This window comes from Agromyces sp. C10 (assembly GCF_023217995.1).
Lineage (GTDB): Bacteria > Actinomycetota > Actinomycetes > Actinomycetales > Microbacteriaceae > Agromyces > Agromyces indicus.
Genome location: NZ_JALPSX010000012.1, coordinates 56048 through 113718, shown reverse-complemented (window position 1 = coordinate 113718; position 57671 = coordinate 56048). Strand labels below are relative to the sequence as shown.

Genomic DNA, 57671 nt, shown 5'->3' with positions numbered 1-57671 from the left:
ACCCGCGATCGACGGTGGGCACGATCACCGAGATCTACGACTACATGCGACTGCTCTGGGCGCGCATCGGCGTGCCCCACTGCCCGGTGTGCGGCGAGCGCATCCAGCGGCAGACCGTGCAGCAGATCGCCGACCAGCTCATGGAGCTCGAGGCGGGCACCCGGTTCCAGGTGCTCAGCCCAATGGTGTCGCAGAAGAAGGGCGAGTTCGTCGACCTCTTCCGCGAGCTCGCGAGCCAGGGCTACTCGCGCGCCGTCGTCGACGGCGAGGTGATCCGCCTCGACGAGCCGCCCACGCTGAAGAAGCAGGTGAAGCACGACATCTCCGTCGTCATCGACCGGCTCGTGGCATCCGACGAGGTGCTCGGCCGGCTCACCGACTCGCTCGAGACCGCCCTGCGGTTGACCGACGGCGTCGTGCAGATCAACTACGTCGACCGCGAGGGCGATGCGGCGTGGCAGACCTTCTCCGAGAAGCTCAGCTGTCCGAACCAGCACCCCATCGCGCTCACCGAGATCGAGCCGCGCACCTTCTCGTTCAACGCCCCGTTCGGTGCGTGCCCGGAGTGCTCCGGCCTCGGCACGCGCATGTCGGTCGACGAGGACCTCCTGCTCGGCGACCCGTCGCTCAGCATCAACGAGGGCGTCATCCTGCCGTGGACCTCGCAGGGCAAGAGCCTCTACAACTACTACGAGAAGCTGCTGCACGGCCTCGGCCGCGACCTCGGCTTCTCGCTCGACACGCCCTGGGAGGACCTGCCGGTCGAAGCACGGCACGCGGTCCTCCGCGGCGACAACTTCGAGGTCAAGGTCCGCTGGCGCAACCGGTACGGCCGCGAGATGAGCTACACGTCCGGGTTCGAGGGCGTCGTGCCGTACATCGAACGGCAGTACCTGCAGGCCGAGACCGACGTGCAGCGCGCGCGGTGGGCCGAGTACCTCCGCGAGGTGCCCTGCCCGGTCTGCCAGGGCGACCGGCTGAAGCCCGAGGTGCTCTCGGTGTTGATCCACGACTCGTCCATCGCCGACGTCTGCCGGCTCAGCCTGCACGACGCCCGCGCGTTCATGGACCGCCTCGAGCTCACCGACCGGGAGCAGGCCATCGCCGCACAGGTGCTCCGCGAGATCAAGCTCCGGCTCGACTTCCTCATCCGGGTCGGGCTCAGCTACCTCGACCTCGCCCGCGCGGCCGGCACGCTCTCGGGCGGCGAGGCGCAGCGCATCCGGCTGGCCACCCAGATCGGCTCGGGCCTGACCGGCGTCCTCTACGTGCTCGACGAGCCGAGCATCGGCCTGCACCAGCGCGACAACCGACGCCTCATCGACACGCTCGTCGCACTCCGCGACCTCGGCAACACCCTCATCGTCGTCGAGCACGACGAGGACACCATCCGCACGGCCGACTGGATCGTCGACATCGGTCCCGGCGCCGGCGTGCACGGCGGCACGGTCGTGCACAGCGGCAGCTACGCCGACCTCGTGAAGAACCGCGAGTCGCTCACGGGCGACTACCTGTCGGGCCGCAAGGAGATCGCGATCCCGGCGAAGCGCCGTCCGATCGACCCCGGTCGCATGATCACCGTCGAGGGCGCCCAGGCGAACAACCTGCGCGGCGTCGACGTCGCGTTCCCGCTCGGCACGCTCACCGCGGTCACGGGCGTGAGCGGGTCCGGCAAGTCGTCGCTCGTCAACGACATCCTCTACCGGGTGCTCGCCAACCGGCTGAACGGCGCCCGCAAGGTGCCCGGCAAGCACCGGCGGGTCACCGGGCTCGACCACCTCGACAAGGTCGTGCACGTGGACCAGGCGCCGATCGGTCGCACCCCGCGGTCCAACCCGGCGACGTACACCGGGGTCTTCGACCGCATCCGGACCCTGTTCTCCGAGACCGCCGAGGCGAAGGCCCGCGGGTACCTGCCGGGCCGGTTCAGCTTCAACGTCAAGGGCGGGCGCTGCGAGGCCTGCGCGGGCGACGGCACGATCAAGATCGAGATGAACTTCCTCCCCGACGTCTACGTCGCGTGCGAGGTCTGCGGGGGCAAGCGCTACAACCGCGAGACCCTGCAGGTGCACTACAAGGGCAAGAACATCGCCGAGGTGCTCGAGATGCCGATCAGCGAGGCGGCGGAGTTCTTCGAGCCGATCTCCGCGATCCACCGCTACCTCAAGACGCTCGTCGACGTCGGCCTCGGGTACGTCCAGCTCGGGCAGAGCGCGACGACCTTGTCGGGCGGCGAGGCGCAGCGCGTCAAGCTGGCGACCGAGCTGCAGCGGCGGTCGAACGGTCGCAGCGTCTACGTGCTCGACGAGCCGACGACCGGCCTGCACTTCGAAGACGTGCGGAAGCTGCTGAAGGTGCTCGGCAAGCTCGTCGACAAGGGCAACACCGTCATCGTCATCGAGCACAGCCTCGACGTGATCAAGTCCGCCGACTGGATCATCGATCTCGGCCCCGAGGGCGGCTCGGGCGGCGGTCAGGTCGTGGCCGTCGGCACGCCGGAAGACGTCGCCGACAACCACGACAGCCACACCGGGTACTTCCTCCGCGAGATCTTCGACGCTGCGGCGGAGCCGGCCGTCGCCGCCAGCTGACGATGCCCAGCACCGTCGCGTACCGGCCCAAGCCGGGGGAGATCCCGACCGCGCCCGGCGTCTACCGCTTCCGCGACGCCGATCGCCGCGTCCTCTACGTCGGCAAGGCCAAGAACCTCCGCGCCCGCCTGTCCAACTACTTCGCGCCGCTCCGCACCCTGCACGAGCGCACCCGTCGCATGGTCACCACCGCGGCATCCGTCGAATGGACCGTGGTCGGCAACGACGTCGAGGCACTGCAGCTCGAGTACACGTGGATCAAGGAGTTCGATCCGCCGTTCAACGTCAAGTACCGCGACGACAAGAGCTATCCGTACCTCGCGGTCACGCTCGCCGACGAGGCGCCCCGCGCGATCGTCACGCGCCGCACCGGCATCCGAGGCGCGCGGTACTTCGGGCCCTATCCCAAGGTCTGGGCGGTCAACGAGACGCTCGACATCATGCTCAAGCTGTTCCCGATCCGCACCTGCAAGGACAGCGACTACAAGCGCGCGATGCAGACCGGCAAGCCGTGCTTCGCCGGCCAGATCGGCCGGTGCTTCGGCCCGTGCTCGGGCAAGGTCACGATCGAGGAGCACCGCGCCAACGTGCAGCGGTTCGTCGCGTTCATGCAGAACCAGGACCGACGCATCATCACCGAGCTGACCCAGCAGATGCGCGAGGCGGCCGCCGCGCAGGACTACGAGACCGCAGCGCGACGCCGCGACCAGCTCCAGGCGGCCGAGCAGTTCTTCGAGAAGAGCACGGTCGTGCTCCGCGACCACGTCGACATCGACGTCTTCGGGATCGACCACGACGAGCTCGCCGCGGCCGTGCACCTGTTCATGGTGCGCGGCGGTCGCATCCGCGGCCAGCGCTCGTGGACCGTCGACACCGAGCTCGACATGTCCCTCGGCGACCTCGTCGACTCGGTCGTGCAGCACGCGTACGGCGACGACATCCGGCCGCCGTCCGAGGTCGTCGTGCCGGCTCTGCCGGAGGACGCCGAGGCGCTCGCCACGTGGCTCAGCAGCCTCGGGGGCCGCAAGGTGCGCCTGCGCGCCGCGCAGCGGGGCGACAAGGCCGCCCTGCTCGAGACCGCGACGCAGAACGCCCGGCAGACGCTCATGCTCTACAAGACGCGGCGCAGCGCCGACTTCACCGCGCGTTCGCGCGCCCTCGAGGACATCCAGGAGGCGCTCGGCATGGCCGACGCGCCCCTGCGCATCGAGTGCTTCGACGTGTCGCACCTCAGCGGCACGAACATCGTGGCCTCGATGGTGGTCTTCGAGGACGGCCTGCCCCGCAAGGACGAGTACCGCCGCTTCACCATCCCGAACTCGAGCGACGACACCGACTCCATCCACCAGGTGCTGACCCGGCGCCTCGCGTACCTCGCCGGCCGCGACGGCGACGGGGGAGCAGGCGACGGCGCGACCGGGCCGGGCGACGGTGAGGGCGACGCGGGCGACGCGACGACGGATGCCGCGGCATCCGGTCGCCGCAAGAAGTTCGCCTATCGCCCCAACCTGCTCGTCGTCGACGGCGGTCAGCCGCAGGTCGCCGCCGCCGAGCGGGCACTGCGCGAATCGGGCGTGGAGGGGATCGCCCTCTGCGGCATCGCGAAGCGCCTCGAGGAGATCTGGACCCCGGACTCGGACTTCCCGGTCATCCTGCCGCGGAACAGCGACGCCCTGTTCCTGTTCCAGCGGATCCGGGACGAGGCGCACCGGTTCGCGATCAGCCACCAGCGGCAGCGGCGCAAGCGCGACATCTCCACCGTCCTGTCGGAGGTGCCGGGGCTCGGGCCCGCCCGCGTCAAGGCACTCCTCACGCACTTCGGTTCCGTCGCCCGCCTGCGCGGCGCCGACGAGGCCGCGATCGCCGAGGTCCCCGGCATCGGGCCGGCCCTCGCGGCGAACGTGCGCGCGCGGCTCCGGGGCGACGGCCCCGATCCGGCCGACTAGGCTGGTGGTTCGGGGGAACGACGCACGGAAGGGAACGCGACGCGCATGACCGACGGCGAACGGCAGGAGATGCTCATCGTCACCGGGATGTCCGGAGCCGGACGTTCCACCGTCGCCGACGCGTTGGAGGACCTCGGCTGGTACGTCGTCGACAACCTCCCGCCCCAGATGCTCCGCCCGCTCGTCGATCTCGCCGAGCGCGCCGGAACGTCGCTGCCGCGGATCGCCGCGGTCGTCGACATCCGCGGCGGGGGATTCTTCTCCGAGCTGCGCGACATCGTGCACGCGCTGCGTTCGCACACCAACGTGCGCGTGATGTTCCTCGATGCCAACGACGCGGTGCTCGTGCGCCGCTTCGAGTCGGTCCGCCGCCCGCACCCGCTGCAGGGCGACGGCACGCTACTCGACGGCATCACCGCCGAGCGGGCGCGCCTCGCGGAGGTGCGCGAGTCCAGCGACATCCTCGTCGACACCTCCGACCTGAACATCCACCAGCTCGCGAACCTCGTCACCGACACGTTCGCCGAGGCGGGGCGCGCCGGTCTCCGCGTCACCGTGCAGAGCTTCGGCTTCAAGTACGGGCTGCCCGCCGACGCCGACCTCGTGGCCGATGCCCGCTTCCTCCCGAACCCGTTCTGGGACGAGCGCCTCCGCCACCTGACCGGCGAGGACGGCGCGGTGAGCGACTACGTGCTCGAGCAGGACGGTGCTCGCGAGTTCCTCGACTCGTACGTCGCCGCGCTCGAACCGGTGCTCGCCGGCTACCAGCGCGAGAACAAGCCGCACGCCACGATCGCGATCGGATGCACCGGCGGGAAGCACCGGTCGGTCGCGATGGCGCGGGAACTCGCAGCGCGCCTCCGAGCCATCCCCGGCCTCGCGGTCAGCGTCAAGCACCGCGACCTCGGGCGAGAATGACCCGGCGCCCCGCGCGCCCACGAACCACAGAGAGGACGACCACGTGGCCCTGACCGCAGAGGTGAAAGAGGAGCTGGCCAGGACCGAGGTGACCAAGACCCCGGTCCGCGCCGCGGAACTCGCCTCGGTGCTCCGCTTCGCCGGAGGCCTGCACATCATCTCCGGGCGCATCGCGATCGAGGCCGAGCTGGACTCGCCCGCGATCGCCCGACGCGTGACCCGTGACCTGGGCGAGCTCTACGGCGTGCGGCCCGACGTCTCCGTGATCAACCCGGCCGGGCTCCGTCGCACGAACCAGTACCTCGTGCGCGTCCTCGACGGTGGCGAGACGCTCGCGCGGCAGACGGGCCTCCTCGACGCGCGGCGCCGACCGGTCCGCGGGCTCCCGAACAAGCTCACGACCGGGTCGCGCGACGACGTCGCGGCCGTCTGGCGCGGGGCCTTCCTGGCCCGCGGCAGCCTCACCGACCCGGGTCGCTCTGCAGCGCTCGAGGTCACCTGCCCCGGCAGCGAGACCGCCATGGCGCTGGTCGGCGCGGCCGGTCGCCTCGGCATCTCGGCGAAGGCCCGGGAGGTCCGCGGCGTGCACCGCGTGGTCATCCGCGACGGCGAGGCCATCAGCAGCATGCTCGCCCTCATGGGGGCGACCGAGACCGTCCGCAACTGGGAGGAGCTCCGCCAGCGGCGCGAGGTGCGCGCGACCGCGAACCGGCTCGTGAACTTCGACGACGCCAACCTCCGGCGCTCCGCCCAGGCCGCCGTGGCCGCGTGCGCCCGGGTCGAACGCGCGATGGAGATCCTCGGCGACGAGATCCCCGAGCACCTGCGCTACGCGGGCGAGCTGCGGCTGGCACATCGCGACGCGAGCCTGGACGAGCTCGGCCACCACGCCGACCCGCCGCTGACGAAGGACGCCGTCGCCGGCCGCATCCGCCGTCTGCTCGCGATGGCCGACAAGCGCGCCATCGAGCTCGGCGTTCCGGGTACCGAGGCGAACCTGCCGGCCGACCTCGACGTCGACTGAGCGACCGTATCGCGCAGGGCGAACGGACGGCCGGTGTCGCACACCGTCAACCCCATCGCCCGCGCCGGTCGCGGGCATAGGATCGAGGAAGCCGCGGTCCGCCGGGCAGAGGTCCGGTTCACCCGGCTGCTGACAAGGAGAAGCAATGGCTGACTACACCCTCCCCGAACTCGCCTACGACTACGGCGCGCTCGAGCCGTCGATCAGCGGCACGATCATGGAGCTGCACCACTCGAAGCACCACCAGACGTACGTGACCGGGGCGAACACCGCGCTGCAGCAGCTCGCGGAGGCGCGCGACACCGACAACCTCGCGAACGTCAACAAGCTCGAGAAGGACCTGGCCTTCAACCTCGGCGGCCACGTCAACCACTCGATCTTCTGGACCAACATGTCGCCGGACGGGGGCGACAAGCCGACCGGCGAGCTCGCCTCGGCCATCGACGACCACTTCGGCTCCTTCGACAAGTTCCGCGCGCACTTCACGGCCACCGCCCTCGGCGTGCAGGGCTCGGGATGGGCCGTCCTCGCGTGGGACTCCATCGGCCAGCGCCTGGTCATCGTGCAGTTCTTCGACCAGCAGGCGAACTTCCCGGCGAGCATCGTCCCGCTGCTCATGCTCGACGTCTGGGAGCACGCGTACTACCTCGACTACAAGAACGTCCGCGCCGATTACGTCAAGGCGTTCTGGAACATCGTGGACTGGGAGAACGTCCAGCAGCGCCTCCAGACGGCGACTGAGAAGACCTCAGGGCTGCTGCTACTGTCGTAACGCGGATGGTGTCCCCGGGCACCGTCCGGGGACACCGCCGTCCGGTCAGATCCATCTCGAAGGCGCGCCGCGCCCATCACAACAGGGGAGATACCTGTGTCCGTCAAGATCGGCATCAACGGCTTCGGCCGCATCGGCCGCAACTACTTCCGCGCCGCCCTCGCCCAGGGCGCCGACCTCGAGATCGTCGCAGTCAACGACCTCACCGACAACAAGACCCTCGCGCACCTCCTGAAGTACGACTCGATCACCGGTCGCCTCGACGCCACCGTCGACTACGACGACGAGCACCTGATCGTGAACGGCACGCCCATCAAGGCGTTCGCGGAGCGCGACCCCGCCAACCTGCCGTGGGGCGAGCTCGGCGTCGACATCGTCATCGAGTCGACGGGCTTCTTCACCAAGGCGGCCGATGCGCGCAAGCACCTCGACGCCGGGGCCAAGAAGGTCCTCATCTCCGCGCCCGCGACCGACGAGGACGCGACGTTCGTGATGGGCGTCAACGAGGACTCGTACGACCCCGCGAGCCACCACATCATCTCGAACGCCTCGTGCACGACGAACTGCCTCGCGCCCCTGGCGAAGGTGTTCAACGACGAGTTCGGCATCGAGCGCGGCCTCATGACCACCGTCCACGCGTACACGGCCGACCAGAACCTGCAGGACGGCCCGCACAAGGACCTCCGTCGCGCCCGCGCGGCCGCCGTCAACATCGTGCCGACCTCCACGGGCGCCGCGAAGGCGATCGGCCTCGTGCTGCCCGAGCTGCGCGGCAAGCTCGACGGGTTCGCGCTGCGCGTCCCGGTCCCGACCGGGTCGATCACCGACCTCACGGTGACCGCCTCGCGTCCCGTCACGGTCGACGAGGTCAAGGCGGCGTACCGGAAGGCCGCCGAGGGCCCGCTGAAGGGCATCCTCAAGTACACCGAGGACGACATCGTCTCGAGCGACATCACGACCGACCCGCACTCGGCGATCTTCGACGCCGGGCTCACGCGCGTGCTCGGCGACCAGGTGAAGCTGTCGGCGTGGTACGACAACGAGTGGGGCTACTCGAACCGCCTCGTCGACCTCACCGAGTACGTGGCCGAGCGGCTCTGAGGCGCGACGACGTGACCCTCCGAACCATCGATTCCCTGGGTCCGCTCGCCGGCACGCGCGTCGTCGTCCGCTGCGACCTCAACGTCCCACTGAAGGACGGGGTCATCACGGACGACGGCCGCGTGCGCGCGTCGGTCCCCACCATCACCGCCCTCGTCGACCAGGGCGCGAAGGTGATCGTCATCTCGCACCTCGGTCGTCCCGAGGGTGCGCCGGATCCGAAGTACAGCCTCGCGCCCGTGGCCGCGCGGCTCGACGAGCTCCTCGAGGTCCCCGTGGCGTTCGCCGCCGACACCGTCGGCGAGGACGCGGCGGCCAAGGTCGCCGCCCTCGGCGACGGTGAGGTGCTCGTGCTCGAGAACCTCCGGTTCAACCCGGGCGAGACCAGCAAGAACGAGGCCGAGCGGACCGCCTTCGCGGGGCAGATCGCCGAGTTCGCCGACGCGGTCGTCTCCGACGGCTTCGGCGTCGTGCACCGCAAGCAGGCCAGCGTCTACGAGCTCGAGCAGCTCCGCCCGAGCGCGGCCGGCCTGCTGATCGCGAACGAGCTCGACGTGCTCGACCGCCTGACCGAGAACCCCGAGCGCCCGTACGTCGTCGTGCTCGGCGGGTCGAAGGTGTCCGACAAGCTCGGCGTGATCGAGCACCTGCTCCCGCGGGTCGACGCCCTGCTCATCGGGGGCGGCATGCTGTTCACGTTCCTGGCGGCCCAGGGCCACAAGGTCGGGTCGAGCCTGCTCGAGGCGGACCAGATCGACACCGTGAAGGGCTACCTCGCGGATGCCGCGGAACGCGGCGTCGACATCGTCCTGCCGACCGACGTCGTGGTCGCCGAATCCTTCTCGGCCGATGCGGCCCACGAGGTGACGGCGGCCGACGGGATCGAGGAGACCGCGTTCGGCGCGTCCGGCCTGGGACTCGACATCGGACCGGACACCGCAGCGGCCTTCGCCGAGCGGATCCGCGGCGCCAAGACGGTGTTCTGGAACGGGCCGATGGGCGTGTTCGAACTCGCGCCCTTCGCCGCCGGCACGCGCGCGGTGGCGTCCGCCCTCACCGAGGTCGACGGCCTCAGCGTCGTCGGCGGCGGCGACTCGGCCGCCGCGGTTCGCCAGCTCGGCTTCGACGACGATGCATTCGGACACATCTCGACGGGCGGAGGCGCGAGCCTCGAGTTCCTCGAGGGAAAGAAGCTCCCCGGACTGGAGGTCCTCGGATGGCAGTGAGCCGCACCCCGTTCATCGCGGGCAACTGGAAGATGAACCTCGACCACCTGCAGGCGATCGCCTTCGTGCAGAAGCTCGCGTGGTCGCTGGCCGACGCGAAGCACGACTTCGCCGATGCCGAGGTGGCCGTGTTCCCGCCCTTCACCGACATCCGCTCGGTGCAGACCCTCGTGTCGGCCGACGACCTCCCGATCGCCTACGGCGGCCAGGACCTGTCGCAGCACGATTCGGGCGCGTACACCGGCGAGGTGTCGGGCGCGTTCCTGGCCAAGCTCGACTGCCGGTACGTCATCATCGGCCACTCCGAGCGGCGGACGCTGCACGGCGAGTCCGACGCCGACGTGAACGCGAAGGTCAAGGCTGCGCACCGTCACGGGCTGATCCCCGTGCTCTGCGTGGGCGAGACGGCCGACGACCTCGAGCAGCACGGCGCGAGCGCGGTGCCCGTCGCCCAGCTGCGTGCCGCCCTCGACGGCGTCGATGCGGGCAAGGGCCTCGTGGTCGCCTACGAGCCGGTCTGGGCCATCGGATCGGGCAAGGCCGCGACCCCGGAGCAGGCCCAGCAGGTGGCCGCGGCGCTCCGCGCCGTCCTCGGCGAGATCGCCGGCGACGAGGTCGCGGCGTCCACGCGCATCCTCTACGGCGGTTCGGTCAAGGCCGCGAACATCGCGTCGTTCCTGCGCGAGCCGGATGTCGACGGTGCCCTCGTGGGTGGCGCGAGCCTCGACCTCGACGAGTTCTCGAGCATCGTCCGCTTCAAGAAGCACGTCGGGGCCTGACCGGCCGACATCCGCGCCGCTCCGCGTCGCCCGGCCCGCCTCACGGCGCGGGCCGGGCGACGCGGACGGCTATACTCGACTGGCGGCATTCGACACTTGGTCATGCCCCGGAAAGGTTTCACCGTGGAGATTCTCCAGGTCGTCCTGCAGGTGCTGCTCGGCCTCACGAGCATCCTGCTCACGCTCCTGATCCTGCTGCACAAGGGCCGTGGTGGCGGGCTGTCCGACATGTTCGGCGGCGGCGTCACCTCGAACCTCGGTGCCTCCGGGGTCGCGGAGCGCAACCTGAACCGCATCACGATCATCCTCGGCCTCGTGTGGGTCACGTGCATCGTGGTGCTCGGACTCATCACGAAGTTCGACGCCGGTATCTGACGGAGGTCACCGTGGCATCAGGAAACAGCGCGATCCGAGGTTCGCGAGTCGGCTCCGGCCCCATGGGCGAGCAGGACCGCGGCTTCCACGCCGACCGCATCGCGGTCAGCTACTGGGACGCCCAGGGCAACGAGACGGTGCGGTACTTCGCCGCGAACCTGCCCGAGGAGGAGATCCCCGACGTCATCGACAGCCCGTCCACCGGTCTTCCGGCCGGGCGAGACAAGGACAACCCGCCCGCGGTGGCGAAGCTCGAGCCGTACAAGACCCACCTGGCGTACGTGAAGGAGCGGCGCACCGAGGAAGAGGCGGAGGCGCTCCTCGAGGAGGCGCTCCAGCAGCTGCGACAGCGTCGCGGCACCCAGTCCAAGGACTGACCGCCCGCGCGCTGCGCCCGCCGCGAGACGAATGCGAAGGCCGCCCCGGAATCCGGGGCGGCCTTCGTCGTGCGGTCGGGTTTCGGTTCAGTACTCCCGAGCGATGAGCGAGTCGGGGACCTCCGCCGCGGCATCCTGGTCGATGAAGAAGACCGTGCGGCGCCGCCCCTTGATGCCGGCCACCGGCACCTCGTCGCGGCTGGCGCCCGCGAGTGCCAGCCCGAGCGCCGACGCCTTGTCGGCCCCGGCGAGCACGAGCCAGACGCGCTGGGCGGCGTTGATCACCGGGCGCGTGAGGCTGAGCCGCTCGGGCGGCGGCTTCGGCGACTCGCGGACCGCGATCACCGGTCGGTCGACCACCTGGATGCCGGAGCGGTGCGGGAACAGCGACGCGACGTGGCCGTCCGGACCGACGCCGAGGAACACGATGTCGAACACGGGGTGCGGATACCCGGCGGCGCCGAACCGACCGAGCTCGGCAGCGTACGCCTCGGCGGCCTCGTCGAGCGACATCCCGGAATCCGAGGCGGGGAAGGGGTGCAGGTTGCCGTCCGGCAGGTCGAGGGAGTCGAGCAGCGCCTCGCGCGACTGGCGGTCGTTGCGATCCTCGTGGCCCGTGGGGACCCATCGCTCGTCACCCCACCAGAAGTGGACGCGCGCCCAGTCCACCGACTTGTGGGCGGGGGAGTCGCGGACCGCTTCGAGCATCGCGGCGCCCATGCTGCCGCCCGTGAGCACCACGTGCACCACGTCCTGGTCGTCGAGCAGGTCCAGCACCTTCGTGATGAACCGGGCGGCGACCGCACCCGCCAGGGTGTCCTTGTCGGGGTGGACGAGCACGCGGCGCTCGTTCGTCATGCGGTGACTCCTTCGTCGTCGGTGTCCCGGCCCGTGGCGATGAGCGACAGGCCGCTCGTGATCACCTCACCGTACAACTCATCGGGGTCGAGACGGCGCAGCTCGTCGGCAAGGCAGTCGCGGAGGCTCCGGCGGGGGAGCGCCACGTCGTGCACGGGCTGACCGGGCTGGCGCAGCGTCGCCACCCCGGGCTGGTCGCGTACGAGTTCGATGGTCCCCGTCGAGCGGACGAGGTGCACGCCGCGGATGCCGTGCGAGCCGTGCTCGAGCCCGACCAGCGAGCAGTCGGTGCTCGCGCCGAGCTGCATGGACAGCCAGGCCGCGAGCAGGGTCGTGGACGGGCTGTCGATCGATCCGCGCACGTGGACCGCCGTGACCGGCTCGTAGGGCGGCTGGTCGAGCACCGCCGCGAGCTGGGCACGCCACAGCGTCAGGCGCGTCCACGCGAAGTCGGCGTCGCCGGGCTGGTAGCTGTCGGCGAGCGCGTGCAGCGCCGCCTGCGGGTCGGGCTGGGTCGACGCGTCCGTGATCCGACGCTGCGCGATGCGGCCGAGCGGAGAGTCGCCCGGCACGGCGGGCGCGGCGCCGGGCCACCAGGTGACCACTGGGGCGTCGGGCAGGAGCAGGCCCATCACGAGGCTCTGCTCGTCCTGCGCCGCGTCGCCCCGGGCACGGAGGATGATGACCTCGCTCGCGCCCGCATCCCCGCCGACGCGGATCTCCGCGTCGAGGCGGCTGTCATCGGTGGCCGGATCGCCGTCGTCGGGCTCGCGGGACACCACGATGACGCGCATCGGGTGCTCGCGCGACGCGTCGTTGGCGGCCTCGATGGCCTCCTCCTCGCCCTCCTGGGTCGTCGCGATGACCAGGGTGAGCACGCGGCCGAGGGCGACGACGCCGCCCTCCTCGCGGATCTTGACGAGGGTCTTCGAGACCTGGCTGGTGGTGGTCTCGGGCAGTTCGACGATCATGGGCGCCTCCAGGTGCGTCCGTCACGGGCGAGGAGCTCGTCCGCGGAGTCCGGGCCCCACGACCCGGGCTTGTACTGCTCGGGCCGACCCTGCGTGGCCCAGAACTCCTCGATCGGGTCGAGGATCTTCCACGAGAGCTCGACCTCCTCCTGTCGGGGGAACAGGGGCGGGTCGCCGAGCAGCACGTCGAGGATGAGCCGCTCGTAGGCCTCGGGGCTCGCCTCGGTGAAGGCGTGTCCGTAGCCGAAGTCCATCGTGACGTCGCGGACCTGCATGCCGGCGCCCGGGACCTTCGATCCGAATCGGATGGTGACGCCCTCGTCGGGCTGCACGCGGATCACGAGCGCGTTCTGCCCGAGCTGGGAGGTCTGGCTGTCGGCGAAGACCTGCTGCGGCGCGCGCTTGAACACGACCGCGATCTCGGTCACGCGGCGCCCGAGCCGCTTGCCGGCCCGCAGGTAGAAGGGCACGCCGGCCCACCGTCGCGTGCCGATGAGCAGCTTCATGGCCGCGTAGGTCTCGGTCGTCGAGTCGGGGTTCATCCCGTCCTCGTCGAGGAACCCGACGACCTTCTCGCCGCCCTGCCATCCGCCCGAGTACTGGCCGCGCGCGGTGGCGGTCGCGAGGTCGGCCGGCAGGCGCACCGCGCGGAGGATCTTCTCCTTCTCGGCGCGCAGGTCGGCGGCGTCGAACGAGATCGGCTCCTCCATGGCGGTCAGCGCGAGCAGTTGGAGCAGGTGGTTCTGGATCACGTCGCGCGCCGCGCCGATGCCGTCGTAGTAGCCGGCCCGGCCGCCCACGCCGATGTCCTCGGCCATGGTGATCTGCACGTGGTCGACGAAGTTGGCGTTCCAGATCGGCTCGTACAGCTGGTTCGCGAACCGGAGCGCGAGGATGTTCTGGACCGTCTCCTTGCCGAGGTAGTGGTCGATGCGGAACACCGAGTCGGGCGGGAAGACCGACGCGACGACGTCGTTCAGCTCGATCGCCGACTTGAGGTCCGAGCCGAACGGCTTCTCGATGACGACCCGCCGCCACTGGCCGTCCTTCTGCTCCGTGAGCCCCGACCGCTTGAGCTGCTCGGTGACCACCGGGAACGACTTCGGCGGGATCGAGAGGTAGAACGCGTGGTTGCCCATGGTGCCGCGTTCACGGTCCAGTTCGTCCACCGTGCGACGCAGGCGCTCGAACGCCTCGTCGTCGTCGAACGCGCCCGGCACGAAGCGGATGCCGCGGGCGAGCTGCTGCCACACGTCCTCACGGAACTCGGTGCGTGCGTACTGCTGCACCGAGTCGTGCACGACCTGCTCGAAGTCCTGGTCCTCCCAGTCCCGGCGGGCGAACCCGACGAGCGCGAAGCCGGGCGGCAGGAGTCCGCGGTTGGCGAGGTCGTACACCGCGGGCATGAGCTTCTTGCGGGAGAGATCGCCCGTGACGCCGAAGATGATGAGGCTCGACGGTCCGGCGATCCGGTTCAGGCGGTAGTCCTTGGGCGAACGCAGCGGGTTGTGCGTCGCCGTGATCTCGACCGGCTGCATGCGCGTGCCCGACTCAGCCGATCGCGGCGCGCAACGCCTGGACGTCGCGGCTCGGATCGGTGAGCGTCAGCGTCAGGACCGGGCGGCCGTGCTCGGCGAGGACCGACGCGTCGCCCGAGGCCTGCGCGGCGATGAGCTCGCCGAACGTGAAGGGACGTTCCGGGATCGCGAGGTCCTCCACCGGGCGCTGCACGAGCTGGAGGAAGACCCCGTGAGCCGGGCCGCCCTTGTGGTACTGGCCGGTGGAGTGCAGGAAGCGCGGCCCCCAACCGAACGTGACGGGTCGGCCGGTGCGCGCGGCGAGCACGTCGCGGAGCTCCTCGACCTCGGGGTGCGCGACCCGGTCGACGTACGCCTGGACCGAGAGGTAGCCGTCGGCGGGCAGCTCCTCGAGGAGCACCTCGATCGCCGAGGACAGGTCGCTCGCGGCGCCGATCACGTCGGGAGTGCCGCGGACCTCGATGCCGTCGGTGACGAAGGCGGCCGGAGCGGGCTCCGGCCGGGCGTCGAGCAGCCCGCGGGCGGCGATCTTCGCCGACTCGACGTCGGGCTGGTCGAACGGGTTGATGCCGAGGATGCGTCCGGCGACCGCCGTCGCGTACTCCCAGACGAGCAGCTGCGCGCCGAGCGTGCCGGACACGCGGATCTCGCCGTCGGTGTCGTCGACGAACACCTCCGTGCCCGCGTCGTCGACGAGGCGCACGACCTGGACGTCGGCGGCGACGGAGGCGAGTTCCGGCGCGTCGGCACCGAGCACGACGGGCAGGATGCCGGTGCCCTGCTTGCCCGTGGACTCGGCGATGAGCTGCTCGGCCCAGTCGGCGAATCCGACGATGTGCGTGCCGTCGGCCACGATGGCGAGCTTGTCCCGGCGCGGTTCGGTCGCGGCGATGGCGGCACCGAGGATGAGGCCGGGGTTCTCCTCGGCGTCGACCGCGAGCGCGAGCTCGATGGCCTGCGTCTCGGCGAGCAGTTCGTCGAGGTCGACGCCGGCGAGGCCGGAGGGCACGAGGCCGAAGGCGGTGAGCGCCGAGTACCGCCCGCCCACGGTCGCATCCGCGGTGAACACCCGGTAGCCCGCGGCGCGCGCGGACTCCTCGAGCGGGGAACCGGGGTCGGTCACGACGATGATGCGCGAGGCGGGGTCGACGCCGGCGTCGCGGAAGGCCTGCTCGTAGGCGCGTCGCTGGGAGTCGGTCTCGACGGTCGAACCCGACTTCGAGGACACCACGAGCGCCGTGCGGCCGATCCGGTCGGCGAGGGCGGCGCGCACCTGGCCGGGCTCGGTGGAGTCGAGGACGGTGAGCTTCGCGCCCGCGGTGCGCGTGATGACCTCGGGTGCGAGCGACGACCCGCCCATGCCCGCCAGCACGATGTGCTCGACGCCCTGGGCGCGCAGTTCGTCCCGGAGGGCGGCGATCTCGCCGAGGAGCGGATGGGAGACGGCGACGGCCTCGGTCCAGCCGAGGCGCTTCGACGCCTCGTCCTCGGCCTCGGGTCCCCAGAGCGTGGCGTCGAGCGCCGTGATGCGGGAGGCGACGCGGTCGGCCACGAGCTCGGGCACGACGCGCCGGACGGCGTCGGCGGCGGCGCCGCTGACGGAGATGCGGAAGCTCATCGCGCGGCCTCCAGGGCGGCGCGCACGGTGTCGAGCAGCTCGTGCCACGACACGATGAACTTGTCGACGCCCTCGCGCTCGAGCAGCTCGGTGACGTCGTCGTAGTCGACGCCCACGCCCGCGAGGGCGTCGAGCACCCGGCCGGCCTCGGCGTAGGCGCCGGTCACCGTGTCGCCCTCGACGACGCCGTGGTCGTAGGTGGCCTCGAGGGTCTTCTCGGGCATCGTGTTGACGACGCCCCGGGCGACGAGCTCGGTCACGTACAGGGTGTCGGGCAGCGCCGGGTCCTTGACGCCGGTCGAGGCCCACAGCGGGCGCTGGCGGTTGGCACCCGACTCGAGCAGCGCGGTCGCCCGCTCGGTCGCGAACTGCTGCTGGTACAGCTCGTACGCGAGGCGGGCGTTGGCGACACCCGCGCGCCCCTTGAGCGCGAGCGCCTCCGGGGTGCCGATGGCGTCGAGCCGCTTGTCGATCTCGGTGTCGACGCGCGAGACGAAGAAGGACGCGACCGAGTGGATGGTCGACAGGTCGATGCCCGCCGCCTTGGCCTGCTCGAGCCCCGCGAGGTAGGCGTCGATGACGTCGCGGTACCGGTCGAGGCTGAAGATGAGCGTGACGTTGACGCTGATGCCGGCGCCGATCGCGGCGGTGATCGCCGGCAGGCCCGCCTTGGTGGCGGGGATCTTGATCATCACGTTCGGCCGGTCGACCTTCTCCCACAGGCGGTGGGCCTCGGCGATGGTCGCGTCGGTGTCGTTGGCGAGGTCGGGGGAGACCTCGATCGAGACGCGGCCGTCGTAGCCGTCGGTGCGGTCGTACACGGGCCGGAACGCGTCGGCGGCGTCACGGACGTCGTCGGTCGTCGTCTCGAAGACCGCCCGGTCGACGTCGGCGCCGTCGGCGGCGAGCGCCCGCAGCTGCTGGTCGTAGGCCTCGCCCTTGGCGAGCGCGGCGGCGAAGATCGTCGGGTTGGTGGTGACGCCGACGACGTCGCGCTCGGCGATGAGCCGCTCGAGGCCGCCGGAGGTGATGCGCTCGCGCGAGAGGTCGTCGAGCCAGATGCTGACGCCGGCCTCCGAGAGGGCGGCGGTGGGGGTGTTGGTGCTCATGCGGATGGTCTCCTTCATGCTCGTCCTCACGCGGAGGCGAGCGATTCCTTCGCGGCGGCGACGACGGCCTCGGCCGTGATCCCGAACTCGCGGAACAGGGTCTTGTAGTCGGCGGAGGCGCCGAAGTGCTCGATGGATACGGCGCGGCCGCGCGAGCCGAGGTAGCGGTGCCAGGTGAGCGCGAGGCCCGCCTCGACCGAGACGCGAGCCGTGACGGATGCCGGGAGCACCGACTCGCGGTACTCGGCGTCCTGCTCCTCGAACCACTCGAGGCTCGGCACCGACACGACGCGGGCCTGGGTGCCCTCGGCCGCGAGCTGGTCGCGCGCGGCGAGGGCGACCTGCACCTCGGAGCCCGTGGCGAGGATGATCACGTCGGGCTCGCCGGACGCGGCCTCCGCCAGGACGTAGGCGCCCCGGGCGACGTTCGCGGCCGAGGCGAGGGTGTCGCCGGATGCCGCGCCCTCGCCACGCTCGAACACGGGGATGTTCTGCCGGGTGAGGGCGATGCCCGCGGGCCCGCCGCGCCGCTTGAGGATCTCGAGCCATGCGTACGCCGTCTCGTTCGCGTCGGCGGGCCGGACCACGGACAGGCCGGGAATGGCTCGCAGGCTCGAGAGCTGCTCGATGGGCTGGTGCGTCGGGCCGTCCTCGCCGAGGGCGACCGAGTCGTGCGTCCAGACGTAGATCGACGGCACGCCCATGAGCGCCGCGAGTCGCACGGCGGGACGCATGTAGTCGCTGAAGATGAGGAAGGTGCCGCCGAACGCGCGCGTCTTGCCGTGCAGCACGATGCCGTTCACGATCGCCGCCATGGCGTGCTCGCGGATGCCGAAGTGCAGGACCCGGCCGAAGGGGTCGCCGCTGAACTCGTGGGTCGAGTGCTCGGTCGGGATGAACGACGGCGCGTCGTTGATCGTGGTGAGGTTCGACTCGGCGAGGTCGGCGGAGCCGCCCCAGAGCTCGGGCAGTCGCGCCGCGAGCGCGTTGATGACCTTGCCCGATGCGGCGCGCGTGGAGACGTCCTTCCCGGGCTCGAACACGGGCAGGACCTCCTCGAGGCCCTCCGGCAGCTCGCCGGCCTCGAGGCGGTCGAGCAGCGCCTTGCGCTCGGGGTTCGCCTCGGCCCACGCGTCGAAGGCCTGCTGCCACCCGCGCTTGGCCTCGGACGCCCGGTCGCGGGCGTTGCCGCGCGTGTGCCCGATGACCTCGTCGGCGACGACGAAGTGCTGCTCGGGGTCGAAGCCGAGCACCTCCTTCGTCGCGGCGAGCTCGTCCGCCCCGAGGGCGGAACCGTGGATCTTGCCGGTGTTCTGCTTGTTCGGCGCCGGCCAGCCGATGATCGTCTTCAGGATGATGATCGACGGCTTGCCGGTCTCGGCCTTCGCGGCCTCGACGGCGTCGTTGAGCTCGGCGACGTCCTCGACGTACTGGCCGGACTTCTTCCAGTCGACCGTCTGGACGTGCCATCCGTACGCCTCGTAGCGCTTGGCGACGTCTTCCGTGAAGGCGATGTCGGTGTCGTCCTCGATCGAGATCTGGTTCGAGTCGTAGATGACGACCAGGTTGCCGAGCTGCTGGTGGCCCGCGAGGGAGGAGGCCTCGGCCGTCACGCCCTCCTGGAGGTCGCCGTCGCTCGCGATGACGTACACGTGGTGGTCGAACGGGCTCTCGCCCGCGGGCGCCTCGGGGTCGAAGAGCCCGCGCTCGTAGCGGGCCGCGTAGGCGAAGCCGACCGCGGACGCGAGGCCCTGGCCGAGCGGGCCGGTGGTGATCTCGACGCCGTCGGTGTGCCCGTACTCGGGGTGCCCCGGGGTCTTCGAGCCCCAGGTCCGCAGCGCCTGCAGGTCCTCGAGCTCGAGGCCGTCGCCCGCGAGGTAGAGCTGCACGTACTGGGTCAGCGAGCTGTGCCCGGCGGACAGGATGAAGCGGTCCCGCCCGAGCCAGCCGTGATCGGCGGGGTCGCGGCGCATGACCTTCTGGTAGAGCAGGTAGGCGACGGGAGCGAGGCTCATCGCCGTGCCGGGGTGGCCGTTGCCGACCTTCTCCACAGCGTCGGCGGCGAGCACGCGCGCCGTGTCGACCGCGCGATCGTCGATGGGGTCCCAGTGCAGAGTTGCCACGGGTTGGGGTTCCTTCCGGTCGTGACGGCGTCGGGGAGCCTCTCCATTCGGCTCCCGGACCCGCCGGGGAAACGCGACGGCGCGGTGGAGCCCGGTGACCGATCCGGTCATGCGTCAGGTGGAGTTGCACGGCGAATCCGCGCCCCGGGCGCGCTGACCTCAGTATATGGAGTCGGCCATGCTCTGTGACGGGGCTTGACGCGTCGCCCGGGACCCCGCGGTACGCCACGCGCCGGGCTCGCCGGGGGCGCCGATGGCCTAGACTCGAACGGAATGCGCGCGCCTCATGCCCAGTCTCGCGCGCCCGGAAGAGGAAGTTCATGCAGGCCGCACCGACCATGCCCGACGCTCGACGGACGACCACGAGCCTGCGACGCAAGGCCGCCGCGTACGTCGCCCTGACGAAGCCGAGGGTGATCGAGCTGCTGCTCGTAGTCACCGCCCCCACGATGATCCTCGCCGCCGGCGGTCTGCCGGACCTGTGGCTGGTGTTCGCCACGCTCATCGGCGGCGCCATGAGCGCGGGCTCCGCCGGGGCGTTCAACTGCTACATCGACCGGGACATCGATCGCGTCATGCGGCGCACCAAGGGTCGGCCCCTCGTCACCGGCGAGCTCACCGATCGCGAGGCGCTCGTCTTCGCGTACGCACTCGGTGCGGCATCCATCGTCTGGCTCTGGGTGTTCACCAACTGGCTCGCCGCCGCGCTGTCGCTCGGCGCGATCCTGCTCTACGTCGTCTTCTACAGCCTCATCCTGAAGCGCCGCACCGCGCAGAACATCGTCTGGGGCGGGGTCGCCGGGTGCATGCCCGTGCTCATCGGTTGGGCCGCGGTGACCGGCAGCCTCGACTGGGCGCCGTTCATCCTGTTCCTGATCATCTTCCTCTGGACCCCGCCGCACTACTGGCCGCTGTCCATGAAGTACAAGGACGACTACGCCGCCGCGGGCGTGCCGATGCTGGCCGTCGTCCGCGGACGCGCCCAGGTCGGACTGCAGGTGATCCTCTACGCGTGGGCGACGGTCGCCGCGACGCTCCTGCTGGTGCCGATCGCCGGCATGGGCGTGCTCTACACGGCCGTGGCGCTCGCGACGGGCGGCTGGTTCATCTACGAGACCCACCGCCTGTACGGCCTCGCCATCCGCGGCGAGGAGGTGTCGCCGATGCGGGTCTTCCACGGCTCGATCGTCTACCTGTCGCTGCTGTTCCTCGCGGTGGGCATCGACCCGCTGCTGCCGTTCTAGCGGCCGCGAGGCTCCCCGGCGATCATCGGGCGGATGCCGCGAGCTCGGCGTCCGTCGCCGCGGCGCCCAGGGGCGCCGGCTCCGTCATGCGCAGCAGGAAGGCGGTCATGGTCGCGGCCATGAGCGCCGCGAGCACCATGTGGATGCCGACCAGCAGCGGCGGGAGACCGTTGCGCGCCTGGTAGAGGCCCACGGCGATCTGGACGAGCTCGACCGCGAGGAGGACCATCGACCACCCGAGCACGGGCAGGCCCCGTCGGCGCGCCGCGATGACGAGCGCGACCGTGAGGACCAGGAGCGCGTAGCCGGGCCAGGCGTGGATGTGCTCGAGGAGCTCGGCGTTGTACCCGGTCCGGCCGGCGTTGACGTCGCCCGAGTGCGGGCCCGACGCCGTGGTGAGCACGCCGAAGACGATGGAGACGGCCAGCACGACGGTGGAGGCGTAGGCGAGCCGCGCGTACCAGAGCGGCACCGCGAGGACGCGAGGACCCGGCACGGTGCGGAGCCGGACGAGGTAGGCCGCGGTCACGCACACGAGCAGGAGCGACGCGACGTAGTGGAAGCCGACGATGAACGGGTTCAGTCCCGTCCAGACCGTGATGCCGCCGACGACGGCCTGCGCGACGATGCCGAGGACCACGACGAGGGCGAGCCGCCACAGGTCGCGCCGCTCGCGTCGGAGGCGCCAGATCGACAGGAGGACGAGCAGCGCGACGATGCCGACGACGCCGGTCATCAACCGGTTGCCGAACTCGATCACGCCGTGGATGCCCATCTCGGGTGTGGAGACGAGCGAGTCCTCGGTGCACAGGGGCCAGGTGGGGCAGCCGAGGCCGGACCCGGTCAGCCGGACGGCGCCGCCGGTCGCGATGATGATGGTCTGCGCCAGGAAGGACAGCCACGCGGCCACGCGCACGCGGCGGTCGATGCGGTCGGGGAGCCACGCGATGAAGCGGTTCACGCTCGTCGTTCCTGATCCGGGCCGCGGTGGGAGGGCGCTGGGAGTCGGACCTCCGGGACCTTCGACCCTATAGACTTGATTGGTTGGCAGGGGCCGTGCGACGCGTGAGCGCGTGGGCGGACCCAACAGCCATTGTAGGTACGCGACGAAGCCACCCGCACATCACCCCATGACGGCAGCGGCACCTCGACCGGGCCGCGGGGGTGGGCCGGACTGATAGCCGGTGCGCGGGAGGAGAAGAGGGAGAGCATGACGGACGTACTCATCGACCGCCCCGAGTTGGAGGGGCTCGGCACGTACGAGTTCGGCTGGTCCGACTCCGACGTGGCCGGGGCATCCGCTCGACGCGGCCTGTCGCCCGAGGTGGTGGCCGACATCTCCCGCCTCAAGGGGGAGCCGGAGTGGATGCTGCAGCGACGCATGCGCGCGCTCCAGCTCTTCGACCGCAAGCCCATGCCGTCGTGGGGCGCGGACCTCTCGGACATCGACTTCGAGAACATCAAGTACTTCGTCCGCTCGACCGAGAAGCAGGCCCAGACCTGGGAGGACCTGCCCGAGGACATCCGCAACACCTACGAGCGCCTCGGCATCCCCGAGGCGGAGCGCCAGCGCCTCGTCGCGGGCGTCGCCGCGCAGTACGAGTCGGAGGTCGTCTACCACCAGATCCGCGAGGACCTGGAGGAGCAGGGCGTCATCTTCCTCGACACCGACACGGCGCTGAAGGAGCACCCCGAGATCTTCGAGGAGTACTTCGGCACGGTGATCCCCGCCGGCGACAACAAGTTCGCGGCGCTGAACACCGCGGTGTGGTCGGGCGGCTCGTTCGTCTACGTGCCGAAGGGCGTCCACGTCGAGATCCCGCTGCAGGCCTACTTCCGGATCAACACCGAGAACATGGGCCAGTTCGAGCGCACGCTGATCATCGCCGACGAGGACAGCTACGTGCACTACATCGAGGGCTGCACCGCCCCGATCTACAAGTCGGACTCGCTGCACTCGGCCGTCGTCGAGATCATCGTGAAGAAGAACGCCCGCGTGCGCTACACGACGATCCAGAACTGGTCGAACAACGTCTACAACCTCGTCACCAAGCGCGCGGTCGCCCACGAGGGCGCCACCATGGAGTGGATCGACGGCAACATCGGCTCCAAGGTGACGATGAAGTACCCGTCGATCTTCCTCATGGGCGAGCACGCCAAGGGCGAGACCCTCTCCGTCGCCTTCGCCGGCCCGGGCCAGCACCAGGACGCCGGCGCGAAGATGATCCACATGGCGCCGTACACGCAGTCCTCGATCGTGTCGAAGTCGATCGCCCGCGGCGGCGGTCGTGCGGGATACCGCGGCGAGGTACGGGTCGACGCGAACGCGCACCACTCGGCCAACACCGTGCGCTGCGACGCGCTGCTCGTCGACACGATCTCGCGCTCGGACACCTACCCGGCGATCGACATCCGCGTCGACGACGTGCAGCTCGGCCACGAGGCCACCGTCTCGAAGGTCAGCGAGGAGCAGCTGTTCTACCTGATGTCGCGCGGCATCGAGGAGGACGAGGCCATGGCCATGATCGTGCGCGGCTTCATCGAGCCGATCGCGCGCGAGCTGCCCATGGAGTACGCGATGGAACTCAACAAGCTCATCGAGATGGGCATGGAAGGATCGGTCGGCTAGGGATGACCGTCGCAACGCAGAGCACCACTATGCCCACCGCCGAGCAGCACGGCTTCCGACCGCACTCCGACGGTCCGATCGTGCCCGTGCAGACCCGCTCGGAGCGCTTCCGCTCCACCGCGGTCGCCGACTTCGCCCCCGTCACCGGCCGCGAGCACGAGTGGAAGTACTCGCCCGTCGCGGCGTTCGCCGACCTGACGTCGGGCGAGCTCGACGGCGCGCGCCTCGAGGTGACGTCGACGGATGCCGCGGGCGTCGCGCTCTCGTGGATCCCGCGCGAGGACGAGCGCATCGGCACGGCCGGCCTCCCCGAGGATCGCGCCGCGGCCAACGCCTGGTCGAGCTTCGGCGAGGCGCTCCTCGTCGCGGTCACGGGTGAGGACGCGAAGACGGTCACCGTCACGCGCTCGGGCCTCGGGTCCGCCCCGCGGGCCGCGCACACGGTCATCGAGGCGGCGCCGAACAGCCGCGCGCTCGTCGTGCTGCGCGGCACCGGCGACGCCCGCCTCGCCGAGAACGTCGAGATCGTCGTCGGCGAGGGTGCGAACCTCACCGTCGTCTCGCTCCAGGAGTGGACCGACGAGTCGGTGCACCTCGCCAGCCACTTCGCGCGCATCGCCCGCGACGCCAAGCTCAAGCACATCGTCGTCTCGCTCGGCGGCAAGGTCGTCCGGGTCAACCCGTCGACGCACCTCGCCGAGGAGGGCGGCGACGTCGAGGCGCTCGGGCTGTACTTCTCTGACGCCGGCCAGCACCTCGAGCAGCAGGTGTTCGTGCACCACGACGCCCCGCACACCCGGTCGCGCGTGACCTACAAGGGCGCGCTGCAGGGCGAGGGCGCGCGCAGCGTCTGGATCGGCGACGTCCTCATCGGCAACGCCGCGACGGGCACCGACAGCTACGAGCAGAACCGCAACCTCGTCCTCACGGACGGCACGCGTGCCGACTCGGTCCCGAACCTCGAGATCGAGACCGGCGACATCGAGGGCGCGGGTCACGCGTCCGCGACCGGCCGGTTCGACGACGAGCAGCTGTTCTACCTCCAGGCCCGCGGGATTCCGGAGGACGAGGCACGCCGTCTGGTCGTCCGCGGCTTCCTGGCCGAGGTCGTGCAGCAGATCGGCGACGCCGAGCTCGAGGAGCGCCTGATGTCGGCGCTCGAGGCCGAACTGCAGGGGAGCTGACGTGGCATCCGTTCGCGTGTGCGGGGTCGACGACCTCGCCGTCAATGAGGCCCAGCGCTTCGTCGTCGAGGGCGTTCCGATCGCGGTCGTGAAGGACGCCGCCGGCGACATCTTCGCCATCGGCGACACCTGCACGCACGGCGACATCTCCCTCTCCGAGGGGTTCGTCGAGGATGACACGCTCGAGTGCTGGGCCCACGGCTCCAAGTTCTCGCTGCTGACCGGCAAGCCGCTCACGCTGCCCGCGTACGAGCCGGTTCCCGTCTTCAAGGTCGAGATCACCGACGGGGGCGTCCACATCGACCCCGAGGTGAAGCTCCCCGTCTGACCGTCCCGACTCCCACCGACTTCCGGCCCCAGGGCCGACACCAACGAAAGAGACCACCGAATCACCATGTCCGTGCTCGAGATCAAGAACCTCCACGTCAACGTCGAGACCGACCAGGGGACCCGCGAGATCCTCCGCGGCGTCGACCTCACCATCAACGAGGGCGAGATCCACGCCGTCATGGGGCCGAACGGCTCCGGCAAGTCGACGCTCGCCTACACGATCGCCGGCCACCCGAAGTACACCGTCGTCGAGGGCGAGATCCTGCTCGACGGCGAGAACGTGCTCGAGATGTCGGTCGACGAGCGTGCGCGCGCCGGCCTGTTCCTCGCGATGCAGTACCCGGTCGAGATCCCCGGCGTGACCGTCACCAACTTCCTCCGCACCGCCAAGACCGCGATCGACGGCCAGGCGCCGTCGATCCGCAGCTGGGTGAAGGACGTCCGCGAGTCGATGGGCAACCTGCGCATGGACACCGCCTTCGCCGAGCGCAACGTCAACGAGGGCTTCTCCGGCGGTGAGAAGAAGCGCAACGAGATCCTCCAGCTCGAGCTGCTGAAGCCGCGCTTCGCCGTCCTGGACGAGACCGACTCGGGGCTCGACGTCGACGCGCTCAAGGTCGTCTCCGAGGGCGTGAACCGGGCCAAGGCGAACACCGGCCTCGGCATCCTGCTGATCACGCACTACACGCGCATCCTCCGCTACATCAAGCCGGACTTCGTGCACGTGTTCGTGGCGGGCCGGATCGCCGAGCAGGGCGGTCCCGAGCTCGCCGACCGCCTCGAGGAAGAGGGCTACGACCGCTACCACGTGGCCGAGCCCGCCGCCCAGTAGGCGCCGGTAGAATCGACCCATGGTCACCTCACTCGCCCCCGAGCGCTACGACCAGATCAGCGAGGCGCTGAAGGATGTCGTCGACCCCGAGCTCGGCGTCAACATCGTCGACCTCGGGCTCATCTACGACCTCAGCTGGGATGACGAGCACGACGCCCTCGTCATCCACATGACCCTGACCAGCGCCGGCTGCCCGCTCACCGACGTCATCGAGGAGCAGACCGCCGAGTCCCTCGACGGCGTCGTCGAGCGCTTCCGCATCAACTGGGTGTGGATGCCGCCGTGGGGTCCCGAGCGGATCACCGACGACGGCCGCGACATGATGCGCGCCCTCGGCTTCGCGATCTGACCCAGTCCCGACATCGCGAACGGCCCGCCCCCTCGGGGGCGGGCCGTTCGTCTGCACGGTGGTTCAGGCCGGGATCACCAGTCGTCCTCGTCGCCGCCGTCGTGCAGGGCGCCGGTCGTCACGATCGTGCCGTCGTCGAGTTCGGCGATCGGACGCCCCTCGAGCCAGGTGAGGGTCCAATGACGGCCCTCGCCCGAGGCGACGCGCGACTCCGCCGTGGCGATGAGCGGCCGCAGTTCCTCGGGCACGGAGGCCGGCGGCTCCGCGCCGAACTCCCACCGCGTGCCGAGGCGCATCAGAGGTCCATCTCGAACGCGATGGCCGGATTGCGCCGGGCCACCTCGTCGGACACGCGGATCCCGTCCTGGTCGGCCGGGTCGGCCGTCCAGCTCACGCGCGTGGCGTGGAGCTCGCCGGCTCGCTCGCGCACCCGCGCGAGCAGCTGCCGGGCCACGCCGTTGCCGCGGTGCGCGTCATCGACGTAGAGGTCGTCGACGACGAGACCGACGCTCGCGTCGATCGTGCGCGGTTCCGGGTGGTAGTGCACGAGTCCCACCGGCGCGCCCTCGTCGTCGACCGCCACGATGCCGCGGAGGGCGCTCCGCGGGTCCTGGATCCAGCTCCACACGATGAGCGCCTTGGTGTCGTCGAGCGCCGCACCGCGGGCCCGGCAGTACGCGTCGAACAACGGCAGCCACCCGAAGAAGTCGCCGTCTCGGACGTCGCGGATCGTCACGCTCATGCGCTGGCCTCCTCTGCCGGGATCTCGAGCACGACCTCGCGCACCTCGAGCGCTTCCGCCGTGTCGAAGCGGAGCTCGGCGATCCGGCCGACGGCGCGCAGGTCGCCCTCGGCGGACGCGAGCAGGGTCGCCGCCGGCTCCGGTGCCGCGATCACGGCCCGGGCGACGGGGTTCTTCTGCGACGCCTTGGCGTCCGTCTTCGCGCGCCGGATGCCCGTGAGCGCGAGGCTCGCGAGTTCGAGCAGCTCGACGCCGGCCTCACCGCGGGCCGCGAGCTCGTCGACGGTCGGCCAGGCGGCGACGTGGACGGACCCCTCGTTCGACCAGCTCCACGCCTCCTCGGCGGCGAAGGGGATGACGGGGGCGAACAGGCGCAGGAGCACGCGCAGCGCGGTCTTGAGGGCCGCGACCGCGGAGGCCTGCTCCGGGCTCGGCTCGCCGTAGGCCCGCTCCTTGACCAGCTCGAGGTAGTCGTCGCAGAACGTCCAGAAGAACGTCTCGGTCACCTCGAGGGCGCGGGCGTGGTCGTAGGACTCGAGCGCTCGGGTCGCCTGCTCGACCACGGTCGCGAGGCCCGCGAGCATGCTGCGGTCGACGGGCACCGTCACCGCGGCATCCGCTGCGCCCTCGAAGCCGAGGATGAACTTGGCGGCGTTCAGCACCTTGATCGCGAGGCGTCGGCCGATCTTCACCTGCGTGGGGTTCTGCGGGTCGAACGCCGCGTCGGTGCCCAGGCGCGAGGATGCCGCCCAGTAGCGGACCGCGTCGGAACCGTGCTGCTCGAGCAGTCCCGCAGGGGTGACCACGTTGCCCTTCGACTTCGACATCTTCTTGCGGTCGGGGTCGACGATGAACCCGGAGATCGCGGCGTTCGCCCACGGGGCGACGCCGTGCTCGAGCTCGGCGCGCAGCGCCGTCGAGAACAGCCACGTGCGGATGATGTCCTGCCCCTGCGGACGCAGCGAGTAGGGGAAGACCAGGTCGAACAGCTCCGGGTCGCGCTCCCAGCCGCCCGCGAGCTGCGGCGTCAGGGACGAGGTGGCCCAGGTGTCCATGATGTCGTGCTCGCCGACGAAGCCGCCGGGCGCGCCGCGCTGCGACTCCTCGAAGCCGGGGGCCGGGGTCGACGACGGGTCGACGGGCAGCATCTCGCGGGTCGCCACGATCGGCTCGTCGTAGACGGGATCGCCGTTGCCGTCGAGCGGGTACCAGACCGGGATCGGCACGCCGAAGAAGCGCTGGCGCGAGATGAGCCAGTCGCCGGCGAGGCCGCCGACCCAATTCTCGTAGCGGACGCGCATGAAGTCGGGGTGCCAGTCGATCTCGCGGCCGCGGTCGACGAGGCGCTGGCGGAGCGGTTCGTCGCGCGCGCCGTTGACGATGTACCACTGTCGCGTCGACACGATCTCGAGCGGGCGGTCGCCCTTCTCGTAGAACTTGACCGGGTGCGTGATCGCCTTGGGGTCGGCGAGCAGGTCACCCGATTCGCGCAGCAGCTCGACGACGGCCTGCTTGGCCGAGAAGGTCGTCTTGCCGGCGAGCTTCGCGTACGCCTCGCGGCCCGCGTCGGAGGTGATCGCGTCGGGCGCGTCGGCGATCACGCGGCCGTCGAAGCCGATGATGGCGCGGTTGGGCAGGCCGAGCTCGCGCCACCAGACGACGTCGGTGACGTCGCCGAAGGTGCAGATCATGGCGATGCCCGTGCCCTTGTCCTTCTGGGCGAGGTGGTGCGCCACGACGGGCACCTCGACGCCGAACACGGGCGTGGTGACGGTCGTGCCGAAGAGCGGCTGGTATCGCTCGTCGTCGGGGTGGGCGACGAGCGCCACGCACGCGGGGATCAGCTCGGGGCGGCTCGTCTCGATCTCGACGTGACCGCCACCGGGCTTGTGGAAGGCGACGCGGTGGTAGTGACCGGGCTGCTCCCGGTCCTCCAGCTCGGCCTGCGCGACGGCCGTGCGGAACGTGACGTCCCACAGCGTGGGGGCGAGCGCCTGGTACGCCTCGCCGCGCTCGACGTTGCGGATGAAGGCCAGCTGCGAGGTGAACAGCGCCTCGTCGGCGATGGTGCGGTAGGTCTGCGTCCAGTCGACGGAGAGCCCCAGCGTGCGCCACAGCGCCTCGAACTGCTGCTCGTCCTCCGCCGTGAGCCGCTCGCACAGCTCGATGAAGTTGCGGCGGCTGATCGGCACCTGGTCGGCGGGCTTGATCGTCTTGCCCTCGGTGCCCTCGAACGGCGGGGTGAAGTCCGGGTCGTAGGGGAGCGACGGGTCGCAGCGGACGCCGTAGTAGTTCTGGACGCGGCGCTCGGTCGGCAGGCCGTTGTCGTCCCAGCCCATCGGGTAGAAGACGCACTTGCCCCGCATGCGCTGGAAGCGGGCCATGACGTCGGTGTGGGTGTACGAGAAGACGTGGCCGATGTGCAGCGAGCCCGATGCAGTGGGCGGAGGGGTGTCGATCGAGTACATCGCCTCGCGCGTGGCGCCGGAGCGGTCGAACCGGTACGTGCCGTCGGACTCCCAGACACCGCCCCACTTGGCTTCGAGGCCCTCGAGAGCGGGCTTGTCGGGGATGCGCGCGGTGTCGGTCATGATGCTCCGGTTCGGTATGTGCGGCACCGAGTCCGTGGGGGTGCCTGAATGTGCGACGCTCCAGCTTACCGGAGGGGTGCTGCGCGCTCGAAGCCGGGGGTTCCTCAGGCGGCCAGGCGCGGGGCGTCCGCGACGAGCTGCGCCGTGTACGGATGCTGCGGGGAGCCGAAGACGTCGTCCGAGCTCCCGGTCTCGACGATGCGCCCCGAACGCATGACGGCGACCCGGTCGCTCATGTGGCGGACCACTCCGAGGTCGTGCGAGATGAACAGGAGCGCGAGTCCGTCCCGGCGCTGCAGATCGTCGAGCAGGTCGAGGATCTGCGCCTGGATCGTGACGTCCAGCGCCGAGACCGGCTCGTCGCAGATCAGCACGTCCGGTGCGGCGGCGAGGGCGCGGGCGATCGCGACGCGCTGCCGCTGGCCGCCCGAGAGGGTGAGCGGTCGGCGTGCGCCGACGGATGCCGCGAGGCCGACCTGGTCGAGCAGCTCCGCGACCCGCCGGTCCCGCTCGCGGCGTCCGGCTCGGGGCAGGACGGTGCCGAGGGCGTCGTCGAGGATGCCGCGGACGCTCCAACGCGGGTCGAACGAGCTCAGCGCGTCCTGGTAGACGGCGCCGATGCGGCGGCGCATCGGCCGGCGCTCGCGCTCGGGGAGGCTCGACCAGGGACGGCCGTCGAGGAGCACCTCGCCCGCATCCGGCGCGGCGAGGGCGAGGGCCAGGCGCGCCACGGTCGTCTTGCCCGATCCGGACTCGCCGACGAGCCCGAGGGTCTCTCCTCGGCGCACGTCGAGGGACACGTCGTCGACCGCGGCGAGGCGCCCGCCGGGCACGGGGAAGGTCTTCGTCACGCCGTCGAGGCGGAGCACGGGTCGCTCTCCGACCGCGGTCCGCGCGGGCGGCGCGGGGCGATCGCCGGTCCGGACCCCGTCGTCGGAGCCGCCATCGCCGGTGACCGGGGCGGACGACACGCTCAGGCGCTCGCCTCGGGCGCGGTCGGTGGGCACGGCGGCGATGAGCGCCCGCGTGTACGCGTGGCGGGGCGTGCGGAGCACCTGCTCGGCGACACCCTCCTCGACGAGGCGGCCGCCCCGCATGACGAGGATGCGGTCGGCGAGGCCGCCGACGACGGCGAGGTCGTGGCTGATCAGGAGGATCCCCGTGCCGCGCGAGCGGATCTCGCCGAGCAGCGCGAGGATGCGCGCCTGCACGGTGACGTCGAGCGCCGTCGTCGGTTCGTCGGCGATGAGGAGCGGGGGGTCGAGGGCGAGCGCGGCGGCGATGAGCGCGCGCTGCCGCAGCCCGCCGGACAGTTCCCCCGAGCGGCGGCCGGCGGCCGCGGCGGGGTCGGGCATACCCACCCGGTCGAGCAGGTCGACCACCCGCGTCCGCCGGTCGGCGGGCGGCATCCGTTCGTGGATGCGCAGCGCGTCGTCGATCTCGCGACCGATCGGCCGGAGCGGGTCGAGCGACACGAGCGCGTCCTGCAGGATCAGGCCGATGCTACGGCCGCGGACGCCGCGCCACTCGCGCTCACCGGCTCGGGCGAGGTCGCGGCCGAGGACCTCGAGCCGTGCGGCCGTGGTGGTCGAGCCCGGACCGGCGAGACCCAGGAGCGATCGCGCCGTGACGCTCTTGCCGGAGCCGGACTCGCCGACGATCGCGACGCACTCGCCGGGCCTGATCCGCAGCGACAGGCCGTGCACGACCTCGCGGCCGTCGAACGCGACGCGCAGCCCCTCGACGTCGAGGAGGGGGGCCGCGGCGGCGGCAGCCGCTCGGGCGGTCATCGCACCTCCTGGTCGCGTCGGGTGAGCGCCCGGCCGAGGACCGTCGTCGCCACGGTCGTGCCGACGATCATGAGTCCGGGGAACACCGTCATCCACCACGCGGTGCCGAGGTAGGTGCGGCCCGCCGCGAGCATCGCGCCCCACTCGGCGGCCGGCGGCTGCGCTCCGAGGCCGAGGTAGCTCAGCGCCGACGCCCACACGATCGCCTGGCCGATGCCCAGCGTGGCGAGCACGAGGAGCGGCACGAGTGCGTTCGGCAGGATGTGCCGCGCGAGGATGCGTCCGGGCGCGTGTCCGAGGACCCGCGCCGACTCGACGAAGGGCGCGCTGCGGATCGCGACGAGCTGCCCGCGGATGATGCGCGCGTACCCGGGCGCGGTCGAGAGCCCCACGGCGATCGTGGCCGTCACGGGCCCCGGTCCCGCGATGACGATGACGAGCAGCGCGAGGAGCAGCCCGGGGAACGCGAACAGCACCTCGACGAGCCGGCTGACGCCGAAGTCGACCGCGCGGCCGCCGAAGCTCGCGAGCGCGCCGAGCACGGCGCCCAGCAGGAGCCCGATGAACGTCGCCGTGACGCCGATGAGGAGGGAGGTCCCGGTCCCGGCGACGACGCGGCTGTAGACGTCGCGGCCCGATTCATCGGTGCCGAACCAGTGCGCGAACGACGGCGCCTGGAACGCCTCGGCGGCGGAGATCGCGTTCGGCGGATGCGTCTGCACCAACCCGGGCGCGAACGCGGCGACGGCGAGGAAGGCCACGAAGGCGAACGCGAGCAGCGTCCCGATGCGCGGCATTCGCCGTGCGGGGCGCGCCGCCTCGTGCTCGGCCGCCGACACGACGGTCGTCTGCCGCAGTTCGAGCTCGCTCACCGGGCTCCCTCCTGCCGGAGGCGCGGGTCGGCGACGCGGGCGACGAGGTCGGTGACCACGGTCATGACCACGTAGACGAGCGCGACGAACAGCACCACGCCGACGACGACCGGGATGTCGCGGAGCGTGACCGCCTGCAGGAGCGTGCGGCCGAGCCCGGGCATCGCGAAGATCGTCTCGACGACGACGGCGCCCGAGAGCAGCCAACCGAGCGCCCACCCCGACAGGCTGATGCCCGGCAGTGCGGCATGGCGGATGGTGTGGCGGAGCCGGACCCCGGCGGTGCTCTCACCGCGGGCCCGTGCCGAGACGACGAACGGCTGCTCGAGCGCGTCGAGCAGGCTCTCGCGCATCACCTGGGCGAGGAAGCCCGCGAGCGGGACGGCGAGGGTCACGACCGGCAGCACGAGGCCGGCGGGCGTGCCCGTCGCGACCGGCGGGAGCCAGCCGAGTCCCGAGCTGAAGACGGCGATGAGGACCCCGGCCAGCCAGAAGTGGGGGAGCGCTGCGGCGGTGAGCTCGACGGCCTCGCCGACGGCCGCCGCGATGCGACCCCGCCCCGTCGACCACAACGAGAGACCGAGCGCGAGCACCCAGGCGAGTGCGAGCGAGAGCACCGCGAGCAGGAGCGTGCCGCCGACCTGCGCGGCGAGGAGGTCGGCCACGGGGACGCGGAGGGCGTAGGACGAGCCGAGGTCTCCGGTGAGCAGCCGGCCGAGCATCGCGAGGTACTGCACGATCAGCGGCTGGTCGAGGCCGTACTCCTCGCGCACGAGGTCGAGTGCCTCCTGGGACGCCTGCGATCCGGGGCCGCCGAGGATCGCCTGGGCGGGATCCCCGGGGATCAGCCGGATGGCGAAGAAGGTGAGCGTGGCGACGGCCCACATGACGAAGACGGCGCCGCCGACGAGCACCGCCGCGTGACGGGCGGTGCTGCGACGGCGCCGGACCGGCTCAGTCGGCGAGCCAGGCGTCATGGAAGCTCGGCGTGGACACCGTCGGCATGGCGCGCGCGCCGCGCACCGACGGGTCGAGCAGGAAGCTGTTCTGCTGGTCGTACAGCGGGAGCAGGTAGTACCCGCCGAGGATGCGCTGCTGCGCCTGCTCGTACAGGTCGGCGCGGGCGTCGGCGTCGCTCTCGGCGGCGGCCTCCGTCAGCAGCGCGTCGACCTCGGGGTCGTTCAGCTGGGCGAGGTTCGCGAAGTAGCCGCTCGGCGCGGGCGTGATGCTGTCGGAGTGGTACAGGATCCGCAGCACGTCGGGGCCGACCTTGGTGTACGGCGCACTCACGATCTCGTACTCGTTCGCGAACAGGCGCCCGTACCAGCTGGACAGGTCGAGCAGGTCGATGACGACGTCGAAGCCGGCCTCCTTCGCGGTGGCCTGCACCTGCTCGAACAGCGACTGCTCGGCGGGGATCGACTGGTTGGTGCTCACCGGGAAGCGCAGCGTCAGGCGCTGCCCGTCCTTCAGGCGCGTGCCGTCGGCGTCGCGCTCGGTCCACCCGGCCTCGTCGAGCAGCTCGTTCGCGCGGTCGAGGTCGGGCTCGAACCGCGACGCGTCGGAGTACGCGAGCGCCTCGACCGAGGAGAGAGCCGAGTACGACCGCTCGGCGGTGCCGAAGAACAGCGCGTCGATGCCCTCGTCGACCTGGACGGCGCGGATGAAGGCCTCGCGCACGCGCTCGTCGTCGAACGGCGCCTGCCCCGAGTTGAGCTCGATGCGGTTCGAGGCGCCCGGACGCGGCGCGTCGAGCCACGCGAGGTTCCCGGACTCCTCGGCGGCGGCGATGGTGTCGGGCTGCGGGTTGTCGATCACGTCGACCTGGCCGCCCTGCAGCGCGGCGTACCGGGACGCGGCATCCGGCACGAAGCGCCACTCGATCGCCTCGAGGTAGGCGGGACCCTCGTGCCCGGCGTCGGCGGGCGGCGAGGAGTACTCGTCGTTGCGGACCAGCATCACGCGGTCCTGCTTCACCCAGTCGTCGACGACGAACGGCCCGGTGCCGATCGGCGCCTCGCAGTTCTCCTCCATGCCGCGGGCGATGCCGGCGGGGGACTGGATGGCGGTCCAGGGCTGGCTCAGCGACTCGAGCAGTGCACTGTCGGGCGTGGTGAGGACGAAGCGCGCCGTGAGGTCGTCGACGACCTCGACGCGCTCGACCTTGCCCATCGCGAGGTAGCCGGTGGACGACTGCGTCGCCGGATCCCGCAGGTGCTCGACGTTGACCTTCACGGCCTCGGCGTCCAGCGGCGTGCCGTCGGTGAACGTCACCCCGTCGCGCAGCGTGAACTCCCACGCGAGGCCGTCCTCCGACGCCTCCCACGACTCGGCGAGCCACGGGACGATCTCGCCGGAGTCGTCGCGCGAGACGAGCGACTCGAGGAACTGCCCTGCGATGAGCGCCTGCGGGTAGTTGCCGCCGACGTGCGGGTCCAGGCACGTCGGCTCCGCGTCGCCGCTCGCGTAGACGAGCGTGCCGCCCTCCACGGGTTCGTCGGAGGCCTGAGGCTCGTCGGCCTGGCAGCCGGCGAGCGCGAGTGCCGACACCAGGCCGGCGGCGATCAGGGCGGAACGGCCGAGGGGCCGTCGGGTCACGGGTGCAGCACGCATCGAAGTCCTTGCGACAGGGGGAGAAGGTGGGCCGCACGTCGTCGGGGCCGAGATCATCCTGACACCGCCGACGACCGCTCACAAGCGAGTTGTGCGCATAGACATAGAACAATATGCTTCGTGCGTGCTGATCCGCGTCGACCCGGCAGACCCGCTGCCGCTGCACGAGCAGCTCACGCGCGGCATCCGCGCCTCGATCATCGACGGCCGGCTCGCCGGCGGCGAGCGACTGCCGGCGGCCCGCGACCTCGCGGCATCCGTCGGCGTCAACATGCACACCGTCCTGCACGCCTACCGCCGACTCCGCGACGAGGGGCTCATCGAACTCCACCGCGGGCGGGGCGCCGTCGTCCTCGTCCGCCTCGGCGGGCACGGCGCGCTCGCGGGCGCCATCCACGACCTCGTCGACGAGGCCAAGGCGCGCGACATCGGCGAGCCCGCCCTGCTCGCGCTGATCAGCGAGGCGTATCGCTGGGCCCCGGGCGGACCGCCCACCGGCGTGCGCCGTCCCCCGACGACCCGGTAGTCTGGAGGGACCGACATCGATCCGGCCATCACCGGGGAGTCTTCGGAAGAACCGCCCGCAGCACGACCGCGGGCCAAGTAGAACCGAACGGGGCAGGCCCGTCACAGCCGCAGCACGAGAGGTCCGGCGCTCCGCCGCCGGGCAAGCGGGGTGGTACCGCGCAGGCGTCCGAACGGGCGCCGGCGTCCTCGCGGTAGGTGATCCGTCCCGCAAGGAGCGCGCGTGTACCCCCGCAACGACGACCAGCCCGTGGCCCCGTCGCCCGACTTCCCCGCCATCGAACGCGACGTCCTCGCGCACTGGAAGGCCGACGGCACGTTCCAGGCGTCCATCGACCAGCGCGACGGCGCCGAGGAATGGGTCTTCTACGACGGCCCGCCCTTCGCCAACGGCCTGCCGCACTACGGACACCTGCTCACCGGCTACGCCAAGGACCTCTTCCCGCGCTTCCAGACCATGCGCGGCAAGCAGGTGCACCGCCGCTTCGGCTGGGACACCCACGGCCTCCCCGCCGAACTCGAGGCGGAGCGGCAGCTCGGCATCACCGACAAGGCCGAGATCGAGCGCATGGGCATCGCCGCGTTCAACCAGGCCGCGCGGGAGGCCGTCCTCCGCTACACGAAGGAGTGGGAGGAGTACGTCACCCGCCAGGCGCGCTGGGTCGACTTCGAGCACGACTACAAGACGCTCGACGTCACCTTCATGGAGTCGGTGATCTGGGCCTTCAAGCAGCTCCACGAGAAGGGCCTCGCGTACGAGGGCCACCGCGTGCTGCCGTACTGCTGGCGCGACCAGACGCCGCTGTCGAACCACGAGCTGCGCATGGACGACGACGTCTACAAGAACGTCCAGGACCAGACCGTCACGGTCACCTTCCCCCTGACGGGCGCGAAGGCGGAGTCGCTCGGCCTCACCGCGGTGCGCGCCCTCGCCTGGACCACCACGCCCTGGACGCTCCCGACGAACTTCGCACTCGCCGTCGGACCCGACATCGAGTACGCGGTCGTGCCCGCGGGGCCGAACGGCACCCCGGATGCCACCGTCCTCCGCGAGCGCGCCGGCGGCGCGGCATCCGACACCGAGGTGCTCGGCGCCGAGTACCTCATCGCGATCGACCTCGTCGGCAACTACGCGAAGGAACTCGGCTACGAGTCGGCCGACGACGCCCGCGCCGCGGTCTCGCGGACGGTCCGCGGGGCGGAGCTCGAGGGCATCACGTACGACCGCCTCTTCGACTACTACGCCGACGTCGAGCGCTGGGGCCTCGAGAACGCGTGGACCATCCTCGTCGCCGACTACGTCACGACCGAGGACGGCACGGGCATCGTGCACCAGGCCCCCGCCTACGGCGAGGAGGACCAGAAGGCGTGCGAGGCCGCGGGCATCCCGGTCGTGCTCTCGCTCGACGACGGCGGCAAGTTCCTCCCCGAGGTGACGGATGTCGCGGGGCTCCTCTGGAGCGACGCGAACAAGCCGCTCACGCAGCTGCTGAAGGCCGAGGGGCGCCTGCTCCGCCAGGCCAGCTACGAGCACTCGTACCCGCACTGCTGGCGGTGCCGCAACCCGCTCATCTACCGGGCGGTGTCGAGCTGGTTCGTGCGCGTGCCGGAGTTCCGCGACCGCATGGAGGAGCTCAACCAGGAGGTGAACTGGGTCCCGGCGAACGTCAAGGACGGCCAGTTCGGCAAGTGGCTCTCGGGTGCGCGCGACTGGTCGATCAGCCGCAACCGCTACTGGGGCTCGCCGATCCCGGTCTGGAAGAGCGACGACCCCGCCCACCCGCGCATCGACGTGTACGGCTCGCTCGAGGAGCTCGAGCGCGACTTCGGCCGCCTGCCGGTGAACCAGCACGGCGAGCCCGACCTGCACCGCCCGTACATCGACGAGCTGACCCGGCCGAACCCCGACGACCCGACCGGCCAGTCGACCATGCGCCGCATCCCCGACGTGCTCGACGTCTGGTTCGACTCCGGGTCGATGCCGTTCGCGCAGGTGCACTACCCGTTCGAGAACCGCGAGTGGTTCGACACCCACAATCCGGCCGACTTCATCGTCGAGTACATCGGGCAGACGCGCGGCTGGTTCTACACCCTCCACGTGCTCTCGACCGCGCTGTTCGACCGGCCGGCGTTCGAGAACGTCGTGAGCCACGGCATCGTCCTCGGCAACGACGGGCAGAAGATGTCGAAGTCGCTGCGCAACTACCCGGACGTCAACGAGGTGTTCGACCGCGACGGCTCCGACGCGATGCGCTGGTTCCTCATGTCGAGCTCGGTGCTGCGCGGCGGCAACCTGATCGTGACCGAGGAGGGCATCCGCGAGGGCGTCCGCCAGCTCATGCTGCCGCTGTGGAGCACCTGGTACTTCTTCTCGCTCTACGCCAACACCGCGCGCGAGGGCGGATACGAGGCATCCCGCCGCACCGACTCGACCGACGTGCTCGACCGGTACCTGCTCGCCAAGCTCCGCGACCTCGTCGGCGCCGTCACCGCCGACCTCGAGGACTTCGACTCGCCGCTCGCGGCGCAGAAGCTGCGCGACTTCGGCGACGTGCTCACGAACTGGTACGTGCGCCGCTCGCGCGACCGGTTCTGGGGCGGCGTCGCCGAGGACGGCACCGGCAGCGAGGCCTTCGACACCCTGTACACGGTGCTCGAGACGCTGACGCGCCTGGCCGCGCCGCTGCTGCCGCTCGTGACCGAGCAGGTGTGGCGCGGGCTCACCGGCGGACGGAGCGTGCACCTGACCGACTGGCCCGTGGCCGATGAGTTCCCCGCCGACCCCGAGCTCGTCGCCGCCATGGACGGCGTGCGCGAGGTCACGGGCGCCGTGCTCGCACTGCGCAAGCAGGCCGGCCGGCGCGTGCGGCTGCCGCTCGCGGCGCTCACGGTCGTGACGACGGATGCCGCGGCGCTCGCGCCGTTCGAGGGCATCCTCCGCGACGAGCTCAACGTCAAGCGCGTCGACCTCGTCGAGCTCGACGAGACGAGCGCCGCAACGTACGGCGTCACCAAGCGACTGACCGTCAACGCCCGCGCGGCCGGTCCCCGGCTCGGCAAGCAGGTGCAGCAGGCGATCCAGGCCGCCCGTTCGGGCGACTGGACCCTCGACGGCGACACGGTCGTCGCCGGCGGCATCCCGCTGGAGTCGGGGGAGTACGACCTGGTGCTCGAGGCCGGCGCGGCGGGCGACGGCCAGGCGCTGGGCCTCCTCGCCGACGGCGGCTTCGTCATCCTCGACACGGTGACGACGCCCGAGCTCGAGGCGGAGGGCCTCGCGCGCGACGTGGTCCGCGCCGTGCAGGACGCCCGCAAGGCGGCCGGCCTCGAGGTCGGCGACCGGATCCGGCTCTCGCTCACGCTCGACGCAGCGGGCGTCGCCGCCGCCGAGGCGCACCGCGACCTCATCGGCCGCGAGACGCTCGCTCCGGAGGTCGTGATCGCCGAGGGGTCGCCGAACGGCGACGAGGCGCGCTCGGTCGGCGACGGCTCGAAGCTCGCGGTCCGGGTCGAGAAGCTCGCGGAGGTGCCCGCCCGATGAGTACCGTGACGCCCGAGTCCACGCCGGAGGAGCGCGATGCCGCCGACGCCGTGTACGCCGCGCTGCTCGCGCGCGTCGGCGAGGCCCAGCCGCAGCCGCGGCTCGATGCCACGCGTCGAGCCGTCGAACTGCTCGGCGATCCGCATCGCGCCGCGCCCGTGATCCACCTGACCGGGACCAACGGCAAGACCTCGACGAGCCGGATGATCGAGAGCATCCTGCGCGCGCAGGGCCTCCGCACGGGACTCATGACGAGCCCGCACCTCGTGCGGTTCACCGAGCGCATCCGCATCGACGGCGAGCCCATCGCCGATGAGGCGGTCGCCCGCATCTGGGAGGAGATCCTCCCGGTGCTCGGCCTCGTCGACGCGGAGCTCGAGGGGCGCGGGGAGGTGCCGCTGACGTACTTCGAGGCGCTCACCGTGCTCGCCTTCGCCGCCTTCGCCGACGCGCCCGTCGACGTGGTGGTGCTCGAGGTCGGCATGGGCGGCGAGTGGGACTCCACCAACGTCGCCGACGGCCAGGTGGCCGTCATCACGCCCATCGCCATCGACCACGCCGAGCGCCTCGGCCGGACGATCGCGGAGATCGCCCGCACCAAGTCCGGCATCATCAAGCCGGGCGCGGCCGTCGTGACGGCCTTCCAGGCGCCCGAGGCGCTCGAGGTGCTGCACGAGGTCGCCGCGGCGCGCGAGGCGAGCGTCGCGGTCGAGGGCGGCGCGTTCGCCGTGCTCGACTCGCGCGTGGCCGTGGGCGGCCAGCTCGTCTCGGTGCGCGGCCTCGCGGGCGAGTACCGCGACCTCGCACTCCCGCTCTACGGGCGCTACCAGTCCGAGAACGCGGCCCTGGCCATCGCGGCCGTCGAGTCGTTCCTCGGCGGAACCGTCCGACTGGCCGACGACGTGCTCGAGGCCGGGCTCGGCGCGGCGACCTCGCCGGGCCGCCTGCACCCGGTGTCGGTCGACCCGACCGTCCTCGTCGACGCGGCGCACAACCCGCACGGCGCCGCCGCCCTCGTCGAGGCGCTCGGCGAGTACTTCGACTTCGACGAGCTCGTCGTCGTCCTCGGCGTGCTGGGCGACAAGGATGCCACGGGGATCGTCCGGGCGCTCGAGCCGACCGGGGCGCGCTTCCTCGCCACGCAGTCCGAGTCCGACCGGGCCATCCCGGCCGGCGAGCTCGCGGCATCCGTGGCAGCGGTGGTCGGCCCCGACCGCGTCGACATGGTCGAGCGCCTCGACGATGCGCTCGACGACGCCCGCGACTGGGCGGCGCGCGGCGAGAAGCGCGGCGTCCTCGTCACCGGGTCGATCACCCTCGTCGGCGACGCCATCGCGATCGCCGACGACCGCGGCTGGAGCGACCGGTGACCACGGCCGAGCCCGCCGCTCCGATCCCGGGCGGCCCGCGGTCGGTGCGCCGCACCCTCGCGAGCATCGTGCTCGCGTTCGAGGTCGTCGTCGTGTTCCTCGCCGCGCTCGTGATCTGGGGGCTGTCGCGCGAGGAGGGCGGCATCCTGAGCCTGCCCGAGTGGGCGCCGCTCGCCGGCGGCGGCGTGGTGATCCTCGGGCTCGTGCTCACCCTCGGCCTGCTCCGCCACGAGTGGGCCTACGGCCTCGGCTGGGCGCTGCAGGCCGTCATCTTCGCGTCGGGTCTGCTCAACCCGGCGATGTTCGTCGTGGGTGCCCTGTTCGGCGGCATGTGGGCGTACTGCATGATCGTTGGCGGGCGCATCGACCGTGATCGGGCGGCGTCCGCCGCCCCAGGAAGGGAACCCCAATGACCACCGCCATCGAAGAGACCCTCGTGCTCGTGAAGCCCGACGGGGTCGCGCGCAACCTCACCGGCGAGATCCTCCGCCGCATCGAGGCGAAGGGCTACTCGCTCGTCGACATCCGCATGGTGCAGCCCGACCGCGAACTGCTCGCGAAGCACTACGCCGAGCACGAGGGCAAGCCCTTCTACGAGCCGCTCGTCGAGTTCATGGAGTCCGGTCCGGTCGTCGCGATGCGCGTCGCCGGCAACCGGGTCATCGAGGGCTTCCGCGTCCTCGCCGGCACCACCGACCCGACGACCGCCGCGCCGGGCACCATCCGCGGCGACTTCGGCCGCGACTGGGGCCTGAAGGTGCAGCAGAACCTCGTGCACGGCTCCGACTCGGTGGAGTCGGCCGAGCGCGAGCTCGCGCTCTGGTTCGACTGAGCCGTCCGCTCGACCGCGCGGCGGCGGCATCCGGCGACGGATGCCGCCGCCGTTCCGCGTGCGGCCGATCAGAACAGGTTCTGCAGGTCGATGATCACGCGCGGGATGGCGTTCATCTGCGCCTGCGCGAGCAGGATGACGACGGCGTAGCAGGCGATCGTGATGACGACCACCCATCCCATGAGCGTGTCCGCGACACGCCGCACCGCGGGTGAGGCGGGGATCGCCCCCTCGCGGAGGTTCCGGAGCGTGACGACCAGGAAGGCGGGGATCGTGACCGCCCACGTGAGCATGCACCACGGGCAGAGCACGTCGAGCACGTAGATGCTCTGCGCGATGAGCCAGATCACGAAGGCCAGCGCACCCGTGACGCCCACGTTCAGCCCGATCCAGTACCAGCGCGCGAAGCGGGCACCGGCGAGCAAAGCCACCCCGGTCGTGATGACCACCGGCCAGGCCATGAGCCCGATCAGCGGATTGGGGAACCCGAACAGCGCGCCCTGGTCCGACCCGAGGTTCACGCTGCACCCGACGAGCACGCCCACGTTGCACGCCGGCACGTAGTCGGGATTCGACAGCGTGAGGATCTTCTCGAGCGTCAGCTCGAACGCCGCGAGCAGGCCCAGCGCCCCCGCGACGACGAGGAACACGGCGAGCGCGACCGGCCGTGCCGGGCGGGGGGAGTCGGGCATGCCCGGTATTCTGGCACGCCGATTCCGCGCAGCGCTGGGAGACCGTGCGATAATCGTTGCAGTCGCCCGAGCCGCGCTCGGTGCGACGCCAACGAGGGCTTTGAGGATGCACCGCATCCGCATCCGCGGACGAACCGCGAGATTTGGCGTCACCGGCACCCGCCGGGCGCAGCAGAGAAGGATTGGCGGTCCGGCGCACGGCGCGGGACCGCTCCGAGGAGTACGGGGTGAGGTGGCGCGGCCACCGCTCCCGGCGTAGGAGTGCACCAGAGATGGTGGAAGACAACGGAACACCGACGAACGCAATGTCAGGCGAGTCGCCCCGGCGCAAGGTGGGGCTCTTCGGCGCCCGCCGCACCGGCCGCCGTGCGACCCAGGTCGTGCCGCGCAGCGAGCACGAGACCACGGATGCCGCCGCGCCGGCCGCCGCCGAGCCCCCCGCGGGCCCGAGCTCACCGGTGACGGAGGAGTCCGCCGCGCCGGTCCTCACGCACGGCGACGGGCAGGAGCGCCAGGCCGAAGCGGCCGTTGAGCCGGTCGAGGCGACCGCGGAGCCGGTGGCGGACGCTCCGGCCGACGCCGCGGCATCCGCTGCCACGCAGGCCGACGAGGCGGCGGCGGAGGAGACTCCGGCCGAGGCCGCCGAGGCCGCCGGATCCGACGCGGAGGCCGAGTCGGCGTCGCCGATCCCCGCGGTGCTGACGACCACCTCGCTGATCTTCCACGCCCCGCCCGTGTTCGAGCCGCCGGCCGCCGACCGGTCCGACCGGTCCGACCGCGGCGATCGGGACCGCGACCGCGAGCGCGACGCCCAGGGTGAGGGTTCGAGCGTCCGCCGCCGGTCCCGCCGCCGCAGCGGCGAGGAGTCGCGCAACGCCGGCGACGAGCCCGAGAACACGGTCGTCAAGGTCCGCAAGCCCCGCGAGCCGGAGCTGATCACCGAGCCGCAGAAGGTCAAGGGCTCCACGCGCCTCGAGGCGAAGAAGCAGCGTCGCCGCGACGGTCGTGACGCCGGGCGCCGCCGGGCCGTGATCACCGAGGCGGAGTTCCTCGCGCGCCGCGAGTCGGTCGACCGCCAGATGGTCGTGCGCCAGAAGGGCGGCCGCATCCAGATCGGCGTCATGGAGGACGGCGTGCTCGTCGAGCACTACGTCGCGCGCAACCAGGATGCCTCGCTCATCGGCAACGTGTACCTCGGCCGCGTGCAGAACGTGCTGCCGAGCATGGAGGCCGCGTTCGTCGACATCGGCCGAGGCCGCAACGCCGTGCTGTACTCCGGCGAGGTCGACTGGGATGCCGCCGCCGAGAACGGCGAGAAGAACCAGCCCCGACGCATCGAACTCGCGCTGAAGCCGGGCGACCGGGTGCTCGTCCAGGTCACGAAGGACCCGGTGGGCCACAAGGGCGCTCGCCTGACCAGCCAGATCTCGCTGCCGGGCCGCTACCTCGTGTACGTGCCGAACGGCTCCATGAACGGCATCAGCCGCAAGCTCCCCGACACCGAGCGCGCGCGCCTGAAGAAGATCCTCAAGGAGGTGCTCCCCGAGAACCAGGGCGTCATCGTGCGCACCGCGGCCGAGGGCGCCACCGAGGAGCAGCTCACGCGCGACGTCAACCGGCTCATCAGCCAGTGGGCCGACATCTCGCAGACGATCGAGAAGGTCCAGGCGCCGGCGCTCCTGCACTCCGAGCCCGACCTGCTCATCAAGATCGTCCGCGACGTCTTCAACGAGGACTTCCAGAAGATGATCATCGCCGGCGACGAGGCGCGCCGCACGATCGAGAAGTACCTCGGCCAGGTCGCACCGGACCTGCTCGAGCGCGTCGAGGCGTACGAGGGCGAGCGCGACGCGTTCGACGAGTTCCGCATCACCGAGCAGATCGCGAAGGCGCTCGAGCGCAAGGTGTGGCTGCCGTCCGGCGGTTCGCTGATCATCGACCGCACCGAGGCGATGACCGTCATCGACGTCAACACGGGCAAGTTCGTCGGCTCCGGCGGCAACCTCGAGGAGACGGTCACCAAGAACAACCTCGAGGCGGCGGAGGAGATCGTCCGCCAGCTGCGACTCCGCGACATCGGCGGCATCATCGTCGTCGACTTCATCGACATGGTGCTCGAGTCCAACCGCGACCTCGTGCTGCGTCGACTCGTCGAGTGCCTCTCGCGCGACCGCACGAAGCACCAGGTCGCCGAGGTCACCTCCCTCGGCCTCGTGCAGATGACCCGCAAGAAGCTCGGGCTCGGCCTGCTCGAGTCGTTCTCCGAGTCGTGCGAGGTCTGCGCCGGACGCGGCATCATCGTCCACCACGAGCCGATCGCGAAGCACCGCGCGCCGCAGCAGCAGGTCGAGCGCCGCCGGAACCGCGGCGGCGGCAACGGGAACAACGGCGGGTCGTCGCAGGCGCCCGCGGCCGACAAGGCGCATCAGGGCACGCACGCCATCACCGAGGACGTGAAGCACGCGCTCGCGCAGATCGCCGCGTCGACCGTCGCGCACGCCGAGCCGAAGGCGCCGACGGATGCCGCATCCGAGCCGTCGTCGGCGGTCGCCGACGCCACGCCGAGCGCCGAGGCGCCGGCCGAGGGCGGCGGGCGCCGGCGTGGTCGTCGTCGCGCGTCGCGGGGCTCGGGCGGCGGCGCCGGCGAGCGCGAGGCCGCGGCCGAGGCGCCCGCCGTCCCGGACGAGCGCGCCGAGGCCGAGACGCCGGCGAGCGCAGCCGAGCCCGCCGCGGAGCGCCCGGCACCGATCATCGACCTGCCCGAGCCGCCGGTCAGGCGCGAGCGTCCGGCGCGCGTGCCCGAGGCCGAGGTGCTCCTCGACTCCATGCTCGACGCCCTGCCCGCTCCGAAGCAGCCCGGCGAGGGCCGCGCGCGCTCGCGGAGTCGTCGCGTCTCCACGGCGGCGCTGAGCCCCGCGGGCGCGCCGCCCGTGATCACCCGGCCCGACGGCGAGGGCGGCTCAGCGTCCGACTGAGCGGCGCCGCTCGCGGGGCGTGACCCGGAGCCCGCTCGCCCGGAGCCGGCGCACGAGCTCGCGAGCGGGCACCGGCTCGGCGCCCGCGGCGACGAGCTCGTCGTACCGCTCGGCGGGCACGTCGTAGTGGTCGAGGTCGAAGCCGCGGGCGGGAATCCCGTTGCGCTCCGCGAAGGCGACGAGCTCGTCGATCGAGCTGTCGCTGACGAGGTGCGACCAGACGGTGCCGTGCTTGGGCCACAGCGGCGGGTCGATGAGCACGGCCATGGCGCCGAGTGTACGCCGGGGGAGCGCGGCGCCCCTCCGACCCGGCCACAACACGCGGGGTGGCGCGCGTTTGACCGGCCCCGCGGCATCCGTGTAAACTCGACCGTTGGTGCCGCCGCTTATCCCGGTGGGCACGCACAGTTTTCTGGCAGTGACGACCCTCCTTCCCGCTGGGGTCATCCGCGCAGTGACATCCCATCAGTTAGGCGGAGCCGCATGGCTCCCTGGAGATAGGTACGAGAAGTGGTTTACGCAGTAGTGCGCGCCGGTGGTCGGCAGGAGAAGGTCGAGGTCGGCACCATCGTGACGATGGACCGGATCAAGGCCGACAAGGACGGCAACGTGCAGCTCACGCCCGTCCTCCTCGTCGACGGCGACTCGATCACCTCCGACGCCGAGTCGCTCGCCAAGGTCACGGTCACGGCCGAGGTCCTGAACGACCTGCGCGGTCCGAAGATCGTCATTCAGAAGTTCAAGAACAAGACCGGCTACAAGAAGCGCCAGGGCCACCGTCAGGAGCTCACGCGCGTCAAGATCACCGGCATCAAGTAACGGCCAGAGGAGACAGGGACAATGGCACACAAGAAGGGTGCGAGCTCCACTCGCAACGGTCGTGACTCGAACGCCAAGCGCCTCGGTGTGAAGCGCTTCGGCGGCCAGGTCGTCTCGGCGGGCGAGATCCTCGTCCGCCAGCGCGGCACCCACTTCCACCCCGGTGCGGGCGTGGGCCGCGGCGGCGACGACACGCTCTTCGCCCTCGAGGCGGGTGCGGTCGAGTTCGGCAACAAGGGCGGCCGCAAGGTCGTGAACATCGTTTCGGTCGACGCGTAAGCGGGATCGGTTTCGTGAGGGCGGGCTTCGGCTCGCCCTCACGTGTTTCCTGAGAGGAGGGCAGCGGCATGGTGAGCTTCGTCGACCAGGTCCGGCTGTTCCTGCGCGCCGGACACGGCGGCAACGGCTGCGTGTCGGTGCGCCGCGAGAAGTTCAAGCCGCTCGCCGGCCCCGACGGCGGCAACGGCGGTGACGGCGGCGACATCGTCCTCGTCGCCGACTCGCAGGTGACCACCCTCCTCGCCTACCACGGGCGACCGCACCGGTCCTCCGAGAACGGCCAGCCCGGCATGGGCGACAACCGCTCCGGCGCGACCGGCGAGCCGCTCGAGCTGCCCGTCCCCGTCGGCACGGTCGTGAAGGACGCCGACGGCACCGAGCTCGCCGACCTCACCGAGCCCGGCATGCGCTTCGTGGTCGCCCCCGGCGGCCAGGGCGGGCTGGGCAACGCCGCGCTCGCCTCGCAGAAGCGCAAGGCGCCCGGTTTCGCGCTGCTCGGCACCCCGGGCTTCGAGGGCGAGGTCACCCTCGAGCTGAAGACGATCGCGGACGTCGCGCTGGTGGGCTTCCCCTCCGCGGGCAAGTCGAGCCTGATCGCGGCGATGTCCGCCGCACGGCCCAAGATCGCCGATTACCCGTTCACCACGCTGCACCCGAACCTCGGCGTGGTCCAGGCCGGCGACCACCGGTTCACGGTCGCCGACGTGCCCGGGCTCATCGAGGGCGCGAGCGAGGGCAAGGGGCTCGGGCTCGAGTTCCTCCGCCACGTCGAGCGCTGCTCGGCGCTGCTGCACGTGCTCGACTGCGCCACGCTCGAGCCGGGGCGCGACCCGGTCACCGACCTCGAGGTCATCCTCCGCGAGCTCGAGGCGTACGAGGTGCCCGAGGGCCAGACGCCGCTGCTCGAGCGCCCCCAGCTCGTCGCCCTCAACAAGATCGACGTGCCCGAGGCGCGCGAGCTCGCCGAGTTCGTCCGCCCCGAGCTCGAGTCGCGCGGCTACCGCGTCTTCGAGATCTCCACGGTGAGCCACGAGGGCCTGCGCCAGCTGGGCTTCGCGCTCGGCGAGATCGTCGACCGCGCGCGAGCGGATGCCGCGGCCGCCCCGGCGCCGCCGCGCATCGTGCTCCGCCCGAAGCCCGTGCAGGACGCCGGGTTCGTGGTGAAGCCCGAGGGCGGCAGCTACGGCACGATCTACCGCGTGCTCGGCGCGAAGCCCGAGCGGTGGGTCGCGCAGACCGACTTCACGAACGACGAGGCCGTCGGCTACCTCGCCGACCGGCTCGCCCGCCTCGGCGTGGAGGACGAGCTCGTGCGCGCCGGTGCGGTCGCCGGCTCCACCGTGGTCATCGGTCCGGGCTCCGGCGTGGTGTTCGACTGGGAGCCCACGCTCACCTCGACGGCCGAGCTCATCACGTCGCCGCGCGGCAGCGACATCCGCCTCGACGACAACCGGCGCGCCACGCGCGCCGAGCGCCGGGGCGAGTACCACGAGCGCATGGACGCGAAGGCCGAGGCCCGTGCCGAGCTGGAGCGCGAGCGCGAGGCCGGCCTCTGGACGGGAGGCGCGGGCGAGGACGCCGAGGACGAGGAGCGCGGATGACGCACGAGCCGCTCACGCGCGACCGCGTGGCTGAGGCCCGGCGGATCGTGGTGAAGGTCGGGTCCTCCTCGATCTCGGGCGAGAACGTCGGACAGATCGCCCCCCTCGTGGACGCCCTCGCGAGCTCGCACGAGCGCGGCGCGGAGGTCGTCCTCGTCTCGTCCGGCGCGATCGCGACCGGCATGCCGTACCTCCGGCTCGACGCCCGCCCCGACGACCTCGCGACGCAGCAGGCGGCCGCCTCCGTCGGGCAGAACATCCTCATCTACCGCTACCAGGAGTCCCTGCGCCGGTTCGGGATCGTCGCGGGGCAGGTGCTGCTCACCGCGGGCGACCTCGAGAACGACACCCACCGCCTGAACGCCCAGCGGGCGATGGAACGCCTCCTCGGCCTCCGGATCATGCCGATCGTCAACGAGAACGACACGGTCGCCACCCACGAGATCCGCTTCGGCGACAACGACCGCCTCGCGGCCATGGTCGCCGAGCTCATCGGCGCCGACCTGCTCGTGCTGCTCTCCGACGTCGACGCGCTGTACACCCGACCGCCGCACCTCGAGGGCGCCGAGCCGATCCCGCACGTCGCGTACGGCGACGAGCTCGCCGGCGTGGAGATCGGCTCGATCGGGCGCGCGGGCGTCGGCACCGGGGGAGCGGAGACGAAGGTGTCCGCCGCGCGGATCGCCGCGGCATCCGGCACCGGCGTGCTCGTCACGGCCACCTCGCTCGTGGCCGATGCGCTCACCGGAGCCCGTGTCGGCACCTGGTTCGAGCCGGCCGCCCGCTGACGTCACACGGGCGCTCGCACGCCCGAGCGCGAACTAGGCTTGGCCGCATGACCGACGTCCGCCCCGACCCCGCCATCGACCTCGAGTCGAACCTCGCGTCCGTCCTCGACGGGCGGCTCGCCGCCGCGAAGCAGGCGTCGCGCCGGCTCGCTCGCGCGACCACCGCCGAGAAGGACGCCGCGCTGACGGCCATCGCGGAACGGCTCCGGGCCCGCGTCGACGAGATCGTCGCCGCCAACGCCGCCGACCTCGACGCCGGACGCCGGTCCGGTCTCAGTACCGGGCTGCTCGATCGCCTCACCCTCGACGAACGGCGCATCGGGGCGATCGCCGACGCCGTGCTCGACGTCGTGGCCCTCACCGACCCCGTGGGCGAGACGGTGAGCGGGCGCACCCTGCCGAACGGCGTCCGGATCGAACAGGTCCGCGTCCCCCTCGGCGTGGTCGGCGCGATCTACGAGGCGCGCCCGAACGTCACGGTCGACATCGCGGCGCTGGCGCTGAAGAGCGGCAACGCCGTGGCGCTGCGTGGCGGCTCGGCCGCCGAGCGCACCAACGCCGTGCTCGTCGAGGTGCTCCGCGACGCGATCTCGAGCTCGGGCCTGCCCGGCGACGCCGTGCAGACGGTCGACGACTACGGTCGCGAGGGAGCACGCCACCTCATGCGCGCCCGCGACCACGTCGACGTCCTCATCCCGCGCGGGAGCGCCGCGCTGATCCGCGCGGTCGTCGACGAGGCCACGGTGCCCGTCATCGAGACGGGCGCCGGCGTGGTCCACATGTTCCTCGACGCGAGCGCGCGCGAGGACTGGTCGGTCGACCTGGTCCACAACGCCAAGGTGCAGCGGCCCAGCGTGTGCAACGCGCTCGAGACGCTCCTGGTGCACTCGGATGCCGCGGCGCGGCTGCTTCCGCCCGTGCTGGAACGCCTCGAGGCGTCGGGCGTGACGGTGCACGGCGACGAGCGCGTGCGCGAGCTGCACCCCTCCGCCGTGCCCACGACCGAGGAGGACTGGGCGACGGAGCACATGAGCCTCGACCTCTCCGTCGGCATCGTGGACTCGCTCGACGAGGCGCTCGAGCACATCCGGCGGTACTCGACGAAGCACACCGAGTCGATCATCACGAACGACCTCGGCAATGCCGAGCGGTTCCTCGAGGAGGTGGACGCGGCGGCCGTCATGGTCAACGCCTCGACCCGCTTCACCGACGGCGCCGAGTTCGGCTTCGGTGCGGAGGTGGGCATCTCGACGCAGAAGCTGCACGCGCGCGGACCCATGGGCCTGCCGGAGCTCACGAGCACCAAGTGGATCGTGCGCGGCGCGGGGCACGCGCGCGCCTGACGCGCCGGTGCCCGGCCCGGGTCGGACGACCGCGTTCTGACCGGTAGACTGTCCGGAGCGACATCCGCGAGACCTGGAGGAACGGCGATGAGCCTTGCGACGGCAGTGCTGACGAACACGGTGTTCACCGAGACCGAGTTCGCACGGGAGCTCCCGTTCGAGCCCTTCGTCTACGGCATCATCACGCTCGTGATCTTCTTCGCACTCGGCGCCGTCACGTACTCCTACCGCGACGTGGCGAACCGTCACCGCGCCAAGGCCGCCGCGTACGCCGCGCGCCACGCGGGAGGCGAGCACGGCGGTCACTGAGGTCGTCGGAACGGCCATGGCGACCGAATCGCGCCGACCACGCATCGGCGTGATGGGCGGCACCTTCGATCCCATCCACCACGGTCACCTCGTGGCGGCGAGCGAGGTCGCGCAGTCGTTCGAGCTCGACGAGGTCGTGTTCGTGCCGACCGGGCGGCCCTACTACAAAGAGGTCGTGACGCCGGCCGAGCACCGGTACCTCATGACCGTGATCGCCACGGCCTCGAACCCGCGGTTCACCGTCAGCCGGGTCGACATCGACCGGCAGAAGCCGACCTACACGATCGACACCCTGCGCGACATGCGCGCCGAGCGCCCCGACGCCGACCTGTTCTTCATCTCGGGAGCCGACGCGATCGCCCAGATCCTGTCCTGGAAGGACGTCGAGGAGCTCTGGTCGCTGGCGCATTTCGTGGCTGTGAGTCGCCCGGGACACGTGCTGTCCGTTTCGGGATTGCCTGAGCAGGACGTAAGCTTGCTCGAAGTACCGGCGCTGGCGATCTCGTCGACGGACTGCCGGGATCGGACGCGCCGGGGCTTCCCGGTGTGGTATCTGGTGCCTGACGGGGTCGTCCAGTACATCTCCAAGCACCACCTCTACCGGAGTGTCGAATGACGTCGTCGCAGGAACCGCCGCTCACGCGTCGCGAGATCCGCGAGCGCGAGCGCCTGGCCGAGCAGCAGCGTTCCGAAGCCGCCGCGGCCCAGTCGACGGATGCCGCACCCGCGCCGCCGCCCGCCTCGCAGCCGTACCCGCAGCAGCCTCGCGTGCCGCAGCCCGCCACGTCGGGCGCGCCGCAGCCCGGCGGGTACGGGGGAGCGTCCGCCCGCGGACCGATGCCGGCGCGGAGCCCCCAGGGGCCTTCTCCCGCCGATCGCCGCCACGGCGAGGCCCGGCCCGGACCTGCGCCCCAGCAGCGGCCGCAGCATCCGAGACCGCCCCGCCAGGGCGCGTCGATGCCGCGATACGACGAGCTTCCGCCCGCGCAGCGCCCGCATCCGGGCACGGCCACCTCGTCCGGACCGGTCCCCTCGCAGGCCCAGCGCTCGGCGACGACCTCCGGCGGCCTGGCGGCCACGGCGTCCGGCGCGATGCCGACGCCGGCTCCGGCACGCCCGCAGCCGCAGCGTCCGTCGCAGCCCGAGGTGCGCACGGCGGCGCCGCAGCCGGCGCCCTCGCAGCTCAACACGCCCGAGCGCACGCTGACCCGGCGCGAACTGCGCGCCATGCTCGACGCCCACGCGGCCGACGGGTTCGAGGGCGACGACGACCAGCGGCGCCCCGCGCCGGATCGCGGCTCGGCGCCGCAGCGCCCGACCGCGGGGGAGTCGCCGCCGCGATCCGCGGCACGGCCCGAGGCCCCGCACCGTTCGGCACCGCACCAGGCGCCGATCCGGGCGGCCGCGCCGCACACGACCGTCGACGCGGGTCTCGATGAGCCGGTCGTCGCACCGAAACCGGTCGGCCACTGGACGTCGCAGCTGAACCTGCCGGACGACCGCGAGGAGCCCTACGACCAGGTGCTCTCCCGTGGGGGCTCGCCTCGTGGCGTTCCCACGACCACGAACGCGCTCATCCTCCCCACGCTGCCGGACCATGGTGCGCTCGGCACGCCGCTCGCGCCCACTGGCGAGATCATGGTGACCGGCTCGATCGACCTGCCGCGGAGCTACGGCGCCACCGGAGTGCACCCGAGCCAGATCGACTCCGCCGACGTCGACCGGCTCTTCGACAGCAGCGTCGAGGACGTCGCGGGTCCGGGCGTCGCGCCCGTCGCCGCGACCCGCGCGATCAGCACGCAGGGCCAGAACCGCGCGATGGTGGCGCCGCCGTCGAAGGAGGGCATGAACGTCCCGCTCGTGCTCGCCGTCACCGCCGGCGTGCTCGCGCTCGGTGTGGTGGCCACCCTCGTCGTCGGCGCCATCGCCGGGCTCTTCTAGGCATCCATCGTGTCCGCAACCAGGAAGTCGAGTACATGACCGCATCCGACCACGCACATCGCCTGCTCGCCGTCGCCGCACGCGCGGCGGACGCCAAGGGGGGCGAGGACCTGGTCGCGCTGGACGTGTCCGAGCCGTTGCCGTTCGCGGACGTCTTCCTCCTCGTGAGCGGCAATTCTGAGCGGAACGTCGTCGCGATCGCCGATGCCGTGGTCGAGGCCGTCCGCGAGGCCGGACAGGACGTCGCGCGGCGTGAGGGGCGCGACGGCGGACGCTGGGCGCTGCTCGACTTCGGCGACCTCGTGGTCCACGTCTTCCACCAGGAGGAACGCCTCTACTACGGGCTCGAGCGGCTCTGGCGGGACTGCCCGGCGATCCCCGTGGCACCGCTGCTGGAGCGCCACGACACCTCGACCGGGGGGCCTGCGGCGCCGTCCGCGTGAGGCTCCCTCGATTTCATTTCGGGGCCGGGGCTGGTGTACGCTGAATCCGTTGCCCCGCACGGGGCGGCATCCCGAACGGGTCTGTGGCGCAGCTGGTAGCGCACCTGCATGGCATGCAGGGGGTCAGGGGTTCGAGTCCCCTCAGATCCACCATCATCGAGAACCCCGCCACCGAGTGTGGCGGGGTTCTTGCGTTCTCAGGATGAGGTTCGCACCCGGCTGGGGTGCCGGATCACGCGGCCTGCAACGACCCCGAGCGGCGGACGCGGGTCACGGCGTCGGGTGCCGCGGTGAATCGGCCGGCGTGCCCGGCCTCGGTCACGTAGTGCACGCGGATGCCGCGGCCGACGCGCGCGAGCTTGGTGATCTCGTACACGCTGCCGGTCGCGCTGACCAGCGTGTCGCCGACGGCGAGCTGGATGGTCTGCTTGAGTTCGACGGCTTCCATACTGAGAGCATCTCAGGACCCACCGACATCCGGGGCGGGACCACCGGCCAGGCGGACCAGCTCGGCGGCGAGCCGCTCGGGGGAGGTGCGGGGGACCACGTGACGGTCGCCCGCGACCGACACGAGGCGCGCCTCGGCGCCGTTCTCCGCGAAGAGGCGCCGGCACCACGCTTCGCGGGCGATCGGGTCCCGCTCGCCGCGCACCACCGTTGCGGGAACCGTGCAGCCCGGCATCCGCTCGAGGGTGGGGTACCGCATCATCTCGCGCAGCACCTTGAGGTACCAGCGGACGCCGCCGCGGAAGTAGTCGCGGACCACGAGCGCGTTGACCGGCATCGGCTCGCCGAGGGTGTCGCGCAGCAGGTCGAGCGCCTGCTGCCGAACCGAGCGCCGCTCGACGTCGACGACGGGCCCGACCATGACGACGTGGCGCACGCCGTCGGGCCGGAGCCGTGCCAGCTCGAGCACGATCTGCGTGCCCATCGAGTGGCCCGCGGCGACCACCGGCCACGCATCGAGCCGATCGAGCAGCGCGGCGAGGTCCGCCGCGTACTCCTCGACGCTCGTCGCCCGCGCGGGCCGCTCCGTGTCGCCGAACCCGGCCAGGTCGACGTTCCACGTCCGCACGGACGGCGGGATCCGCCCCTGGACCGTGGCGAGCGACGCATGGGTCATGCCGATGCCGTGGACCAGCAGGATCGAGGTGGCCGCGACCTCCGCAGCGCCCGACCGGTGCATGCCGTACTGCCGGCCGTTCACCCGGTACGCCTCGTGCACGGTCTCCGGGGGGTCGCTCGAGCGCGGGCCCTCGCGCGTCCCCGCGCGCCGCGCAGCGTCACCTGGCACCGTGCCTCCGTTCGTCGACGATTCGACGCTACCGTCCGGTGTCTGCGGCGGGCACCCCTTGCGCCCGGCGCGCTTCCTTGACCGCCTCCGGACGGCGGCGGGACAATGAGGGCACGATCCGAACGCAAGGGGCACCATCGATGAGCGACACCACCACCCGTCCGACCGACCCGGCGCTCGTGGATCCGGCGCACGGCGACACCGCCGTGCTCGGGGCCGACGACGTCCAGGCGACCGCCGGAGGTGGTGCACAGCCCTCGGCGGGCGCGACCCGGTCGCGTGGCGCGTGGAGCCGGGACCTGCGGTTCATGACCGTCGTCCTCGCCGCCATCGTGGTCTTGTTCCTGGCGTTCGCGCTCGTGGTCGCCTTCGCGCCCGACGCCTCCGGGGTCACCGCGCTCGCGATCGTCGCGGCGCCGATCGCCACCATGGTCGCCGCCTACTACGGCATCACCATCGTGCTCCGGCAGGTCTCCGAGGCCCGCCGGGCAGCGGATGCCGCCGAGGCCCGCGCTCGCGCCGCCGAGGCGACCGCGCGCGAATCCGATGCGTGGGCCGCGCAGATGGAGTCGGGCCTCAGGCTCGCCGTCTCCAAGCTGGCCGGAGCGCGCATCGACACGCGTGACGTGGAGCGCGCCGCCGGCACCCCGGACGACTTCTTCTAGACCGGCCGGAGCCCGGAAACGATCGAGGCGCATCCCGGCGGGATGCGCCTCGATCCGTTCACCGGCTCAGAGTTCGGCGAGCAGCGCGATGGGCCGCTCGATGCACCCGGCGACGTAGGTCAGGAACGCGGCGGCCTCGGCGCCGTCGCAGACGCGGTGGTCGAACGAGATCGTCAGCTCCGTGACGGTGCGCACGGCGAGTTCGCCGTCGACGACCCACGGGCGCTGGACGAGCCGGCCGATCCCGAGCATCGCGGCCTCCGGGTGGTTGATGATCGCGGCCGAGCCGTCCACGCCGAGGGTGCCGTAGTTGTTCAGCGTGAAGGTGCCGCCCGACAGGGCGTCGGGCGGGAACGCGCCCGTTGACGCCTGCTCGGTGCGCGCCTGCACGGCGTCGCGCAGCTCGCGCAGCGACATCCGCTCGGCACCGTGCACCACCGGAACGAGGAGCCCGCGCGGGGTCTGGGCGGCCAGGCCGAGGTTGACGGCCGAGTGCAGCACCAGTTCGTCGCGGTCGGCGTCGAAGCTCGCGTTCAACGACGGATGCCGCTTCAGCCCCGCCACGACGAATCGTGCGACGAGCGCCGTCATCCCGAAGCGTTCGCCCGTCGCCTCCTGGAGCTGCCGCTTCGCGGCGAGCAGCTCGGTCGCGTCGACGTCCAGCCACACGGTCGCCTCGGGGATCTCGCGGCGTGAGCGCGTGAAGTGCGCGGCGGCGGCACGCTGCAGCCGGTCGAGCGGAACGCGCCGGTCGCCGCCGGGGGTCGGCGCGGTGACCGCCGAGACGGCCGGCGCCGCGGCCGCGGTCTCGGCCGGAGCGCGGCGGGCGTCGTCGAGCTCGCGGATGAAGGCCTCCACGTCGCCCCGGGTGACGAGGCCGTCCGGTCCGGTGCCGAGCAGTTCGCTCGCGTCGAAGCCGTGCTCGCGGGCCAGGCGCCGCACGATGGGCGAGATGACGGGGGAGCGGCGTCCCTGCTCGAGGAGTCCGTGGTGCTCGCCGCCGTCCGCGGCCTCCGCCGCCGGAGCGGACGGTTCGGATGCCTCGGACGACGTCGCCGTCGGCTCCGCGGTCGGGCGCTCGGGTCCGCCCGGGCCCTCGCTCCGCCGCCGTCCGAAGCGGGACGGCGCCGACGAGGAACGGGCCGAGGCCGCGGCGGTGCGGGTGCCGTAGCCGATGAGCACGGCGCCGGACTCCTCGCCCGCGGCATCCGTCGGCACCGCGATGCCGGGCTCGGCCGCCGCCGGTGCCGTGGCCGTGTCCGGGTGCTGGGCGGTCGCCGCCGGCGCGGTCTCGGGCGCGGCATCCGTGCCCTCGACGGTCGCCCCCACAGGAGCGAGCCGGAGCAGGACCTCGCCCGCGTGGAGCACCTGGCCGACCTCGCCGCCGAGGGACTCGACGACTCCCGCGATCGGCGTCGGGAGTTGCACGACCGACTTGGCCGACTCGAGCTCGACGACGGGCTGGTCGACGGTGACCTCGTCGCCGGGCTGCACCAGCCAGGCGACGACCTCCGCCTCGGTGAGGCCCTCCCCGAGGTCGGGCAGGATGAATTCGTGCGCGCTCATGCGAGGTCCCATTCCCACGAGGCGAGCGCGTCCAGCACCCGGTCGGGCGTCGGCAGGTAGTGCTCCTCGAGCTTCGGCGACGGGTACGGGATGTCGTACCCCGTGATGCGGAGGATCGGCGCGGCGAGGTGGAAGAAGTTCCGTTCGGTGAGCCGCGCTGCGACCTCGGCGCCGTAGCCGCCGAACTGCGCGGCCTCGTGGATGACGGCGGCCCGCGAGGTCTTCCGCACCGACGCGCTCACGGTCTCGTCGTCGAACGGCGAGAGGCTCCGCAGGTCGACGACCTCGACCGACAGCCCTTCGGCCTCGGCAGCGGATGCCGCGTCGAGAGCGGTCCGCACGGTCGGCCCGTACCCGATGAGCGTGACGTCCGTGCCCTCGCGGACGACCTTCGCCCGGTTCATCGGCTCCGTGCGGACGGGCAGCTCGAGGCTCGCCTTGGACCAGTAGCGGCTCTTCGGCTCCATGAACACGACCGGATCGTCCCTGTCGATCGCCTCGCGCAGCATCGAGTACGCGTCGGCGGGGTTGGAGGGCATGACCACCGTCAGGCCGGGCGTGGCGGCCCAGTACGCCTCGGACGAGTCGGAGTGGTGCTCGACCCCGCCGATGGCGCCGGCGCAGGGGATCCGGATCACCATGGGCAGCTCGAGGCGGCCCTTGGTGCGGTTCCGCATCTTCGCGACGTGCGAGACGATCTGCTCGAACGCCGGATAGCTGAACGCGTCGAACTGCATCTCGACGACGGGCCGCATGCCGTACATGGCCATGCCGACGGCGGTGCCGATGATGCCGGACTCGGCGAGCGGCGAGTCCCACACGCGCTCGTCGCCGAACCGGGACTGCAGGCCGTCGGTGACGCGGAAGACACCGCCGAGCGGGCCGACGTCCTCGCCGTAGACGACCACGCGGTCGTCGGCCTCCATCGCGTCGCGGAGAGCCGCGTTGAGCGCGCCCGCCATGGTCATCGGCTGGGCGGCGGCGGCCGCGGCGTCGGCGGCGCGTTCGGTCGCGGTGCGGCTCATCGGGCCGTCACCTCCTCGGCGCGGTGGGCGGCGAGCTCGGCCTCGAGGGCGGCGCGCTGTTCGGCGAGCGCGGTGCGCGGGGTCGCGTAGACGTGATCGAACAGCTCCAGCGGGTCGAGCTCGGGCTGCTCGTTCATCGCCTCCCGGGTGCGGGCGGCGAGCGCCTCGGCGGCCTCGCCGATCTCGGCCCGGACCTCGTCGGTGAGGGCCCCCTCGGACACCAGGTACTTCTCGAGGCGCTCGATGGGGTCGCGGCGCTTCCAGTGCTCGACCTCGCGGCCCTGGCGGTAGCGCGTCGGGTCGTCGGAGTTCGTGTGCGGTTCGATGCGGTAGGTGAGCCCCTCGATCAGCGTCGGGCCGCCGCCGGCTCGCGCCCGATCGACCGCGGCGGTGGCGACGGCGTACATCGCGGCGACGTCGTTGCCGTCGACATGGTAGCCGGGCATGCCGTAGCCGACCGCCTTGTCGGCGAGGGTCGTCGCGTGCGACTGGCGCGAGAGCGGCGTGCTGATCGCGAACTGGTTGTTCTGCACGAGGAAGACGGTCGGGGTCTGCCAGACCGCCGCGAAGTTGAACGCCTCGTGCGCGTCGCCCTCGCTGGTGGCGCCGTCGCCGAGGTAGGTGAGGGTCACGATCGGGTCGTGGCGCAGGCGCGCGGCGTGGGCGAGGCCGACGGCGTGCAGCGCCTGCGTGGCCAGGGGCGTGGCCTGCGCGGCGGTGCGGTGCGCCCGCTGGTCGTAGCCGTTGTGCCAGTCGCCCCGGAAGGACTGCAGGATGTCGGCCGGCTCGAGGCCGCGGGTGAGGAGGGCGATGCTGTCGCGGTAGGTGGGGAAGAACCAGTCGTCGGCGGTGATCGCCGAGACGACGCCGATCTCGCAGGCCTCCTGGCCGTACGCGGACGGATACGTGGCGAGCCGGCCCTGCTTGGTGAGCGCTGTGACCTGGACGTCGAACCGCCGGGCGATCACCATCCGCCGGTAGAGCTCGAGGAGGGTCTCGGTGGCGGGCAGCTCGAAGCCGCCGGTCTCGGGCCCGCGCAACGCGTGACCCGCGTTGTCGAGGAGTCGCACTGGCTTCTCGGAGGGCAGGACCCGTGATTCGTGGTGCTCGACGTTGAGGCTCATACGGCCATGGTGCGCCAGTCTGCAGCACCCCCGCTGG

53 protein-coding genes and 1 tRNA gene (1 of these 54 cut by a window edge) are annotated in these 57671 nt (G+C 71.7%); 33 read left to right on the top strand and 21 right to left on the bottom strand.

Translation table 11 applies throughout. The annotated features are described in order from the left end of the window. From uvrA to M1L56_RS14195, 10 genes are all read left to right on the top strand, one after another. Positions 1-2591 carry the 3' portion of an excinuclease ABC subunit UvrA gene (gene uvrA / locus M1L56_RS14240; RefSeq protein ID WP_282573658.1) on the top strand. It extends 364 nt beyond the left edge of the window, so the window shows 2591 of its 2955 coding nt (coding positions 365-2955); its start codon lies beyond the left edge, outside the window; its stop codon occupies positions 2589-2591. A 2-nt stretch (positions 2592-2593) separates the two neighbouring features. Further along, on the top strand, positions 2594-4537 hold the full coding sequence (gene uvrC / locus M1L56_RS14235) for an excinuclease ABC subunit UvrC (protein WP_248599720.1): 1944 nt from the start codon (positions 2594-2596) through the stop codon (positions 4535-4537). Between the two features lie 45 nt (positions 4538-4582). Then, a complete protein-coding gene (rapZ, locus tag M1L56_RS14230) occupies positions 4583-5455 on the top strand; it encodes an RNase adapter RapZ (RefSeq protein WP_248599719.1) in 873 nt (290 codons plus the stop codon). Positions 5456-5498: 43 nt separating this feature from the next. Next, positions 5499-6479 carry a DNA-binding protein WhiA gene (gene whiA / locus M1L56_RS14225; protein ID WP_248599718.1) on the top strand — a complete coding sequence of 327 codons (981 nt, stop codon included), beginning with the start codon at positions 5499-5501 and terminating at the stop codon, positions 6477-6479. 145 nt (positions 6480-6624) lie between these two features. Next, positions 6625-7251 carry a superoxide dismutase gene (locus M1L56_RS14220; protein WP_248599717.1) on the top strand — a complete coding sequence of 209 codons (627 nt, stop codon included), beginning with the start codon at positions 6625-6627 and terminating at the stop codon, positions 7249-7251. Between the two features lie 96 nt (positions 7252-7347). Further along, positions 7348-8352 (top strand): type I glyceraldehyde-3-phosphate dehydrogenase, encoded by a 1005-nt coding sequence (gap, locus tag M1L56_RS14215; RefSeq protein ID WP_248599716.1) that lies wholly within the window; start codon positions 7348-7350, stop codon positions 8350-8352. Between the two features lie 11 nt (positions 8353-8363). Further along, on the top strand, positions 8364-9578 hold the full coding sequence (pgk, locus tag M1L56_RS14210) for a phosphoglycerate kinase (protein WP_248599715.1): 1215 nt from the start codon (positions 8364-8366) through the stop codon (positions 9576-9578). Then, complete coding sequence (gene tpiA, locus M1L56_RS14205) at positions 9569-10357, top strand: triose-phosphate isomerase (protein WP_067947348.1); 789 nt, start codon at positions 9569-9571, stop codon at positions 10355-10357. Before pgk ends, tpiA begins: the two co-directional genes overlap by 10 nt. Before the next feature lie 123 nt (positions 10358-10480). Then, complete coding sequence (gene secG / locus M1L56_RS14200; RefSeq protein WP_067947350.1) at positions 10481-10732, top strand: preprotein translocase subunit SecG; 252 nt, start codon at positions 10481-10483, stop codon at positions 10730-10732. Positions 10733-10743: 11 nt separating this feature from the next. Further along, positions 10744-11109, top strand: coding sequence for an RNA polymerase-binding protein RbpA (locus M1L56_RS14195; protein WP_067947352.1), 366 nt, complete (start codon positions 10744-10746; stop codon positions 11107-11109). A gap of 87 nt (positions 11110-11196) precedes the next feature. Here M1L56_RS14195 and pgl read toward each other — a convergent pair whose 3' ends face one another. The 6 genes from pgl to tkt are packed head-to-tail and all read right to left on the bottom strand — an operon-like array spanning position 11197 to position 19326. After that, positions 11197-11967 (bottom strand): 6-phosphogluconolactonase, encoded by a 771-nt coding sequence (pgl, locus tag M1L56_RS14190; protein ID WP_248599714.1) that lies wholly within the window; start codon positions 11965-11967, stop codon positions 11197-11199. Next, complete coding sequence (locus M1L56_RS14185) at positions 11964-12938, bottom strand: glucose-6-phosphate dehydrogenase assembly protein OpcA (protein ID WP_067947356.1); 975 nt, start codon at positions 12936-12938, stop codon at positions 11964-11966. Before M1L56_RS14185 ends, pgl begins: the two co-directional genes overlap by 4 nt. Beyond that, positions 12935-14476, bottom strand: a complete 1542-nt coding sequence (gene zwf, locus M1L56_RS14180) for a glucose-6-phosphate dehydrogenase (RefSeq protein WP_067947357.1) — start codon at positions 14474-14476, stop codon at positions 12935-12937. The genes M1L56_RS14185 and zwf overlap by 4 nt, the downstream gene beginning before the upstream one ends. Before the next feature lie 13 nt (positions 14477-14489). After that, positions 14490-16094, bottom strand: coding sequence for a glucose-6-phosphate isomerase (locus M1L56_RS14175; RefSeq protein ID WP_248599713.1), 1605 nt, complete (start codon positions 16092-16094; stop codon positions 14490-14492). Further along, positions 16091-17203, bottom strand: a complete 1113-nt coding sequence (gene tal / locus M1L56_RS14170; RefSeq protein ID WP_067947428.1) for a transaldolase — start codon at positions 17201-17203, stop codon at positions 16091-16093. The genes M1L56_RS14175 and tal overlap by 4 nt, the downstream gene beginning before the upstream one ends. A 26-nt stretch (positions 17204-17229) precedes the next feature. Continuing rightward, on the bottom strand, positions 17230-19326 hold the full coding sequence (tkt, locus tag M1L56_RS14165) for a transketolase (protein WP_067947362.1): 2097 nt from the start codon (positions 19324-19326) through the stop codon (positions 17230-17232). Positions 19327-19664: 338 nt separating this feature from the next. Here tkt and M1L56_RS14160 point away from each other — a divergent pair, with 338 nt between their 5' ends. After that, the gene (locus M1L56_RS14160; RefSeq protein WP_248599731.1) at positions 19665-20570 is read left to right on the top strand and encodes a heme o synthase; all 906 of its coding nucleotides are present in this window, start codon (positions 19665-19667) and stop codon (positions 20568-20570) included. A 22-nt stretch (positions 20571-20592) separates the two neighbouring features. On the opposite strand, the gene M1L56_RS14155 is transcribed toward M1L56_RS14160, so the two are convergent. Next, positions 20593-21531, bottom strand: coding sequence for a COX15/CtaA family protein (locus M1L56_RS14155; protein ID WP_248599712.1), 939 nt, complete (start codon positions 21529-21531; stop codon positions 20593-20595). Positions 21532-21780: 249 nt separating this feature from the next. On the opposite strand from M1L56_RS14155, the gene sufB reads away from it, so the two are divergent. From sufB to M1L56_RS14130, 5 genes are all read left to right on the top strand, one after another. Then, a complete protein-coding gene (gene sufB / locus M1L56_RS14150; protein WP_067947368.1) occupies positions 21781-23199 on the top strand; it encodes a Fe-S cluster assembly protein SufB in 1419 nt (472 codons plus the stop codon). 29 nt (positions 23200-23228) lie between these two features. Then, positions 23229-24383 carry a Fe-S cluster assembly protein SufD gene (sufD, locus tag M1L56_RS14145; protein WP_248599711.1) on the top strand — a complete coding sequence of 385 codons (1155 nt, stop codon included), beginning with the start codon at positions 23229-23231 and terminating at the stop codon, positions 24381-24383. Between the two features lies 1 nt (position 24384). Further along, a complete protein-coding gene (locus M1L56_RS14140) occupies positions 24385-24711 on the top strand; it encodes a non-heme iron oxygenase ferredoxin subunit (protein ID WP_067947370.1) in 327 nt (108 codons plus the stop codon). 66 nt (positions 24712-24777) lie between these two features. Further along, entirely contained in the window at positions 24778-25545 is a 768-nt protein-coding gene (sufC, locus tag M1L56_RS14135) for a Fe-S cluster assembly ATPase SufC (RefSeq protein ID WP_067947372.1), read from the top strand. A 19-nt stretch (positions 25546-25564) separates the two neighbouring features. Next, positions 25565-25894, top strand: coding sequence for a metal-sulfur cluster assembly factor (locus tag M1L56_RS14130; protein WP_067947374.1), 330 nt, complete (start codon positions 25565-25567; stop codon positions 25892-25894). A 74-nt stretch (positions 25895-25968) separates the two neighbouring features. Here M1L56_RS14130 and M1L56_RS14125 read toward each other — a convergent pair whose 3' ends face one another. The 7 genes from M1L56_RS14125 to M1L56_RS14095 form a co-directional block, all read right to left on the bottom strand. Next, a complete protein-coding gene (locus tag M1L56_RS14125) occupies positions 25969-26190 on the bottom strand; it encodes a hypothetical protein (protein ID WP_248599710.1) in 222 nt (73 codons plus the stop codon). After that, a complete protein-coding gene (locus M1L56_RS14120; protein WP_067947378.1) occupies positions 26190-26636 on the bottom strand; it encodes a GNAT family N-acetyltransferase in 447 nt (148 codons plus the stop codon). The genes M1L56_RS14125 and M1L56_RS14120 overlap by 1 nt, the downstream gene beginning before the upstream one ends. After that, positions 26633-29227, bottom strand: coding sequence for a valine--tRNA ligase (valS, locus tag M1L56_RS14115; RefSeq protein ID WP_248599709.1), 2595 nt, complete (start codon positions 29225-29227; stop codon positions 26633-26635). The genes M1L56_RS14120 and valS overlap by 4 nt, the downstream gene beginning before the upstream one ends. A gap of 104 nt (positions 29228-29331) precedes the next feature. Continuing rightward, on the bottom strand, positions 29332-31017 hold the full coding sequence (locus tag M1L56_RS14110; protein WP_248599708.1) for an ABC transporter ATP-binding protein: 1686 nt from the start codon (positions 31015-31017) through the stop codon (positions 29332-29334). Then, positions 31014-31889 (bottom strand): ABC transporter permease, encoded by an 876-nt coding sequence (locus M1L56_RS14105; protein WP_374256865.1) that lies wholly within the window; start codon positions 31887-31889, stop codon positions 31014-31016. Before M1L56_RS14105 ends, M1L56_RS14110 begins: the two co-directional genes overlap by 4 nt. Next, on the bottom strand, positions 31886-32866 hold the full coding sequence (locus M1L56_RS14100; RefSeq protein WP_248599707.1) for an ABC transporter permease: 981 nt from the start codon (positions 32864-32866) through the stop codon (positions 31886-31888). The genes M1L56_RS14105 and M1L56_RS14100 overlap by 4 nt, the downstream gene beginning before the upstream one ends. Beyond that, positions 32844-34502: an ABC transporter substrate-binding protein gene (locus M1L56_RS14095; RefSeq protein WP_248599706.1), complete on the bottom strand. Its 1659-nt coding sequence runs from the start codon at positions 34500-34502 to the stop codon at positions 32844-32846. The genes M1L56_RS14100 and M1L56_RS14095 overlap by 23 nt, the downstream gene beginning before the upstream one ends. Positions 34503-34626: 124 nt before the next feature. Here M1L56_RS14095 and M1L56_RS14090 point away from each other — a divergent pair, with 124 nt between their 5' ends. The 5 genes from M1L56_RS14090 (at position 34627) to ndk (ending at position 40770) form a co-directional block, all read left to right on the top strand. Continuing rightward, complete coding sequence (locus tag M1L56_RS14090; RefSeq protein ID WP_248599705.1) at positions 34627-35028, top strand: GntR family transcriptional regulator; 402 nt, start codon at positions 34627-34629, stop codon at positions 35026-35028. Between the two features lie 222 nt (positions 35029-35250). Then, on the top strand, positions 35251-38568 hold the full coding sequence (ileS, locus tag M1L56_RS14085) for an isoleucine--tRNA ligase (protein WP_248599704.1): 3318 nt from the start codon (positions 35251-35253) through the stop codon (positions 38566-38568). Continuing rightward, entirely contained in the window at positions 38565-39938 is a 1374-nt protein-coding gene (locus M1L56_RS14080) for a folylpolyglutamate synthase/dihydrofolate synthase family protein (RefSeq protein WP_248599703.1), read from the top strand. The genes ileS and M1L56_RS14080 overlap by 4 nt, the downstream gene beginning before the upstream one ends. Next, positions 39935-40351, top strand: a complete 417-nt coding sequence (locus M1L56_RS14075) for a DUF4233 domain-containing protein (RefSeq protein WP_248599702.1) — start codon at positions 39935-39937, stop codon at positions 40349-40351. Before M1L56_RS14080 ends, M1L56_RS14075 begins: the two co-directional genes overlap by 4 nt. Then, complete coding sequence (gene ndk, locus M1L56_RS14070) at positions 40348-40770, top strand: nucleoside-diphosphate kinase (protein WP_067947397.1); 423 nt, start codon at positions 40348-40350, stop codon at positions 40768-40770. The genes M1L56_RS14075 and ndk overlap by 4 nt, the downstream gene beginning before the upstream one ends. Positions 40771-40838: 68 nt before the next feature. Here ndk and M1L56_RS14065 read toward each other — a convergent pair whose 3' ends face one another. Further along, positions 40839-41462 (bottom strand): vitamin K epoxide reductase family protein, encoded by a 624-nt coding sequence (locus M1L56_RS14065; protein WP_248599701.1) that lies wholly within the window; start codon positions 41460-41462, stop codon positions 40839-40841. Positions 41463-41767: 305 nt separating this feature from the next. Here M1L56_RS14065 and M1L56_RS14060 point away from each other — a divergent pair, with 305 nt between their 5' ends. Next, positions 41768-44437, top strand: coding sequence for an Rne/Rng family ribonuclease (locus M1L56_RS14060; RefSeq protein ID WP_248599700.1), 2670 nt, complete (start codon positions 41768-41770; stop codon positions 44435-44437). Here the strand turns inward: M1L56_RS14060 and M1L56_RS14055 are convergent. Next, on the bottom strand, positions 44423-44704 hold the full coding sequence (locus tag M1L56_RS14055) for a DUF4031 domain-containing protein (protein ID WP_067948505.1): 282 nt from the start codon (positions 44702-44704) through the stop codon (positions 44423-44425). The genes M1L56_RS14060 and M1L56_RS14055 overlap by 15 nt on opposite strands. Before the next feature lie 243 nt (positions 44705-44947). Here M1L56_RS14055 and rplU point away from each other — a divergent pair, with 243 nt between their 5' ends. From rplU to M1L56_RS14005, 10 genes are all read left to right on the top strand, one after another. Further along, positions 44948-45256, top strand: a complete 309-nt coding sequence (rplU, locus tag M1L56_RS14050; RefSeq protein ID WP_067948503.1) for a 50S ribosomal protein L21 — start codon at positions 44948-44950, stop codon at positions 45254-45256. Positions 45257-45277: 21 nt separating this feature from the next. Next, positions 45278-45535: a 50S ribosomal protein L27 gene (gene rpmA / locus M1L56_RS14045; RefSeq protein WP_067948501.1), complete on the top strand. Its 258-nt coding sequence runs from the start codon at positions 45278-45280 to the stop codon at positions 45533-45535. Positions 45536-45603: 68 nt separating this feature from the next. Then, a complete protein-coding gene (gene obgE / locus M1L56_RS14040) occupies positions 45604-47136 on the top strand; it encodes a GTPase ObgE (RefSeq protein WP_248599699.1) in 1533 nt (510 codons plus the stop codon). Next, positions 47133-47924 (top strand): glutamate 5-kinase, encoded by a 792-nt coding sequence (gene proB, locus M1L56_RS14035; RefSeq protein ID WP_248599698.1) that lies wholly within the window; start codon positions 47133-47135, stop codon positions 47922-47924. Before obgE ends, proB begins: the two co-directional genes overlap by 4 nt. 47 nt (positions 47925-47971) lie before the next feature. Beyond that, complete coding sequence (locus M1L56_RS14030) at positions 47972-49267, top strand: glutamate-5-semialdehyde dehydrogenase (RefSeq protein WP_248599697.1); 1296 nt, start codon at positions 47972-47974, stop codon at positions 49265-49267. An 87-nt stretch (positions 49268-49354) separates the two neighbouring features. Further along, complete coding sequence (locus tag M1L56_RS14025) at positions 49355-49576, top strand: hypothetical protein (protein WP_067948495.1); 222 nt, start codon at positions 49355-49357, stop codon at positions 49574-49576. Between the two features lie 16 nt (positions 49577-49592). Continuing rightward, positions 49593-50192, top strand: coding sequence for a nicotinate-nucleotide adenylyltransferase (gene nadD, locus M1L56_RS14020; RefSeq protein ID WP_248599696.1), 600 nt, complete (start codon positions 49593-49595; stop codon positions 50190-50192). After that, positions 50189-51517: a hypothetical protein gene (locus tag M1L56_RS14015; RefSeq protein ID WP_248599695.1), complete on the top strand. Its 1329-nt coding sequence runs from the start codon at positions 50189-50191 to the stop codon at positions 51515-51517. Before nadD ends, M1L56_RS14015 begins: the two co-directional genes overlap by 4 nt. A 35-nt stretch (positions 51518-51552) precedes the next feature. After that, complete coding sequence (rsfS, locus tag M1L56_RS14010) at positions 51553-51960, top strand: ribosome silencing factor (RefSeq protein WP_067946814.1); 408 nt, start codon at positions 51553-51555, stop codon at positions 51958-51960. Positions 51961-52037: 77 nt separating this feature from the next. Beyond that, positions 52038-52113 (top strand) — tRNA-Ala (locus M1L56_RS14005). A 79-nt stretch (positions 52114-52192) separates the two neighbouring features. Here M1L56_RS14005 and M1L56_RS14000 read toward each other — a convergent pair. Together M1L56_RS14000 and M1L56_RS13995 are read right to left on the bottom strand one after the other, a co-directional pair. Continuing rightward, positions 52193-52408, bottom strand: a complete 216-nt coding sequence (locus tag M1L56_RS14000; RefSeq protein WP_067946815.1) for a hypothetical protein — start codon at positions 52406-52408, stop codon at positions 52193-52195. 12 nt (positions 52409-52420) lie between these two features. Then, positions 52421-53254, bottom strand: coding sequence for an alpha/beta fold hydrolase (locus M1L56_RS13995; protein ID WP_248599694.1), 834 nt, complete (start codon positions 53252-53254; stop codon positions 52421-52423). A gap of 140 nt (positions 53255-53394) precedes the next feature. Between M1L56_RS13995 and M1L56_RS13990 the strand changes: the two genes are divergently transcribed. Further along, complete coding sequence (locus tag M1L56_RS13990) at positions 53395-53919, top strand: hypothetical protein (RefSeq protein WP_248599693.1); 525 nt, start codon at positions 53395-53397, stop codon at positions 53917-53919. A gap of 66 nt (positions 53920-53985) precedes the next feature. Here M1L56_RS13990 and M1L56_RS13985 read toward each other — a convergent pair whose 3' ends face one another. From M1L56_RS13985 to pdhA, 3 genes are read right to left on the bottom strand one after another with little or no spacing between them, the layout of a single operon-like run. After that, a complete protein-coding gene (locus M1L56_RS13985; RefSeq protein WP_248599692.1) occupies positions 53986-55485 on the bottom strand; it encodes a dihydrolipoamide acetyltransferase family protein in 1500 nt (499 codons plus the stop codon). Continuing rightward, positions 55482-56510: an alpha-ketoacid dehydrogenase subunit beta gene (locus M1L56_RS13980; protein ID WP_248599691.1), complete on the bottom strand. Its 1029-nt coding sequence runs from the start codon at positions 56508-56510 to the stop codon at positions 55482-55484. Before M1L56_RS13980 ends, M1L56_RS13985 begins: the two co-directional genes overlap by 4 nt. After that, positions 56507-57634 (bottom strand): pyruvate dehydrogenase (acetyl-transferring) E1 component subunit alpha, encoded by a 1128-nt coding sequence (gene pdhA / locus M1L56_RS13975; RefSeq protein ID WP_248599690.1) that lies wholly within the window; start codon positions 57632-57634, stop codon positions 56507-56509. The genes M1L56_RS13980 and pdhA overlap by 4 nt, the downstream gene beginning before the upstream one ends. Between the last annotated feature and the right edge of the window lie 37 nt (positions 57635-57671).

Bases quoted from the DNA above. Each gene is read 5' to 3' on its own strand.
- sufC (WP_067947372.1), top strand. From the start codon at position 24,778: ATGTCCGTGCTCGAGATCAAGAACCTCCACGTCAACGTCGAGACCGAC.
- M1L56_RS14220 (WP_248599717.1), top strand. From the start codon at position 6,625: ATGGCTGACTACACCCTCCCCGAACTCGCCTACGACTACGGCGCGCTC.
- M1L56_RS14125 (WP_248599710.1), bottom strand. From the start codon at position 26,190: ATGCGCCTCGGCACGCGGTGGGAGTTCGGCGCGGAGCCGCCGGCCTCC.
- M1L56_RS14060 (WP_248599700.1), top strand. From the start codon at position 41,768: ATGTCAGGCGAGTCGCCCCGGCGCAAGGTGGGGCTCTTCGGCGCCCGC.
- M1L56_RS14025 (WP_067948495.1), top strand. From the start codon at position 49,355: ATGAGCCTTGCGACGGCAGTGCTGACGAACACGGTGTTCACCGAGACC.
- sufD (WP_248599711.1), top strand. From the start codon at position 23,229: ATGCCCACCGCCGAGCAGCACGGCTTCCGACCGCACTCCGACGGTCCG.
- zwf (WP_067947357.1), bottom strand. From the start codon at position 14,476: ATGCAGCCGGTCGAGATCACGGCGACGCACAACCCGCTGCGTTCGCCC.
- M1L56_RS14100 (WP_248599707.1), bottom strand. From the start codon at position 32,866: ATGACGCCTGGCTCGCCGACTGAGCCGGTCCGGCGCCGTCGCAGCACC.
- M1L56_RS14080 (WP_248599703.1), top strand. From the start codon at position 38,565: ATGAGTACCGTGACGCCCGAGTCCACGCCGGAGGAGCGCGATGCCGCC.
- proB (WP_248599698.1), top strand. From the start codon at position 47,133: ATGACGCACGAGCCGCTCACGCGCGACCGCGTGGCTGAGGCCCGGCGG.
- M1L56_RS13985 (WP_248599692.1), bottom strand. From the start codon at position 55,485: ATGAGCGCGCACGAATTCATCCTGCCCGACCTCGGGGAGGGCCTCACC.
- M1L56_RS14175 (WP_248599713.1), bottom strand. From the start codon at position 16,094: ATGAGCTTCCGCATCTCCGTCAGCGGCGCCGCCGCCGACGCCGTCCGG.
- valS (WP_248599709.1), bottom strand. From the start codon at position 29,227: ATGACCGACACCGCGCGCATCCCCGACAAGCCCGCTCTCGAGGGCCTC.
- M1L56_RS14000 (WP_067946815.1), bottom strand. From the start codon at position 52,408: ATGGAAGCCGTCGAACTCAAGCAGACCATCCAGCTCGCCGTCGGCGAC.
- M1L56_RS14030 (WP_248599697.1), top strand. From the start codon at position 47,972: ATGACCGACGTCCGCCCCGACCCCGCCATCGACCTCGAGTCGAACCTC.
- ndk (WP_067947397.1), top strand. From the start codon at position 40,348: ATGACCACCGCCATCGAAGAGACCCTCGTGCTCGTGAAGCCCGACGGG.
- M1L56_RS14120 (WP_067947378.1), bottom strand. From the start codon at position 26,636: ATGAGCGTGACGATCCGCGACGTCCGAGACGGCGACTTCTTCGGGTGG.
- rapZ (WP_248599719.1), top strand. From the start codon at position 4,583: ATGACCGACGGCGAACGGCAGGAGATGCTCATCGTCACCGGGATGTCC.
- tpiA (WP_067947348.1), top strand. From the start codon at position 9,569: ATGGCAGTGAGCCGCACCCCGTTCATCGCGGGCAACTGGAAGATGAAC.
- pdhA (WP_248599690.1), bottom strand. From the start codon at position 57,634: ATGAGCCTCAACGTCGAGCACCACGAATCACGGGTCCTGCCCTCCGAG.
- M1L56_RS14110 (WP_248599708.1), bottom strand. From the start codon at position 31,017: ATGACCGCCCGAGCGGCTGCCGCCGCCGCGGCCCCCCTCCTCGACGTC.
- tal (WP_067947428.1), bottom strand. From the start codon at position 17,203: ATGAGCACCAACACCCCCACCGCCGCCCTCTCGGAGGCCGGCGTCAGC.
- rpmA (WP_067948501.1), top strand. From the start codon at position 45,278: ATGGCACACAAGAAGGGTGCGAGCTCCACTCGCAACGGTCGTGACTCG.
- M1L56_RS14185 (WP_067947356.1), bottom strand. From the start codon at position 12,938: ATGATCGTCGAACTGCCCGAGACCACCACCAGCCAGGTCTCGAAGACC.
- M1L56_RS14065 (WP_248599701.1), bottom strand. From the start codon at position 41,462: ATGCCCGACTCCCCCCGCCCGGCACGGCCGGTCGCGCTCGCCGTGTTC.
- obgE (WP_248599699.1), top strand. From the start codon at position 45,604: ATGGTGAGCTTCGTCGACCAGGTCCGGCTGTTCCTGCGCGCCGGACAC.
- M1L56_RS14130 (WP_067947374.1), top strand. From the start codon at position 25,565: ATGGTCACCTCACTCGCCCCCGAGCGCTACGACCAGATCAGCGAGGCG.
- M1L56_RS13980 (WP_248599691.1), bottom strand. From the start codon at position 56,510: ATGAGCCGCACCGCGACCGAACGCGCCGCCGACGCCGCGGCCGCCGCC.
- M1L56_RS14015 (WP_248599695.1), top strand. From the start codon at position 50,189: ATGACGTCGTCGCAGGAACCGCCGCTCACGCGTCGCGAGATCCGCGAG.
- uvrC (WP_248599720.1), top strand. From the start codon at position 2,594: ATGCCCAGCACCGTCGCGTACCGGCCCAAGCCGGGGGAGATCCCGACC.
- M1L56_RS14160 (WP_248599731.1), top strand. From the start codon at position 19,665: ATGCCCGACGCTCGACGGACGACCACGAGCCTGCGACGCAAGGCCGCC.
- nadD (WP_248599696.1), top strand. From the start codon at position 49,593: ATGGCGACCGAATCGCGCCGACCACGCATCGGCGTGATGGGCGGCACC.
- pgl (WP_248599714.1), bottom strand. From the start codon at position 11,967: ATGACGAACGAGCGCCGCGTGCTCGTCCACCCCGACAAGGACACCCTG.
- rsfS (WP_067946814.1), top strand. From the start codon at position 51,553: ATGACCGCATCCGACCACGCACATCGCCTGCTCGCCGTCGCCGCACGC.
- sufB (WP_067947368.1), top strand. From the start codon at position 21,781: ATGACGGACGTACTCATCGACCGCCCCGAGTTGGAGGGGCTCGGCACG.
- M1L56_RS13990 (WP_248599693.1), top strand. From the start codon at position 53,395: ATGAGCGACACCACCACCCGTCCGACCGACCCGGCGCTCGTGGATCCG.
- M1L56_RS14095 (WP_248599706.1), bottom strand. From the start codon at position 34,502: ATGCGTGCTGCACCCGTGACCCGACGGCCCCTCGGCCGTTCCGCCCTG.
- M1L56_RS14055 (WP_067948505.1), bottom strand. From the start codon at position 44,704: ATGGCCGTGCTCATCGACCCGCCGCTGTGGCCCAAGCACGGCACCGTC.